This window comes from Bradyrhizobium sp. P3_C3, from assembly GCF_056402655.1.
Window position 1 is genome coordinate 54,091 of record NZ_JBFUGY010000012.1, and the last position, 57,671, is coordinate 111,761.

The 57,671-nt window shown below is 64.7% G+C and carries 48 protein-coding genes, 2 tRNA genes and 4 pseudogenes (2 of these 54 only partly in view); 43 read left to right on the plus strand and 11 right to left on the minus strand.

Annotation, left to right across the window (positions count from 1 at the left end; all coding sequences use genetic code 11):
* The 10 genes and pseudogenes from AC1DW2_RS15590 to AC1DW2_RS15635 all read left to right on the plus strand — a co-directional run.
* Positions 1–1,342 carry the 3' portion of an efflux transporter outer membrane subunit gene (locus AC1DW2_RS15590; RefSeq protein ID WP_175618078.1) on the plus strand. The gene continues 110 nt to the left of window position 1, outside the view, so 1,342 of the gene's 1,452 nt are visible here — the last part of the coding sequence; the start codon falls outside the window, past its left edge; the stop codon is at positions 1,340–1,342.
* Positions 1,332–2,732: an efflux RND transporter periplasmic adaptor subunit gene (locus AC1DW2_RS15595; RefSeq protein WP_477006499.1), complete on the plus strand. Its 1,401-nt coding sequence runs from the start codon at positions 1,332–1,334 to the stop codon at positions 2,730–2,732. Before AC1DW2_RS15590 ends, AC1DW2_RS15595 begins: the two co-directional genes overlap by 11 nt.
* A 36-nt stretch (positions 2,733–2,768) precedes the next feature.
* Positions 2,769–5,918, plus strand: a complete 3,150-nt coding sequence (locus AC1DW2_RS15600; RefSeq protein WP_477006500.1) for an efflux RND transporter permease subunit — start codon at positions 2,769–2,771, stop codon at positions 5,916–5,918.
* Entirely contained in the window at positions 5,918–9,022 is a 3,105-nt protein-coding gene (locus tag AC1DW2_RS15605; protein WP_477006501.1) for an efflux RND transporter permease subunit, read from the plus strand. Before AC1DW2_RS15600 ends, AC1DW2_RS15605 begins: the two co-directional genes overlap by 1 nt.
* A gap of 213 nt (positions 9,023–9,235) precedes the next feature.
* The gene (locus AC1DW2_RS15610) at positions 9,236–10,048 is read left to right on the plus strand and encodes a class I SAM-dependent methyltransferase (protein WP_477006502.1); all 813 of its coding nucleotides are present in this window, start codon (positions 9,236–9,238) and stop codon (positions 10,046–10,048) included.
* A 510-nt stretch (positions 10,049–10,558) separates the two neighbouring features.
* Complete coding sequence (locus AC1DW2_RS15615; RefSeq protein ID WP_477006503.1) at positions 10,559–11,293, plus strand: tRNA-uridine aminocarboxypropyltransferase; 735 nt, start codon at positions 10,559–10,561, stop codon at positions 11,291–11,293.
* Positions 11,294–11,360: 67 nt separating this feature from the next.
* The gene (locus AC1DW2_RS15620; RefSeq protein WP_477006504.1) at positions 11,361–12,206 is read left to right on the plus strand and encodes an ABC transporter permease; all 846 of its coding nucleotides are present in this window, start codon (positions 11,361–11,363) and stop codon (positions 12,204–12,206) included.
* A 163-nt stretch (positions 12,207–12,369) separates the two neighbouring features.
* Positions 12,370–12,975, plus strand: a pseudogene (locus tag AC1DW2_RS15625) (ABC transporter ATP-binding protein); the annotation flags it as partial.
* Between the two features lie 56 nt (positions 12,976–13,031).
* A tRNA-Cys gene (locus AC1DW2_RS15630) sits at positions 13,032–13,105 on the plus strand.
* 189 nt (positions 13,106–13,294) lie between these two features.
* Positions 13,295–13,441: a hypothetical protein gene (locus AC1DW2_RS15635; RefSeq protein ID WP_008132040.1), complete on the plus strand. Its 147-nt coding sequence runs from the start codon at positions 13,295–13,297 to the stop codon at positions 13,439–13,441.
* A gap of 81 nt (positions 13,442–13,522) precedes the next feature.
* Here the strand turns inward: AC1DW2_RS15635 and AC1DW2_RS15640 are convergent, their stop codons facing one another.
* Positions 13,523–13,717 (minus strand): hypothetical protein, encoded by a 195-nt coding sequence (locus AC1DW2_RS15640; protein ID WP_039148908.1) that lies wholly within the window; start codon positions 13,715–13,717, stop codon positions 13,523–13,525.
* Positions 13,718–13,979: 262 nt separating this feature from the next.
* Between AC1DW2_RS15640 and AC1DW2_RS15645 the strand changes: the two genes are divergently transcribed.
* The 11 genes from AC1DW2_RS15645 (at position 13,980) to AC1DW2_RS15695 (ending at position 26,085) form a co-directional block, all read left to right on the plus strand.
* Complete coding sequence (locus AC1DW2_RS15645) at positions 13,980–14,243, plus strand: hypothetical protein (protein ID WP_231141931.1); 264 nt, start codon at positions 13,980–13,982, stop codon at positions 14,241–14,243.
* 440 nt (positions 14,244–14,683) lie between these two features.
* The gene (locus tag AC1DW2_RS15650; RefSeq protein WP_477006505.1) at positions 14,684–15,607 is read left to right on the plus strand and encodes an ABC transporter substrate-binding protein; all 924 of its coding nucleotides are present in this window, start codon (positions 14,684–14,686) and stop codon (positions 15,605–15,607) included.
* Positions 15,607–17,229 carry an amino acid ABC transporter permease/ATP-binding protein gene (locus tag AC1DW2_RS15655; RefSeq protein WP_477006506.1) on the plus strand — a complete coding sequence of 541 codons (1,623 nt, stop codon included), beginning with the start codon at positions 15,607–15,609 and terminating at the stop codon, positions 17,227–17,229. The genes AC1DW2_RS15650 and AC1DW2_RS15655 overlap by 1 nt, the downstream gene beginning before the upstream one ends.
* Positions 17,230–17,272: 43 nt before the next feature.
* Positions 17,273–18,514, plus strand: a complete 1,242-nt coding sequence (locus AC1DW2_RS15660) for an acetamidase/formamidase family protein (RefSeq protein ID WP_477006507.1) — start codon at positions 17,273–17,275, stop codon at positions 18,512–18,514.
* 256 nt (positions 18,515–18,770) lie between these two features.
* Positions 18,771–21,101: an acetamidase/formamidase family protein gene (locus AC1DW2_RS15665; protein WP_477006508.1), complete on the plus strand. Its 2,331-nt coding sequence runs from the start codon at positions 18,771–18,773 to the stop codon at positions 21,099–21,101.
* A 14-nt stretch (positions 21,102–21,115) separates the two neighbouring features.
* Positions 21,116–21,499: a RidA family protein gene (locus tag AC1DW2_RS15670; protein WP_085401464.1), complete on the plus strand. Its 384-nt coding sequence runs from the start codon at positions 21,116–21,118 to the stop codon at positions 21,497–21,499.
* A 248-nt stretch (positions 21,500–21,747) separates the two neighbouring features.
* Positions 21,748–22,911 carry a PspA/IM30 family protein gene (locus AC1DW2_RS15675; protein ID WP_477006509.1) on the plus strand — a complete coding sequence of 388 codons (1,164 nt, stop codon included), beginning with the start codon at positions 21,748–21,750 and terminating at the stop codon, positions 22,909–22,911.
* Positions 22,912–22,921: 10 nt separating this feature from the next.
* Entirely contained in the window at positions 22,922–23,581 is a 660-nt protein-coding gene (locus AC1DW2_RS15680; RefSeq protein ID WP_085401466.1) for an OB-fold-containig protein, read from the plus strand.
* Positions 23,582–23,604: 23 nt separating this feature from the next.
* Entirely contained in the window at positions 23,605–25,299 is a 1,695-nt protein-coding gene (locus AC1DW2_RS15685) for a flotillin family protein (protein ID WP_071914103.1), read from the plus strand.
* 210 nt (positions 25,300–25,509) lie between these two features.
* Positions 25,510–25,878: a hypothetical protein gene (locus tag AC1DW2_RS15690; protein WP_354175623.1), complete on the plus strand. Its 369-nt coding sequence runs from the start codon at positions 25,510–25,512 to the stop codon at positions 25,876–25,878.
* Positions 25,879–26,010: 132 nt separating this feature from the next.
* Positions 26,011–26,085, plus strand: a tRNA-Asn gene (locus AC1DW2_RS15695).
* 152 nt (positions 26,086–26,237) lie between these two features.
* Here the strand turns inward: AC1DW2_RS15695 and AC1DW2_RS15700 are convergent.
* Positions 26,238–27,122, minus strand: coding sequence for a helix-turn-helix domain-containing protein (locus tag AC1DW2_RS15700; RefSeq protein ID WP_477006510.1), 885 nt, complete (start codon positions 27,120–27,122; stop codon positions 26,238–26,240).
* Here AC1DW2_RS15700 and AC1DW2_RS15705 point away from each other — a divergent pair.
* The 18 genes and pseudogenes from AC1DW2_RS15705 to AC1DW2_RS15790 all read left to right on the plus strand — a co-directional run bounded on the left by AC1DW2_RS15705 (position 27,102) and on the right by AC1DW2_RS15790 (position 48,151).
* On the plus strand, positions 27,102–27,281 hold the full coding sequence (locus AC1DW2_RS15705) for a hypothetical protein (RefSeq protein WP_223153560.1): 180 nt from the start codon (positions 27,102–27,104) through the stop codon (positions 27,279–27,281). The two genes, AC1DW2_RS15700 and AC1DW2_RS15705, sit on opposite strands and share 21 nt — an antisense overlap.
* A 459-nt stretch (positions 27,282–27,740) precedes the next feature.
* The gene (locus AC1DW2_RS15710; protein WP_085399537.1) at positions 27,741–28,754 is read left to right on the plus strand and encodes a formylglycine-generating enzyme family protein; all 1,014 of its coding nucleotides are present in this window, start codon (positions 27,741–27,743) and stop codon (positions 28,752–28,754) included.
* Positions 28,755–28,772: 18 nt separating this feature from the next.
* Positions 28,773–30,481: pseudogene (locus tag AC1DW2_RS15715) on the plus strand (arylsulfatase).
* 72 nt (positions 30,482–30,553) lie between these two features.
* A complete protein-coding gene (locus AC1DW2_RS15720) occupies positions 30,554–32,374 on the plus strand; it encodes an arylsulfatase (protein ID WP_477006511.1) in 1,821 nt (606 codons plus the stop codon).
* A gap of 167 nt (positions 32,375–32,541) precedes the next feature.
* A pseudogene (locus AC1DW2_RS15725) lies at positions 32,542–32,739 on the plus strand (haloacid dehalogenase-like hydrolase); the annotation flags it as partial.
* Between the two features lie 69 nt (positions 32,740–32,808).
* Positions 32,809–33,306 (plus strand): hypothetical protein, encoded by a 498-nt coding sequence (locus tag AC1DW2_RS15730; RefSeq protein WP_477006512.1) that lies wholly within the window; start codon positions 32,809–32,811, stop codon positions 33,304–33,306.
* Positions 33,307–33,338: 32 nt separating this feature from the next.
* Positions 33,339–33,578: a DUF3302 domain-containing protein gene (locus tag AC1DW2_RS15735; protein WP_477006513.1), complete on the plus strand. Its 240-nt coding sequence runs from the start codon at positions 33,339–33,341 to the stop codon at positions 33,576–33,578.
* Positions 33,578–34,519, plus strand: coding sequence for an HlyD family secretion protein (locus tag AC1DW2_RS15740; protein ID WP_477006514.1), 942 nt, complete (start codon positions 33,578–33,580; stop codon positions 34,517–34,519). Before AC1DW2_RS15735 ends, AC1DW2_RS15740 begins: the two co-directional genes overlap by 1 nt.
* Before the next feature lie 11 nt (positions 34,520–34,530).
* The gene (locus tag AC1DW2_RS15745; protein ID WP_477006515.1) at positions 34,531–35,550 is read left to right on the plus strand and encodes a DUF1214 domain-containing protein; all 1,020 of its coding nucleotides are present in this window, start codon (positions 34,531–34,533) and stop codon (positions 35,548–35,550) included.
* A gap of 23 nt (positions 35,551–35,573) precedes the next feature.
* The gene (locus AC1DW2_RS15750; RefSeq protein ID WP_477006516.1) at positions 35,574–37,001 is read left to right on the plus strand and encodes a DUF1254 domain-containing protein; all 1,428 of its coding nucleotides are present in this window, start codon (positions 35,574–35,576) and stop codon (positions 36,999–37,001) included.
* Positions 37,002–37,062: 61 nt separating this feature from the next.
* A complete protein-coding gene (locus AC1DW2_RS15755) occupies positions 37,063–38,079 on the plus strand; it encodes a SphA family protein (RefSeq protein ID WP_135213606.1) in 1,017 nt (338 codons plus the stop codon).
* A gap of 22 nt (positions 38,080–38,101) precedes the next feature.
* A complete protein-coding gene (locus AC1DW2_RS15760; RefSeq protein WP_477006517.1) occupies positions 38,102–40,132 on the plus strand; it encodes a cache domain-containing protein in 2,031 nt (676 codons plus the stop codon).
* A 66-nt stretch (positions 40,133–40,198) separates the two neighbouring features.
* Complete coding sequence (locus AC1DW2_RS15765) at positions 40,199–41,203, plus strand: ABC transporter substrate-binding protein (RefSeq protein ID WP_477006518.1); 1,005 nt, start codon at positions 40,199–40,201, stop codon at positions 41,201–41,203.
* 270 nt (positions 41,204–41,473) lie between these two features.
* Positions 41,474–41,650: a hypothetical protein gene (locus tag AC1DW2_RS15770; RefSeq protein WP_477006519.1), complete on the plus strand. Its 177-nt coding sequence runs from the start codon at positions 41,474–41,476 to the stop codon at positions 41,648–41,650.
* Between the two features lie 137 nt (positions 41,651–41,787).
* The gene (locus tag AC1DW2_RS15775; protein WP_477006520.1) at positions 41,788–42,444 is read left to right on the plus strand and encodes a protein-L-isoaspartate O-methyltransferase family protein; all 657 of its coding nucleotides are present in this window, start codon (positions 41,788–41,790) and stop codon (positions 42,442–42,444) included.
* Positions 42,445–42,661: 217 nt separating this feature from the next.
* Entirely contained in the window at positions 42,662–44,053 is a 1,392-nt protein-coding gene (locus tag AC1DW2_RS15780) for a TolC family outer membrane protein (protein ID WP_208071439.1), read from the plus strand.
* Between the two features lie 306 nt (positions 44,054–44,359).
* The gene (locus AC1DW2_RS15785; protein WP_477006521.1) at positions 44,360–45,124 is read left to right on the plus strand and encodes a PopZ family protein; all 765 of its coding nucleotides are present in this window, start codon (positions 44,360–44,362) and stop codon (positions 45,122–45,124) included.
* A gap of 150 nt (positions 45,125–45,274) precedes the next feature.
* Positions 45,275–48,151 carry a valine--tRNA ligase gene (locus tag AC1DW2_RS15790; protein WP_477006522.1) on the plus strand — a complete coding sequence of 959 codons (2,877 nt, stop codon included), beginning with the start codon at positions 45,275–45,277 and terminating at the stop codon, positions 48,149–48,151.
* Between the two features lie 86 nt (positions 48,152–48,237).
* Here AC1DW2_RS15790 and AC1DW2_RS15795 read toward each other — a convergent pair whose 3' ends face one another.
* Positions 48,238–48,846, minus strand: a complete 609-nt coding sequence (locus tag AC1DW2_RS15795; RefSeq protein WP_477006523.1) for a DNA-3-methyladenine glycosylase — start codon at positions 48,844–48,846, stop codon at positions 48,238–48,240.
* 130 nt (positions 48,847–48,976) lie between these two features.
* Between AC1DW2_RS15795 and lipA the strand changes: the two genes are divergently transcribed.
* Positions 48,977–49,933 (plus strand): lipoyl synthase, encoded by a 957-nt coding sequence (gene lipA, locus AC1DW2_RS15800; RefSeq protein ID WP_085399550.1) that lies wholly within the window; start codon positions 48,977–48,979, stop codon positions 49,931–49,933.
* Between the two features lie 6 nt (positions 49,934–49,939).
* Positions 49,940–50,410, plus strand: coding sequence for a type II toxin-antitoxin system RatA family toxin (locus AC1DW2_RS15805; protein WP_071914058.1), 471 nt, complete (start codon positions 49,940–49,942; stop codon positions 50,408–50,410).
* A 110-nt stretch (positions 50,411–50,520) separates the two neighbouring features.
* Here AC1DW2_RS15805 and AC1DW2_RS15810 read toward each other — a convergent pair whose 3' ends face one another.
* From AC1DW2_RS15810 to AC1DW2_RS15835, 6 genes are read right to left on the minus strand one after another with little or no spacing between them, the layout of a single operon-like run.
* A complete protein-coding gene (locus tag AC1DW2_RS15810) occupies positions 50,521–51,336 on the minus strand; it encodes a c-type cytochrome (protein ID WP_477006524.1) in 816 nt (271 codons plus the stop codon).
* Complete coding sequence (locus tag AC1DW2_RS15815; RefSeq protein WP_477006525.1) at positions 51,336–52,958, minus strand: b(o/a)3-type cytochrome-c oxidase subunit 1; 1,623 nt, start codon at positions 52,956–52,958, stop codon at positions 51,336–51,338. The genes AC1DW2_RS15810 and AC1DW2_RS15815 overlap by 1 nt, the downstream gene beginning before the upstream one ends.
* Positions 52,945–53,514, minus strand: a complete 570-nt coding sequence (locus AC1DW2_RS15820) for a cytochrome C oxidase subunit II (RefSeq protein ID WP_477006526.1) — start codon at positions 53,512–53,514, stop codon at positions 52,945–52,947. Before AC1DW2_RS15820 ends, AC1DW2_RS15815 begins: the two co-directional genes overlap by 14 nt.
* The gene (locus AC1DW2_RS15825) at positions 53,511–53,687 is read right to left on the minus strand and encodes a hypothetical protein (RefSeq protein ID WP_166341619.1); all 177 of its coding nucleotides are present in this window, start codon (positions 53,685–53,687) and stop codon (positions 53,511–53,513) included. Before AC1DW2_RS15825 ends, AC1DW2_RS15820 begins: the two co-directional genes overlap by 4 nt.
* A gap of 8 nt (positions 53,688–53,695) precedes the next feature.
* Positions 53,696–54,952 (minus strand): cytochrome c, encoded by a 1,257-nt coding sequence (locus AC1DW2_RS15830; protein ID WP_354118263.1) that lies wholly within the window; start codon positions 54,950–54,952, stop codon positions 53,696–53,698.
* An 8-nt stretch (positions 54,953–54,960) separates the two neighbouring features.
* Complete coding sequence (locus tag AC1DW2_RS15835) at positions 54,961–55,668, minus strand: c-type cytochrome (RefSeq protein WP_071914053.1); 708 nt, start codon at positions 55,666–55,668, stop codon at positions 54,961–54,963.
* A gap of 466 nt (positions 55,669–56,134) precedes the next feature.
* On the opposite strand from AC1DW2_RS15835, the gene AC1DW2_RS15840 reads away from it, so the two are divergent.
* Entirely contained in the window at positions 56,135–56,314 is a 180-nt protein-coding gene (locus AC1DW2_RS15840; protein ID WP_071914051.1) for a hypothetical protein, read from the plus strand.
* Positions 56,315–56,443: pseudogene (locus tag AC1DW2_RS15845) on the plus strand (mechanosensitive ion channel domain-containing protein); the annotation flags it as partial.
* Between the two features lie 49 nt (positions 56,444–56,492).
* Here the strand turns inward: AC1DW2_RS15845 and AC1DW2_RS15850 are convergent.
* Positions 56,493–57,104 carry a CinA family protein gene (locus AC1DW2_RS15850; protein ID WP_028161429.1) on the minus strand — a complete coding sequence of 204 codons (612 nt, stop codon included), beginning with the start codon at positions 57,102–57,104 and terminating at the stop codon, positions 56,493–56,495.
* Positions 57,105–57,107: 3 nt separating this feature from the next.
* Positions 57,108–57,671 carry the end of a bifunctional 2-C-methyl-D-erythritol 4-phosphate cytidylyltransferase/2-C-methyl-D-erythritol 2,4-cyclodiphosphate synthase gene (locus AC1DW2_RS15855; protein WP_477006527.1) on the minus strand. 618 nt of this gene lie beyond the right edge of the window, so only the last 564 of its 1,182 coding nucleotides appear in the window; its start codon lies off the right edge, out of view — the gene reads right to left on this strand; the stop codon is at positions 57,108–57,110.

A 57,671-nucleotide genomic window follows, 5' to 3' on the forward strand; every position in this document is an offset into this window, starting at 1 on the left:
CGATCCCGCACTCGATGTTCCCACGCAGTACAAATACGCGGGCAAGCCGGATGCGCCGCCGTCGCTGGATTGGTGGCGCGGCTTTCGCTCCGCGGAACTGACGCAACTGATGGAGGAGGCGCAGACCGTCAATCTCGACATCGCCGCCGCCGTCGCGCGCATCGTCCAGGCCGACGCCCAGGCGCGGCAGGCGGGCGCGGCGCTGCTGCCGAGCCTGTCGGGCGGCGGATCGGAAACCTATTCACGCACCTCGGGTTCGAGCGCCTCGGGCCTGTCCATCGGCGGCCGCGAGGTCGTCAACTATTCGGCGTCGCTGAGCGCGAGCTACCAGCTCGACTTCTGGGGCCAGAACCGCGATGCGCTGCAAACGGCGGAAGAGACGGCGAATGCCAACCGGTTCGATCGCGACGTCGTCGCGCTCACGACGCTGGCAGGCGTTGCCAACGCCTATTTCCAGGTGCTGGCCTCGCAGGACCGGCTGCGCACCGCCCAGAGCAACATCGCCAGCGCGCAGCGGATCCTTGATGCCATTCGCGAGCGCCGCAAGGCCGGCACCGGGACCGATCTCGACGTCGCCCAGCAGGAGAGCGTGGTCGCCAACCAGAAGGCGCTGGTGCCGCCGCTGCGCCAGACGCTCGACCAGAACGTCAACGCACTCGCCGTGCTGGTATCGCGGCCGCCGGAGAGCGTCCGCGTGCTCGGCGGCTCGCTGAACAAGATCGCCATCCCGCGCGTCACGCCCGGCCTGCCGTCGGAGCTTTTGACGCAGCGGCCCGACATCCGCCGCCAGGAGGCACAGCTCGCCTCGGCGACCGCGAACATCGGCAATGCCCGCGCGCAGTTCTTTCCGACGATCCAGCTCACCGGCAATGGCGGCTATCAGAGCTCGGCGCTGGTCTCGCTGTTCCAGCCGCATGCGGCCTTCTTCCAGCTCGTCGGCAGCGCCACGCAGCCGATCTTCGACGGCGGCAAGATCCTCGGCAATTTCGAATTCGCCAAGGCGCGGCAGGACGAGTTGCTCCAGACCTACCGCAAGACCATCATCCAGTCGTTTGCGGACGTCGACAACGCGCTGTATTCGATCAAGCAGACCACGATCAAGCTACAATTGCAGCGCGATGTCGTTACCTCGTCGAAGCGCGCCTTCGATCTCGCCGAGCAGCAATTGCGCGCCGGCACGGCCGACATCGTGACTGTGCTGAACGTCCAGCAGACACTATTTCAGGCCGAAGATGCGTTGTGGCAGGCCCAACTCGCACGGCTTCTCGCCATCGTCAGCCTGTATCAGGCGCTCGGCGGCGGCTGGGAGCCGCGAATGGAGAAACCGGTCAATGCTCTTTAAGCCGGATACGAAGGAAGGCGCGAAAGAAGGGACGGCGAAGAAATCGCGCGGCCGCGGCTTCGTCATGACCCTGATCACGCTCGCCATCCTTGGCGGGCTCGGCTATTTCGGCTGGACCGTCTGGCACCAGCAGCCGCAGCAGGCGAATGGCCGCAACCAGCGGCCCGATCTGCCGGTGCCGGTGCTGGCGGCGACGCCCCGCATCGAGGACGTGCCGGTCTATCTCGACGGCGTGGGTGCGATCCGCGCGCTCAACACAGTGACCGTGCGCTCGCAGGTCGACGGCAAGCTGATCGCCGTGAAATTCACCGAGGGCCAGGACGTCAAGAAGGGTGACGTGCTCGGCGAGATCGATCCCGCGCTCTACCAGGCGACGTATGATCAGGCCGTCGCCAAGAAAGCGCAGGACGAGGCGCAGCTCGCCAACCAGCGCATCGACCTTACGCGCTACGAGCAGTTAGCTGCCTCCAACGCGGGCTCCAAACAACAGGCCGACACCCAGCGCGCCGCGGTCGCGCAGACCGAGGCGCTGGTCAAAGCCGACCAGGCCGCGATCGACAATGCGGCGGCGACGTTGAGCTACACCAAGATCGTGGCGCCGCTCTCCGGCCGCGCCGGCCTGCGGCAGGTCGACCAGGGCAACATCATCCACGCCGCCGACGCCACGGGCCTCCTGGTGATCACGCAATTGCAGCCGATCGCGGTGTGGTTCAGCCTGCCGCAGCAGCAGATCATGCGCGTCAACGCAGCGGCGTCGAAGGGCACGCTCGCGGTCGACGTGTTCGGCAATGACGGCATCACCGTGATCGACACCGGCAAGCTGACCGGCATCGACAACCAGGTCGACCAGACCACCGGCACGCTCAAGCTCAAGGCGGAATTCCCCAACGCCAATTACCAGCTCTGGCCGGGCCAGTTCGTCAATGTCCGCCTCAAGGTCGAGACCTTGATGCAGGCGCTGGTGGTGCCGACATCGGCGGTGCAGCGCGGACCGATCGGCACCTTCAGCTACGTCATCGGCGAGGACAATGTCGTCTCCGCCAAGCCGGTGACCGTGACCCAGCAGAACGAGCATGACGCCGTCATTGCCAGCGGCTTGTCGCCGACCGACAAGGTCGTCACGACGGGCTTTGCCAATCTGTCCGACGGGTCCAAGGTGGTCGTCGGCCGCGATGACCAGACACCGTCGGCCGATCTCGCCCCGCGCAAGCGCACGCGCGGCCCGGACGGCCAGAAGAAGGATGGGCAGGCCAAGGACGGGCAAAAGGACGGACAGGGCAAGGACGGCGAGCACCGCGCCAAGAGGAGCAGCAGCGAAGGCGACCAGAAGGGGCAGACCGGACCGGCATCGGGGCCGGGGGCATCGGGACCTGGAGCCAAGCAGCCATGATCCCGACAACAGCCGCCTGAGCGGCAGGCATATCCCATGGGCGTCTCCGAACCCTTCATCCGCCGCCCGATCGCGACCTCGCTGCTCGGCATCGCCCTGCTGATCGGGGGCGCGCTCGGCTATTTCTCGCTGCCGGTCTCGGCGCTGCCGCAGGTCGATTTCCCGACCGTGCAGGTGTCGACGCAGCTTCCGGGCGCGAGCCCCGACGTGATCGCCTCGCTGATCACCGCGCCGCTGGAACGGCAGCTCGGCCAGATCCCGTCGCTGACGGCGATGAACTCGACGAGCTCGTTCGGCGTCAGCCAGATCTCGCTCCAGTTCGATCTCAACCGCGACATCGACGGCGCGACCCAGGACGTGCAGGCCGCGATCAACGCGGCGGCCGGCGTGCTGCCCAAGACGCTGCCTTATCCGCCGACCTACGCCAAGGTGAACCCGGCGGACGCACCGGTGATGACCCTGGCGCTTCGCTCCGACACGATCTCGCTGCGGGCGATGAGCGACATCGCCGACACGCTTCTGGCGCAGCGGCTGAGCCAGATCTCCGGCGTCGGGCGCGTCTCGGTGCTCGGCGGGCTGAAGCCGGCCGTGCGCATCCAGGCGGATCTGGCGCGCCTTGCCGCCTATGGCATCGCCATGGAGGATCTGCGCACCGCGATCTCCAATGCCAACGTCTCCGGGCCAAAAGGCTCGCTCGACGGCGCGCAGCAATCCTACCTCATCGCCGCCAACGACCAGATCGCCGCCGCCGACGCCTACAAACCTGTTATCATCGCCTACCGCAACGGCTCCCCGGTCACGATCGGCGACGTCGCGCAGATCGTGGATGGCCTCGAGAACGACCGCACCGGCGGCTGGTACCAGGGCACGCCGGCGGTCATCATCGACATCCAGCGCCAGCCCGGCGCCAACGTCATTGATGTCGTCAGCCAGATCCGGGCGGAAATCCCAAAAGTCCAGCGCGCCATTCCGGCCGGCGTGAACCTCACCATCGTCTCCGACCGCACCGTCACGATCCGCGCCTCGGTCCGCGACGTGCAGTTCACCCTGATCCTCAGCGTCGTCTTGGTGACGCTGGTGGTGCTGCTGTTCCTGCGCTCGCTGCGGGCCACGCTGATCGCGGGCGTCGCGCTGCCGCTGTCGCTGATCACGAGCTTCGGCATCATGTATTTCGCCGGCTTCAGCCTCGACAATCTGTCGCTGATGGCGCTCACCATCGGCACCGGCTTCGTCGTCGACGACGCCATCGTCATGATCGAGAACATCGTCCGCCACATGGAGAACGGCGACAGCGCGATGGAGGCCTCGCTGAAGGGGGCCAGCGAAATCGGCTTCACCGTGATCTCGCTGACGGTGTCGTTGATCGCGGTGTTCATCCCGCTGCTGTTCATGTCCGGCCTCGTCGGGCGCATGTTCCGCGAATTCGCGTTGACGCTGACGATCGCGGTCGTGACCTCGGCCGTGGTCTCGCTGACGCTGACGCCGATGATGTGCTCGCGGCTGCTCAAGCACGCCCATGAGGAACTGGCGGTGCCGGGATTGGCCGCGATCAGCCGCTTCATCGATCGCACCGTCGAGTTCTATCACCGGACGCTGCTCTGGGTCCTGGAACGCCAGCGCGCCACGCTGCTCGTGACATTTGCGACCCTGGTCGCGACCCTCGTCCTCTATGTCGTCGCGCCAAAGGGCTTTTTGCCGCTTCAGGACACCGCCTCGATCACGGCGGTGACGGAGGCGGGACCCGACGTGTCGTTCACCGAGATGCAGAAGCGCCAGGCCGAGGCGGCCGGTGCCATCAAGGCCGACCCTGACGTGGTCGGCGTGGTCTCGGTGATCGGGGCGGGCTCGGTCAACCCGACCACCAATGTCGGGCGCCTGGTCATGACCTTGAAGCCGCGCGGTGAGCGGCGCGACGACGTCAGCGCGGTGGTGACCCGGCTGAAGGAACGGGTGTCGGCCATCCCCGGCATGACCGTCTATTTCCAGCCGGTGCAGGACGTGCAGATCTCGACCCAGTCGAGCCGTTCGCAGTACCAGTACACGCTGACCGGGACCGACGCGACGCTGGTGTCGGAATGGGCGCGCAAGCTCGTTGCCGAGATGCGGCGCGATCCGCTGTTCCGCGACGTCTCCTCGGAGGCGCAGGAGGGCGGCCTGCGGGCGCAGCTCGATGTGGACCGGACCCGGGCCGGACAGCTCGGCGTGAGCCTGCAGGGAATCACCGACACGCTCAACGATGCGTTCGCGCAGCGGCAGATCTCGACCATCTACGGCCAGGCCAACCAGTACCGCGTGGTGCTGGAGGCGCTGCCGATGTACCAGCGCGATCCCTCGATCCTGTCGAAGCTGTATCTGCCGGGCGCGGCGAGCAGCATCGTGGGCGCGCCCAACGCCCAGGTGCCGCTCTCGGCCGTGGCGACGCTGAAGCGCACCACGGCGCCGCTCGCGATCTCGCACCAGGCGCAATTCCCGTCGATCTCGCTCAGCTTCAACCTCGCCCCGGGCGCCGCGCTCGGCGATGCCGTCGAGGCGGTGAAGACGATCGAGACCCGGATCGAGATGCCCAACAGCATCGTCGGCGTCTATGCCGGCGATGCCGCCGAATTCGCCAAGGCGCTCGCCGGCCAGCCCTGGCTGCTGCTTGCCGCCGTGATCACGATCTACATCGTGCTGGGTGTGCTCTATGAGAGCTACATCCACCCCATCACCATCCTGTCGACGCTGCCCTCGGCCGGCGTCGGCGCGATCCTGGCGCTGATGCTGTGCGGGCAGGACCTCTCGGTGATCGGCCTGATCGGCATCATCCTGCTGATGGGCATCGTCAAGAAGAACGCGATCATGATGATCGACTTCGCGCTCGAGGCCGAGCGCAGGCAGGGGATGTCGCCGAACGAGGCGATCGTGCAGGCCTGTCTCCTGCGCTTCCGTCCGATCATGATGACGACGCTGGCGGCGCTGTTCGGCGCGCTGCCGCTCGCGATCGAGAGCGGCACCGGCGCCGAGCTGCGCTTTCCGCTCGGCATCTCCATCATCGGCGGCCTGCTGCTGAGCCAGCTTTTGACGCTCTACACCACGCCCGTGATCTACCTCGCGCTCGACCGCATCAACCGCCGCCTCGAGCAGGCGCTGCCGCCGGCTGAATCCGGCGGCCCGCCGGTCGCGGGCGCGACCGAGGGGATGCAGTGATGGCATCGATCTCGGAGCCGTTCATCCGCCGGCCAGTCGCAACCACGCTGCTGTCGATCGGGTTGTTCCTGCTGGGGGTCGTCGCCTACGAGTTCCTTCCCGTCGCCTCGGTCCCGAACGTCGACTTCCCCGCCATCTTCGTGTCGGCCAGCCGGCCGGGTGCCGACCCGTCCGTCATGGCGGCGACGGTGGCCTCGCCATTGGAGCGTCGGCTCGGCGAGATCGCCGGCATCAACCAGATCACCTCGACGTCGTCGCTCGGCACGACCAGCATCCAGCTCCAGTTCGACATCGGCCGCAACATCGACAAGGCCGCGCGCGACGTGCAGGCGGCGATCAACGCCGCGCTGATCGACCTGCCGAGCGACCTGCCGACGCTGCCGCGCTTCCGCAAGGCGAACACGGCCGGCGCGCCCGTTTTCGTGCTGGCGCTGACCTCGAAGACGCTGTCGGCCAGCGCGATCTACGACGTCGCCGATACCGTGCTCGCGCAGCGCATCTCGCAGGTGCCGGGTGTCGGCGACGTGACGGTGAGCGGCGCCGACCAGCCGGCGGTGCGCGTGCAGCTCAACCCCGTCGCATTGTCCAACGCCGGCATCGCCACCGACGACGTCAGGACCGCGATCATCAACGCCAACCCGCTTGGTCCCGTCGGTATCTTCAACGGCGAGCGCCAGAGCGAGACGCTGTCGCTGAACAAGCAGATGCGGACGGCGAAAGAGTTCCGCGACATCATCATCAAGAGCTCGAACGGCAATTTCGTCCGGCTGTCCGACGTCGCCGACATCGAGGACTCCGTCCGCAACGCTCGCTCCATCGCCTGGTTCAACAAGCAGCCGGCGGTGCTGATCCAGATCACCAAGCAGGGCGACGCCAACGTCATCGACACCGTCGACCGGGTGAAGGCCCTGATCCCGGCGCTGAAGCAATGGATCCCGGCGGGTGTCGATATTTCCACGCTGGTCGATCGCACGAGCACGATCCGCGCCAGCGTGCTCGACATGCAGTGGACGCTGCTGGCAACCGCCGTCCTCGTGATGGTCGTGGTGTTCGTGTTCCTGCGGCGGCTGACACCGACGATCGCGGCCGGCATCTCCGTGCCGCTGGCGCTGGCCGGAACCTGCGCCGGGATGTGGGTCGCGGGCTTCTCGATCGACAATCTGTCGCTGATGGCGCTGGCGATCTCGGTCGGCTTCGTGGTCGACGATGCCATCGTCATGATCGAGAACATGTACCGCAATCTCGAACATGGCATGCGGCCGCTCCAGGCCGCGCTCGTTGGCGCCCGGCAGATCGGGTTCACTGTGGTCTCGATCAGCCTGTCGCTGATCGCGGCTTTCACGCCGCTGATCTTCATGGACGGCATCGTCGGCCGCCTGCTGCGCGAGTTCTCGCTGACGCTGACCTTTGCGATCCTGGTCTCGACGCTGGTGTCGCTGACGGTCACGCCGATGATCTGCGCCCATTACATCCGGCAGACCACGTCCGGCACCGCGACGCTGTTCGATCGGCTGATCGAAGGCTCGCTGTCGCGCATCGTCGCGTTCTATGCCCGCACCCTGCGCACCGTTCTGGAATTCCCGCTACTGACGCTGCTGGTGTTCTTCGCCACCATCGGCCTTACGGTGACGCTCTACATCAAGGTCCCCAAGGGTTATTTCCCGACCGACGATTCCGGCTTCGTCATCGGCGCGACGCGCGCCTCGGCCGACATCTCGTTCCAGTCCATGCTCGGCCTGCAGCAGCGGCTCGCCGACATCGTGATGCAGGACCCGGCCGTGGCCGGCATCGGCTCGACGGTCGGCAGCGGGGGCGGGCCGGGGGGAGCGACCTCGAACCGCGGCACCATGTTCATCAGCCTGAAGCCGCCGGAGGAGCGCGACCACGTCTCGACGCAGGTCGTGATCGACCGTCTCAGGCGCGCCCTGTACCCGGTGCCTGGCATCCGCCTGTTCATGTTCGCTGCCCAGGACGTCCGCGCCGGCGGACGGCAGAGCGATTCCGACTACCAGTACACACTGACCAGCACCGACCTCGGCCTGCTCCAGAAATGGGCGCCGATCGTGGCCAAGCGCATGGAGAGCGTCGAGGGCATCACCGATATTTCGAGCGACCGCGATCCCGGCGGGCTCCAGCTCACGCTCTCGATCGACCGCCAGAAGGCCTCGGCGCTCGGCGTCAAGGTCCAGGACATCGACAACGCGCTCAACAACGCATTTTCGCAGCGGCAGATCGGGATCATCTACACCCAGCGCAACCAGTATATGACCGTGCTGGAGATCGACCCGAAATTCCAGGTCGACCCATCCAACCTCGATCGCATCTATGTCGCCGGTGCCAATGACGCGCAGGTGCCGCTGTCGGCCGTGGTGCATGCGACGCGCGGGCTCGCTGCGCTGGCGGTCTACCATTCGCAGGGGTTTCCCTCGACCACGGTGTCGTTCAACCTGATGCCGGACGTGCCGCTCCAGACCGCGACCCAGAACGTGCAGCGCGCGATCGAGGAGCTGCACATGCCGGAAGGCATTCGCGGCAGTTTTGACGGCAACGCGGGCGATTTCGCCAGGACCAGCGGCCGCCAGCCGCTGCTGATCCTCGGCGCGCTGGTGGCGATGTATATCGTGCTCGGCGTGCTCTATGAGAGCCTCGCCCATCCGCTGACGATCATCTCGACATTGCCGTCGGCCGGGCTCGGCGCGCTGCTTGCGCTCCAGCTCACCAACACGCCGCTGACGGTGATTGCCTTCGTCGGCATCATCCTCTTGATCGGCATCGTCAAGAAGAACGGCATCATGATGGTGGACTTCGCGCTCGACGCCGAGCGCCAGCGCGGCCTTTCCTCGGCGGAGGCGATCTTCGAGGCCTGCCAGGCGCGCTTCCGCCCCATCCTGATGACGACCATGGCGGCGCTGTTCGCCGGCATTCCGCTGGTCATCGCGACCGGTCCGGGCACGGAGCTGCGCCGTCCGCTCGGCATCACCATCATCGGCGGCCTGTTCGTCTCGCAGATCCTGACGCTCTACACGACGCCCGTGATCTACCTGCTGATCGACCGCCTGCGCCGCCGCTCCGAGCCGCGTCCGCTCGCCGCGCCCGCGGAATAGGCCAAGTATCGCGCACCTTCCGACACCGTCAGTCGGCTCGATCCCCTAACATTTGATGTTGTCAACTTAACATCTGTTCTCATAAAGGCTGTTACTTCTCATTTCTGTCAACAAAGCTCGTTACAGAACGGAGACGGGCGCAGCCTTCGCTCGTCGCGCCGCCCGAAGCTGTTGCATTCGAACGGAATCCCGCCCCGAGAACGTGTGACGTGCTTGGGAATCCTTGCGGGCGAGCGGAAATCGGCTGGCTCGTGGTGTCTTGGAGTGATTGGCCAAATGGCTAATACGGTCGGATCGCACTTTTTCCCGGAGATTGCGGCGGGTGGATTCTCTCGGGTCGATGGCACGATTCAGTTCTGGCAGCGGGTCGGGGCCTTGGTTGGACCGGATTCCGTCGTGCTGGACTTTGGCGCCGGGCGAGGCGCCGGCCAGAGCGAGGATTCGGTCGCCTACCGGCGCAGTCTGCGGTCGTTGAAGGGACGGGTGCGCGAGCTCGTCGGGGTGGATGTCGACCCGGCCGTAACGACCAACAAGGCGCTGGATCGGGCGTTCGTGATCACACCCGACGGAGAGCTTCCGATCGCCGATCAATCCATCGACGTGATCGTATCGGATTTCGTGTTCGAGCATCTCCAGGATCCTGCCAGAGCCGCCCGTGAACTCGACCGCGTGCTCAAGCCGGGCGGCTGGATCTGCGCGCGAACGCCCAACCGCTATGGATACATCGCACTCGCCAATCGGATGATCCCCGACCAGTTGCATGCCCGCATTATCCAGTCGGCCCAGGACGACCGCAAGGGCGAGGATGTCTTCCCGGCCGTCTATCGGCTGAACACTGCCGGCGCGTTCAAACGGCATTTTCCCGCCTCCCGATACGATCTGTATGTGATCCCGTGGGACGCGGAGCCGGCCTACTATTTCGGATCGAAGCTGCTCTATTCGCTGTTGCTAGCGGTTCAGCACTGCACGCCGGCTCCGTTCAAGACGGTGTTGACGGCGTTCATGCGCAAACGCCCCGTGCCGTGAGCCCGACAGCCAAGTCACGTCGGGCTCAAGCCGCCGTACACCTCATTGCGAAGACGAAAGAGCGCACGGGACGAAAGGCCTTCGCGCGCGGAACGTCACGCAACGCAGCAGCCTTGTAGAAAGATCGTACCCTCCAAGACGTCACCAAGTCCGAGCGATAACGTCATTCGGCGATCAACTGGGGCGTGTATTACGGCCTGACCACCACACTTCATGACCATCGCCTCCCAATCCCCGCCCCAAAGCCCATGTCGACGTAGGTGCTCAGTTCTACGACACCGACCTCAGCAAGCCGATTTGGGTCGCCAACGTGGCCGCGAATGGTACTGTGGATTGGAGAGACGCTGCCGGAACGCCGGTCTAGCAGAGCGGTCGACGCGTTCGACATACCGGCGCAACGAGACCGCCTTCGGGCGGTCTTTTTGTCGTGTGCCGAGGTTCGGGGTTATGGCGGCGCCACTCCCGGCAAGAGAGTTGTTGAACCGCCGCTTCAAGCGTATAGCGGCGACCATGTCGAACCCCACAGCCGCCGCGCCGGCCGATCCGATCCCCGAATGCCCGCACTGCCAGAAGCCGATGCCGCTGTGCATCTGCGACAGTGTCACGCCCATCAAGAACCGGCTCTCGCTCCTGATCCTCCAGCATCCGCAGGAGCAGGACAGGGCGCTCGGCACCGCCCGGCTGCTTGCGAAGCACTTTGCCGATGCCACGGTGCGGGTCGGCCTGTCCTGGCCGAGCCTGTCCAAGGCGCTGGCGCGGCCGGTCGAGAACGCCTCGCACTGGGCCGTGCTCTATCTTGGCTCGGCGCGCGCGGCCGATCTGGAGGCCGAGGGCGAGATCCTGGCGCTCAACCGCAAGGGCGAAGTCCCGGAGAACCAGCGCTCGATCCTCGGCAAGCTCGAAGGCGTGGTGCTGCTCGACGGCACCTGGAGCCAGGCCAAGGCGCTGTGGTGGCGCAATCCCTGGATGCTGAAATGCCAGCGCGTCATCCTCAACCCGGCGCATCCCTCCCGATACGGACGCCTGCGCAAGGAGCCGCGGAAAGACGGGCTGTCGACCATCGAGGCGGCCGCGACCATCCTGGCCAGTCTTGAGAAGCGCCCCGATATCGCCGAGACGCTCAATGCCAGTTTTGAACGGATGTTGACGCGCTACCGCGAGGTTCAGGCCGAAATGCCGGAATTGGCGCCAAAACCGCCGGTCAAGGACCGCCGGCGCGGTGTCCGGCGCAGCAAGCGCAGCTGACTCGCGCTTAAATCCTCCGTACGGTTGATTGCCCCGCGCGAGAGGGGCGGGTAGAGACGATCGGCCGATGGGCCGCGAACTGTTATCTTCGCAGCATCGGAAAGCCGGAAGCGGARGGGGCAGTCGCATTCAGGCCGCGGCGAAGGAAATCCTTGCACAGGCGGCGCGGCCCGATCGGTGGGGCACGCTCGCGCTGATGGACATCTCGCTGCGTTACCGGCGCACCGTGATCGGCCCGCTCTGGATCACGCTGACGCTGGCAGCAACGATCGCAAGTGTCGGCACGGTCTACGCCGCACTGTTCAAGCAGGACATCGCCGGTTTCCTGCCGCCCTTCGCCGTCGGCCTGATCGTCTGGACCCTGATCGCGACGACGCTCCAGGAAGGCTCAAGCATCTTCGTGGCGTCGGGCCACCTGATCAAGGCCGTGCCGGCGCCGCTGATCGTGCATGTGCTCCAGATGATCGCGCGCAACGTGCTCATCTTCGCGCATCATCTGGTGATCGTCGTGCTGCTCTACATCGTGATGCCCTGGCCGCTGTACTGGAACATGCTGCTGGCGGTGCCCGGCTTTGCGATCCTGCTGATCGTTCTGCTCGGCGGTTCGGTCGCGCTCGGCATGCTCTGCGCGCGCTTTCGCGATATCGGCACGGCGATCGTCAGCGGCCTGCAATTCATCTTCTTCCTGACGCCGATCATCTGGACCGCGGACGCCCTGCGCGGCACCACGTTCCACTGGCTGATCCGCGCCAATCCGTTCGCGACGCTGCTCGACCTCGTGCGCAGGCCGTTGCTGTCGCAGCCGACCGATCCGGAGCAATGGCTGCTCGGGGCGATCTATGCGATCGTCGTAGCCGTCATCGCCTTCGGCTGCTACGCGAAATACCGCCACCGCGTGGCGTATTGGCTGTGAGGCGCGCATGAGCCTTGCTGCCCACATCGTGCTTCGCAACGTTTCGGTCAACTTTCCGGTGCTGTCGTTCCGCGACCGTTCGCTGCGCAGCCGGTTCGTCAGCGCGGTGACGCTGCGCCGGACGCGGGCTGTGCCGCACATCGTCTCCGCGCTCAACGACGTCAGTCTCGACATCCGCGCCGGCGACCGCGTCGCCATCATCGGCGCCAACGGCGCAGGCAAGACCACGCTGCTGCGGGTTCTCGCCGGCATCTATCATCCGACCGCCGGCAGCGTGGACGTGCTCGGCCGCTGCCTGTCGTTGTTCGACCTATCGGCCGGCTTCGACGAGGAGGCCACGGGCTACGAGAACATCGTGCGCCGCGGGCTCGTGATCGGCGCGCGGCGCTCCGAGATCGATGCGCGGCGGGCGGAGATCGCAGAGTTCACCGAGCTCGGCGACAGGCTCGACCTGCCGCTGCGGACCTATTCCAGCGGCATGATGCTGCGCCTGATCTTCGCAGTCGCAACCGCCGTGGAAGGCGAGATCGTGCTGCTGGACGAATGGATCGGCGTCGGCGACCAGCAATTCCGCCGGAAGGCGCGGCAGCGGCTCGACGAGATCGTGGCCCGTGCCGGCATCCTGGTGCTGGCCTCCCACGACATCGAGCTGATCCAGAGCACCTGTAACCGCGCGATCCTGCTCGAGGAGGGGCGGATGACCGCGGCCGGCCCGACCGATGCGATTCTTGCGAAATATCTCGCCGGCCCGGGCGGGTGCAAGGCGTAAACGCCCGGCCGGGGTTGCCTAAGCCATTGATCCCCTATATTGCTCCGCCCTTACGGGGCCACGTGGCGGAGTGGTTACGCAACGGTCTGCAAAACCGTGTACACCAGTTCAATTCTGGTCGTGGCCTCCATTACAACCTCCTGATATTTCATCACAAAGTTTGCTCACCGCGCGTTCCGCCCCGCGCGCAGTAAAGGCCTGCCAGACCGTGCACACCGGGTTTGCCCGGGGCTTGGCGGACACCAGCGATTCAGGCCCGATGGCATAGACTTCGCATCTGCGAAGTGATGCGTCACGAACCCCTGGAGCTGGAGAGCACGTGAGCGACGTCGTCCGATTTGTCCCGAAATCCGAGCTGGAGCGGGCTCGCCTCATTCGCGAGGCCCGTGCGATCTATGACAGCATCTTTCCGCCGGCCGCACCCGATCGGGCGCCGCAGGACGGCGAGGAGCGGGTCAAGACCTGATCGGTCCCGCGCCATTCCGGCGCATGGCCGATAGCAAAACGCCCGCGGGAGCGGGCGCATCGGTTGACGTTGAAAGTGGTCTCAACAGGCCGCGTACCAGCCGTCCGGAAACGGCAGAAGGGGCCAGGCGCCCTCATTGTCATTGGCGGCTTTGGGCGTTGCGACGTACGACCACGAGCGGGGCACGAATTCCTCCTCCGGCTCGGGCGCGAAATCTTGATAGACCATGGCGTCCCGGACGGCATCCAGCAGCAAGTTGAATTCGGCTTCGCTCATCGCACCCTCGCAGAACGCGGATGGCGCAATGTCGCAAAGCCGGTTTGTTACCCGATTGAGCCGATCGTTCGCATTTTAGCGACCCGGCGATCGGGCTCTGATTGGTTAGCGATTCCTTAAAATCCCCGCGGAACCGTACGTTCCTCCCGTCCGGCCGCAGTGTGAAAGAGATCACATCCCCCGCGATTTATTTCTCCTACCCCTCGGCCCGCCCCAGGCCAGCGAAGGCCGGGGGCGGGCAAGGCAGACGGGAGACTTGGTCATGAAGGCAAGATTCTTACGGTTTGCGGGTGCGAGGAGCCGGGCGCGCCGCGCCTCGACGGTCGGGCTGTTCCTGGCGCTGTTCGCCTCCGCCGCCAATGCACAGCAGGGAACGCCGGAGCAGCGCCGGGCCTGCACCCCCGACGTCTACCGGCTCTGCGCCGGCGAGATCCCCAACGTCCGCGCCATCACGGCCTGTCTGCGCCGTAACCGGTCAAGCTTGAGCGAGGCTTGCCGCACCGTCTTCGACCAGGCCGGCGGCTGACATAGCCGCCCTGTGGGTTTGTGCGCAGCAAGTGGCTCGTGCGGCCTCGCGAATCCGGCATAGTCGGCCTGTGGATATGCTGCGGACAGGCTGTGGAAAGCGGTGAGATGCTGTGGATGTCGTCCACAGATGCGTCTGCCCCGCGCCTCATTTCCGTTGGCGAACGTCATATCTCTGTCAAATATCCTGACTGATTGATTCTCCGACCGTGCAGATCATTGCGTCGCGCGAGATCATTTGGTTCTCCCGAATTCGGAATTGCGTGCCGCAGGACACCTGACGCACGAACAGTTTTTGTGCAGCCGGCTGCCCAATTCGCGGGCCCCATTCATCCAATTTTTTGTACGCCCGCGGACAAGCTTTCCCGTCCGCACTCCACCTAGGCTCGTTCCCGAGATCTGGAACATGGCCAGTGCCATGACAATTCGAAGGAGCTGGAGATGGAGACACGGGTATTGCCCCATGCACGGGCACGGGGGATCGCACGCGCATCATTGCCATGGCGCAAGGTCGCACTCGGCGCAACCATCGCTTTCGGCTTCGTCGCCGCGGCACCGTTGAGCGCGCAGGCCGCCGCGCCCGCCGCCTGCGCCGCACTCCAGGAGAAATATCCGGACTGGAAGGGCAAGACCCTCGTCAACGCCATCAACCCGCACACGCCGGGCTATGAAACGATCGACCCGAAGGATCCCAGCAAATATATCGGCTTCGACATCGATCTTGGCGAAGCCATCGGCGAATGCCTCGGCTTCAAGCTGACCTACAAGCCGGTGACGTTCGCAGCACTCCTCACAACACTCGCTGCCGGCCAGGCGGACATCGTCATCTCCGACATCTACGCCACCAAGGAGCGCGCGAAGGCCGCCGACTTCATCACCTACTCGAAAGTGTTCGACGGCGTGCTGGTCGCCAAGGGCAACCCGAAGGGCATCAACGGCATCAACACGTCGATGTGCGGTGCTGCTGCCGCCGAAAACACCGGCTATGTCGAGGTGCCCCTGATCCAGGCCCTGATCCCGGAATGCAAGAAGGCCGGCAAGGCCGAGCCGACAATCCAGCTCTACGACAACAACGCCAACTGCATCCAGGCCATCCTGGCCGGCCGCGCCGACACCTACATCAACGACGTCAATACCGTCGACAGTGCGGTGAAGGCCTATCCGGACAAGCTGGAGAAGGCGATCGCGGTGACGATCCCGTATTCGGTCGGCATCGCCGTCCCGAAGGACAAGCCGAAATTCCGCGACGCCGTGCTGGCCGCACTGATCGAGGTGCAGAAGGCCGGCACGCATATGGAGCTTCTGAAGAAGCATGGGCTCGACGTGAACAACTTCAAGGAGCCGGACATTCTGACGGCTGACTGATGTCGCTGTTCCTCCATTATTTGAGCATGCCGTATCTGCTCGAGGGCATCGAGCTCACCCTCGAGGTGACCGCCCTCGGGCTCGGCGGCGGATTGATCCTCGGATTGATCCTCGCCGGCATGCAGCTCTCGCGCTTCTGGCCCCTGGCGGCGATCGCCAGGGCCTACACCGTGATCTTCCGCGGCACGCCGCTGATCCTGCAGATGGTGTTCGCCTACGATGCGTTACCGCATATCGGCATCAAGCTGCCGGCGGTGCTGGCGGCCGGCCTCGCGCTCGCCTGCAACGAGGCGCCGTTCATCGCGGAGATGCTGCGCGCCGGCGTGCTCGGCGTCGATCGCGGGCAGGTGACGGCCGGCCAGGCGCTCGGCATGACGCCGCGGATCCTGATGTGGAGGGTGATCGCGCCGCAGGCGATCCGCACCATGATCCCGGCCTTCAGCAACGAGGCCGTCAGTGCGCTGAAGAATTCCTCGCTGGCGTCCGTCGTCGCAGTCCAGGAGCTGACCTTGCGCTCGACGCAGCTTGCGTCCTCGACCTTCGACTTCTTCTCGATCTTCTTCGCCTCTGGCCTCTTGTACCTCGTGCTGACCTTCGCCATCAGCGTCATCCAGTTGTTCGTCGAATGGCTGCTCGATCTCGACCGCGCCAAGGGACGGAAGCGCAAGCTCGCCGATTACCTGCCGTGGCGTCGCGTCGATCTCGGCGCCAAGCTGGGGCTTGCGGAGGCGACCGTCGCCGATCCCGAACCCGTGCAGGCAGAGCTGACCGACACGCCGCCGCTTGCTCTGACCAGAGAGGAGCGCACGCGGCGTTCTGCGACGATCGCGCGCAACAACATCGCAGTCGAGACCAAGGACCTCACCAAGAGCTACGGCACGCAAAAGGTGCTCGGCGGCCTCGATCTGACCGTTCGCGTCGGCGAAGTGGTCGCGCTGCTCGGCCCCAGCGGCTCCGGCAAGAGCACGCTGCTCCGCTGCATCAACCATCTCGAAAGCTGGGACGGAGGCACCGTGCGCGTCGGCGGCCGCCGTCTCGGCTTTGACGACGACGGTAAGTTGCTGTCACCCCGGGCCATCGCCAACGAGCGGGCAACCGTCGGTGTCGGCATGGTGTTCCAGCAGTTCAATTTGTTCGCCCATCTGTCGGCACGCGAAAACATCGCCGGGCCTTTGCGCTGGGTCCACGGTATGACCCGGATCGACGCCGACCGTCGCGCCACCGAGCTGCTCGACCGCGTCGGTCTCTCGCATCGCGCCGACGCGCTGCCGCGACATCTCTCCGGCGGCCAGCAGCAGCGCGTCGCCATCGCCCGCGCGCTGGCGCCCAATCCAAGCGTGCTGCTTTTGGACGAGCCGACCTCGGCGCTCGATCCCGAGCTCGTCAACGAGGTGCTTGAAGTGATCCGGCGGCTCGCCATCGACGACGGCCTCACCATGATCATCTCGACGCACCAGATCCGCTTTGCCGATGAAGTCGCCGACCGCGTCGCTTTCTTGAGCGGCGGCACCATCATCGAGGAGGGACCGGCGCACGAGGTACTCACCAATCCCCGCAATCCGCTGACGGCGCGTTTCCTCAGCGTGATGGAAGCCGACAAGGCTCCGGAGGCCGTGCAATGAGCGCTGCCTTCGTAAGGTTCAAGACTCCCGAAGAGGCCACCTCATGAAGCATTTCACGCTGCCGGTTTCGCCGAAAACCGTCCACTGGGGCTATTTCTCCAAGAAAGTCGCGCCGGCCCTGACGCTGCGCTCGGGAGACCGCGCCACCATCGAGACGCTGACCCATCACGCCAATGACGATTACGAGCGCATGATCCAGGGCGATCCCGGCGCCGAGAGCGTGTTCCAGTGGACGCGCGAGCACAAGGCGGTCGCGCGCCGCGGCTCCGGGCCGGTCGAAGGTCCGTTTATCCGCGGCGCAGGCGAGGGGGTTGGCGTGCATCTTCTCACCGGACCGGTCGCGATCGAAGGCGCCGAGCCCGGTGACATCCTGGAAGTGCGCATCCTCGATATCAGGCCGCGGCCGAGCTGCAGCGCCTGCCACGCCGGCCGCTGCTTCGGCTCCAACGTGGCCGCAAACTGGGGCTTTCACTATCACGATTTGATCGAGGAGCCGAAGCCGCGCGAGGTCGTCACCATCTTCGAGCTCGACACCTCGGGCGCGCCTTATGCGAAAGCGGTCTACAACTACGTGTGGACGCCGCAGACCGACCCCGACGGCATCGTGCATCCCACCATCGACTATCCCGGCGTGCGCGTCGATCACGCCACCGTCAGGAAGCGCGAAAACATTCTGTCGAGCGTGAGGGTGCCCGCGCGATTGCATTTCGGCACCATGGGCCTCGCGCCCTCGGAAGCTGATTTCGTCAGCTCGATCCCACCGAGCTACACCGGCGGCAACATCGACGACTGGCGCATCGGCAAGGGCGCGCGGATGTTCTATCCGGTCGCAGTCCCCGGCGCCTATTTCTCGGTCGGCGATCCCCACGCCGCGCAAGGCGACAGCGAGCTCGGCGGCACCGCAATCGAGACCTCGCTCACCGGCGATTTCGAGTTCATCCTGCACAAGAAGGCTGATCTGGCCGGCACCAGTCTGGAGGGCCTCGACCATCCGATGCTGGAGACCGATCACGCCTGGTCGTTCTACGGCTTCACCTATCCGAACTATCTGGCCGCGCTCGGCGCCGACGCACAAACCGAGATTGCTAATCACTCGAGCCTCGACCGTGCGATGCGCGATGCGTTCAGAAAACTCCGGCGGTTCCTGATGACCGTGCATGGTCTCAGCGAGGACGAGGCGATCTCGCTGCTGTCGGTCGGCGCCGATTTCGGCGTCACTCAGGTCGTCGACGCCAATTGGGGCGTCCACGGCACGATCCGCAAGAACATCTTTCGATGCGATTGACGGGGGTAGCCCGGATGGAGCGAAGCGCAATCCGGGACAGCGTCGATGGCGGCCCGATTCCCGGATTACGCTTCGCTCCATCCGGGCTACGCAACGTGCTTGATGCAGCAATTGGGCGCTAACACTCTGAAGGAAATTCCATTTCCCGGATGAACGCTTGACCACCGAACGTCATTTGCGGCCCGTTGCTGCGACGGATGACCGCGTTCGTCTGGCACAGAGGTTGCTTCGATCAACCGCAATCTGGGTTGATCCGATGAGCTTCCGGCCGTTCACGAGCGAGTCCTACGCGCAAGACGATCGCCCCGAAGCCTGGCGGGACGTGCTGGCGGCGGTCGGCCTGCAGCCGGCGACCGGCCATTCCTACTTTGACGGACACGCAACCGCATCGCATCGCCACACCGCAGGTGTTGCGCTGACGCGGATGGCGGCTGGCGCGCAAAGCGTCGCGCCGCTATCGCAAGCGAATGAAGACCTTCCGATCGCGCTGATCCCGGTCGAGGACGGCATGGTGCTGAAGAGCGCCGGCGGCCACCGCATCGTTCCGGTCGGCCATCTCGTGCTGCTGCCACGGAGCGGAGACTGGAGCATCGTGTTCCAGCGTGACATGCGGGCCATCGTGCTGTCGGTGACCTCGGAAGCGCTGCACGGACGCCTCTCGGGCAAGCCGCGGCTCGGCGAGCCCCGCGTGGTTCCACCCAGCGGCTTTGCCGATGTGTTCTCGCGTCTGCTGGACGCGACCGCGCGCACGCTCGACACGCTGAGCGATGCCGAATGGAATTCGGTCGCGCAGTCGCTCGTTGATCTGCTCCTGACGCTCGCGCATCAACTGGCGGCCTCGACGTCCGATGCCGGATCGAGTGCGACGCAGGCAGCGCTCCTGCATCGGATCTGCCAGACCATCGAGCGGCGGCTCGACGATCCCGAACTGGCGCCGGCGCGCGTCGCGCAGGCCGAGGGGATTTCCGAGCGCTACCTGCAAAAACTGTTCGAGACGGTCGGCGACAATTTCACCCATTACGTCCGGGAGCGCCGCCTCCAGCGTGCCTGGGCCGATCTGTCCAATCCGACCGAGGCGCTTCGTTCGATCTCGGAGATCGCCTACGCCTACGGCTTTGGCGATTCCGCACATTTCAGCCGCGCCTTCCGTCATCGCTTCGGCCTGCCGCCCCGCGAGTTTCGCCAGCAGGAGGCGGAGCGGGCGACCTTGCAGCACGGCATTGCCGGCCAGCGCGGCTGGCCGCAGGAGGCGCTGGCGCAGCTCCGCGTGCATTCGAGCGTCGAAGCACGCAGCACCGTTGCGTGTGCCGACACCGAGGAGCGGACGACCACGGAACGCAGGCATCACCATCTCCCGGTCGAGGCCAGCCGCGTCCATTGGGGTTATTTCAGCCGCTCGCTATCGCCGCAAATCGAGATCGCCTCGGGCGACACCATCACCATCGAGACGCTGACGCAGCACGCCTCCGATGCGCCCGAGATGATGATCGCGGGCGATGCCGGTGCTGAAAGCGTGTTCGGCTGGACACGGGACAAGAAGAACGTCGATCGTCGCGGCGCTGGCCCGATGGATGCCAGCGTGTTCGGCCGTGGCGCCGGCGAAGGATTTGGCGTGCACATCTGCACGGGGCCGGTCGCGGTGAAGGATGCCCAGCCCGGCGACGTGCTGGAGGTGCGCATCCTCGACATCGTGCCGCGCGCGAGCCGCAATCCGAACCATGCCGGCCGCGTGTTCGGCTCCTCGGTCGCGGCTTGGTGGGGCTATCACTACAACGAGTTTCTCGGCGGTCCCATGCCGCGCGAGGTCGTCACCATCTACGAGATCTTCGACGATCCCGAGGAGCCGCACGCCCGGGCGCTTTATTCCTATCGCTGGGAGCCGCAGACCGACCCCTTCGGCGTCGTGCACGCCACCTACGACTATCCCGGCGTCCCCGTCGCGCCCGCCACGGTGAAGCGCCGGCATGCCGTACTCGATGGCATCCGCATTCCCCTGAGGCCGCATTTCGGCGTGATCGCGGTGGCGCCGCGCGAGGTCGATTTCGTCGACTCCGTGCCGCCGTCCTATTTCGGCGGCAACCTCGACAATTGGCGGCTGGGGAAGGGGTCTACCGTCTATCTTCCGGTTTCGGTGCCCGGCGCGCTGCTCTCGGTTGGCGATTCCCATGCCACGCAGGGCGACGGCGAGCTCAGCGGCACCGCGATCGAATGTTCGATGACAGGGACGTTCGAGGTGATCCTGCACAAGAAGGCCGAACTGGCCGGCCAGCCCTTTGCCGACCTCTCCTATCCCCTGATCGAGACCGAGACCGACTGGGTGTTGACCGGGTTCAGCCATCCCAACTATCTCGCCGAGTTCGGCGCGCAGGGCCAGAGCGAGGTCTACGCAAAGTCCTCGCTCGACCTTGCCATGAAGGATGCGTTCCGGAAAATGCGGCGCTTCCTGATGAACGTCAAAGGCCTCAGCGAGGACGAGGCGATCGCGCTGATGTCGGCCGCCGTCGATTTTGGCGTCACCCAGGTCGTCGACGGCAATTGGGGCGTGCACGCCATCCTCAGCAAGCGCCTGTTCCGGGACTTGCCTTAACAAGGACACCTCAAGTGAAATTCCACATGATCAGCGGCGGACCGAAGCCGGTCGCGCCCTTCAGCCACGCCGTCGAGACCGACGGGTTTGTCTTCGTCACCGGCCAGATGCCGGACACGCCGCAGGCGCCGGGTGTGCTGCCCGACGGCATAGAGGCGCAGACGCGGGCCGTGATGGAGAATTTGAAGGTGGTGCTCGCCGGCCTCGATCTCGGCCTCGAGCACGTCGTGATGACGCGGATCTATCTGACGCGTTTCAAGGAAGACTACGCCTCAATGAACGAGACCTATCGCAGCTTCTTCGCACCGGATCGTTTGCCGGCTCGCACGTGTGTCGGCGTCACCGGGCTCGCCTATGATGCGCTGATCGAGATCGACCTGGTGTGCCGGCGGCCGTGAGCTCGGCTTTCGCAGCCCGGGCGAGCGAAGCCATATCCGGGACACGAGAGTGGCAGTTGCCAAACGCTCCCTCCACTTCGTCTTAAATTGCAACCCGCGCGTGCAAGAAGTCTTGATCGGCGGTGATCTAGGAGTGATCCGCCGCCTTGAACGCACCAATGGCCGCCAGCGACCAATCCATAGAGTGCCCAAGGATCAGTGGAACGTGATCGCACCTCCTCTTCCTAAAGCACCAAAATGGTGCTTTAGTGCTTTCCATGAGCCCGTCGTCCCGAAACGCGCCATCCGCGCTGCGTTACAGGCTTGCCCCTGACCCGGCCGCCAAGGCCGCCATGGAGGCGACGTTCCAAGCCTATGACCGCATGATGGAGATCCTGGACGAGGTGGCGCGGAGCCATAACGTCGGCTCCAATGTCGTCCTGCTCCATGCCCATGCCTATGAGCCGATCCGGAAAGAAACCGCACTGCCGTCGCGGCTGGTGACGCTGGGCCTGCGCGACCGCGCCGATTATCGTGCCGCGCAGGGCCGCCGCCTGCCGCTGGACGACAAGCTCGCCAAGATCAAGGGCCCCGCCACCATTTCGATTGCAACCGTGCAGGGGCGCTTCAGCGTGCCCTTCGACTATGCCGGCTATGCCGAGGGTTGGGGGCAGAGCGCGCCCGCGCACCTCATCCGCACCGACGACGGCTTCGAAGTTCACTACGGCGTCACGCCGAACAGTCTGCCAGAGGAGGAGAACGCCATGGATACCATCGCTGCCGCCCCCGACAACTTCCTGTCCCGGGTCGGGCGCCTGATCGCCGGGATCGCCTATGACGCGATCGAGCAGGCGGAGGGGAAGAACAAGCTGAACGTGGTTGGCCAAGCCATCCGCGAGATCGAGCGCGCGGAGAGCGAAGCGCGCGATGCGCTCGCGGCCGCGCGCGCCGAGGAATACCGTCTCAACGCGCGCCGCACCGAGATCGAACGCGAGATGACCGATCTTGCGCCCAAGATCGAAGGTGCGATTGCTGATAGCCGGGACGATCTCGCACGCGCCGGCATCGCGCGGCAGATGGACCTCGAGGCGCAGTTCGAGGTGCTCTCCCGCGCCATTGATGAGAACAACGAGAAGATCGAGCAGTGCGTGACGTCGCTGCGCGCCGTGCTGTCAGCGCTCCAGGATGCCGAGCAACGCCGCGCCGATCTCGAAAAGAGCGAGGCTCACGCAAGCCATCAGGCCTCGACGTCGCCCCGGAAGTCCGGTGGTGCCTCGGCGGCAGCGAAGGCCTTGCGCGCGAGCAGGGCGGTGGCGCGCGCCACCGGCGTTCCGGCAGCGATCCCGTATTCAAGCGACATCGACGAGCTCAGCACGTTGCATCGCGACAAGGAGATTGCAGCGAGGCTGGCGCGGTTGAAGTCGCGCTCCTGAGTAATGTGTCATGAGCGCTCTGCTCGAACACGTGATGTCGCCGGAGGTCAGGCCGTTTGCGATCGCGGCGGCCATGATCCTCATCGTCGGCTCGATCGAGGTGGTCTCGATGCTGGTCGGGGCCTCGCTGAGCGAGATGCTCGGCACCAACATCGATTTTGGTCACCCCAGCGACAATGGCGTGATCAACGCCATCTCCTGGATCAATGTCGGCGGCGTGCCGCTCTTGATCTTCCTGCTGTTGCTGCTCGGCGCGTTCTCCATCACCGGCTTCCTGATCCAGGACATCGCGCGGATGGTGGCGGGTCCCTTGCCGGCAACGCTCGCGTCGGTCGGAGCGGTCGCCGTCTCGATTCCGCTGGTCCGCGCCGCAAGCAGGGGCATCGCGCGGGTCATTCCCAAGGATGAAAGCTATGCCGTCGGCCTCGGCGATCTCGTCGGCCGCGTCGGCGAGGTCGTGATCGGCCCGCTCGATCAGGGGCCGCCCGGCCGCGTCAGCGTCGCCGACATCCACGGCAACCGCCATTTCGTGTGGGCGGTCGCCGCACCGTCATCATTGCCCCTGCCGCAGGGAACCATGGTCCTGCTGGTCGATCGCGCCGGCACCCGCTTCGTGGCGGTGAAGGCCGACGATGAACTGAAACCTTCCAAACCGCCTCTAAGCAGCTGACAAGTCATTTATCGGAGAAAGTCATGTTCGACATTGCAGTCCCGGCCATGATCGGCGTCGCGCTGATCGTCGTCCTCGGGATCGTCTTCACCATCCTCTACAAGCGCGCCACCCGCGACGAGGCCTTCGTGCGCACCGGCCTCGGCGGCAAGAAGGTCGTGCTCGACGGCGGCGCCATGATCCTGCCGATCTTCCACTCCTATGCCAGCGTCAATTTGAAGACGCTGCGGCTCACCGTCGAGCGCAAGGAGCGGGAGTCCCTGATCACCAAGGACCGCCTGCGCGTCGACATCGTCGCCGAGTTCTACGTGCGCGTCCGTCCTGACGATGAGAGCATTGCGCTCGCGAGCCAGACGCTGGGCGCGCTGACGAATGACGCCGAAGCCCTGCGTAACCAGGTCGAGGCAAAATTCGTCGACGGCCTGCGTTCGGTGGCGGCCACCATGTCCATCCTGGAGTTGCAGGAGAAGCGCAGCGACTTCGTCAAGCATGTGCAGGCGACCGTGGAATCGGACGTGAAATCCAACGGTCTCGAGCTTGAATCGGTGTCGCTGACCAAGCTCGACCAGACCGACGTCAAATTCTTCAACCCGGAGAACTTCTTCGACGCCGAAGGTCTGACCCAGCTGAAGACCGTTACCGAGACGCGCCGGCGCGACCGCAACTCGATCGTGCGCGACAACGAGGTGGCGATTGCGCAAAAGGACCTCGAGGCGCGGCAGCAGACCCTGACCATCGAGCGCACCAAGAAGGAGGCCGAGCTCTCCCAGGAGCGCGACATCGCCAACAAGACCGCGAGCACCCGCGCCGAGGTGGCGACTGCGACGCAGACGGCGCGCCTGACCGAGGAGAACGCCCGCATCGATACCGACCGCGCCGTCGCCGAGAAGGAGGCCGGCGCCAAGCAGGTCAAGGAAACAGCGGTCATCGAGTCGGATCTCGCCATCAACAAGCGCAAGACCGACGCGCAGCGCGAAATCCAGATCGCCACGCAGGAGAACGAGATCCAGATCGCGGCCAAGAGCAAGCAGACCTCGGAAGCCGTCGCCGACGCCAAGACCGCCGAGGCGCTCGCCGTCTCCGCGGAGGAAAAGGTCGTGACCGCACGCGCAGTCGAGGTCGCCGACCGTGCCCGTCTCACCCAGGTGCTCGCCGCGCGCACCGAGGCCGAGCGCAAGTCGACCGAGCTGATCGTCGCAGCCGAAGCCGAAAAGAAGGCCTCGCTCGATCGCGCCGAGGCCGTCAAGACGCTGGCCACCGCGGAAGCCGAGTCCAACAAGATCAAGGCTGTCGGCGTCAGGAATATCGGCGAGGCCGAAGCCGCCATCATCACGCTCAAGAACGAGGCGCAGAACAAGCTCGGCGCCAACGTCATCGACTTCGAGCTCGCCAAGAAGCGGATCGAGACCATGCCCTCGGCGCTGGCCGAGATGGTCAGGCCGATCGGAAATCTCAAGGACGTCCGCATCCTGCACACCGGCGGCGCGTTCGGCGGCAATGGCACCGGCGGCGGCAATGTCGGCTTCGGCGAAGGGCTTGCGGGCGAGCTCCTCAAGGTGCATGCGCTGCGTCCGATGATCGACGAGATCCTGCGCCAGAGCGGGTTTGCGCCGGGCGAGGATCCCGTGAAAGCGCTGGTCGGCGCCGTGACGGGAAAGAGCAACGGCGCCGCAGTGCCAGCGCCCGTGCCGGAGAAAACAAACACCGCCGATCTATGAACGCCGGTTCATTGCTGCGGAGAATTCGAATCGATATGAACTGCCCGTGCGCGTCTCGCGTCGCGCACGCTCCGGAGCGTCGATCGATCGCGTGTTGAACCACTCGATCGCGCTCCGGGTGAATTCTTCGAGGCAACGCCATTTGTTGCCGCGGTGCCTGCGCGGATCGACGTCAGGCACCGGAGCCTCTTTCGATCGGGGGAATTTCACATGAAGTATTTTCTGTCCGGACTGATCGCGATCGGTCTTGCGATCGCCGTTACGCCGTCGTTCGCGGCCGACGCCCGCAATGTCACCGTCGTCAACGAGACCGGCTATGCCATCAAATTCCTGGGCTTCAACGCGCCGGACGACGGCCTGGACGAATGGGAGAACGAGCTCGACAAGGTTTTGCAGAACCAGGCGAGCACCTATGTCGAGTTCGAAGAGGACGACGAGGGATGTGTCTGGAACATCCGCGTCGACTGGCAGAACTATGACGAATCCGTGCTCTGGAAGAACGTCAACCTCTGCAAGATCACCGCGCTTCGGCTGCGGTACGACTCCGGAACCAAGACCACGTCCTTCGTCGCCGAATAGCCTGACCTGACTTGAGCCAGGGGAGGGGTGGCGGCCCTTCCTCGGCGCATTGTGCAAGATCGCGAATTCGTCCTTTGCAAGCGCAAGCGGCTTTGTTATACGCAGCCGCGCGCGAACGACTGGTTCGCCCTTTCCTCGGTAGCTCAGCGGTAGAGCATCCGACTGTTAATCGGATGGTCGCTGGTTCGAATCCAGCCCGGGGAGCCAAAATCCAGCAAATTCAAAGCCTTACTTGCGTTGTAATTGCGCAACACCACCCGCGGCCACCGCGTTGGGCCCGGTGCACGGCTGTGCAGTCGGCCGGTGGGGAGGGAATCGGTCGGACCCTAGCCGTCCCCCAGCACAGCCGAACCAGGCGCCTATAACTCACGCTCAGAGGGTTGAACCCTCAGGCGAGGGACCGTTCGTCCTCCCAGGGTCTGCGACGGACGTTCCCCGAACATCGCATGGTAATACTGCGAGAACCGCCCGAGCTCGTAGAAGCCCTGCTGCATGGCGACAGCGGCCACGGTCGTCGAGCCCGGCACGCTCTCATGCAGAATGGAATGAACGGCACACAGCCGCTTGTGCCTGAGGAAGCTGACCGGGCCCAAGCCGAAGACCTCCTGGAACGCGCGATGGAGGGTGCGGCGCGACACCCCGAGAGCGGCGCAGATCTCCGAGACATGCACCGGGCGCGTGCCGGCCTCGTCGAGATACTCCTCGACCCGGCGGATCAGCCGCCTTGCCGAGGGCAGCCAGCCGGTGTCGTCGGGCGGTAGCGACGACATCACGTTGGCCGCCATGCATTCGACGATCGATCGCTTCCAGAAATCGGCGGTCGAGGGCGTCAGGCCGCTCCTGTAGGTGCGCAGATGTGACATGATCCGGACCAGACGATGTGCGGCGATCGCGCCGCTATCGGGGGCCGCCCGGAAATGGTCGCGCCTACGCCAGGTGTCGGGATTGCTCAGCCTCGCTTCGCCGCCGAACAGCGATGCGACCTCGTTGATGTCGAAGCGCATGGCGGCGTAAGCGGATGCACCGTGAAAGATTCCGTCATGCTCGAGCAGCGGCGGAATCACGAGCACGTCGTTGAGGCGCATGTCGAAGGACCAGTGGGTGACGCGCTCTTCGGCCGCGAGCAGCATCCCGATGATCAGCTTGTCGTCGCTGGCGACACGCTGCGTGCGCATGCCGACGCTGAAGGTGCCGATGCTGAGCGAGAAATCGCCGATGCCGACATGGGAGAGCGATCCGCGCAATCGCCCGCGCCCGAGCTGCATGACATCGACGTGCGAGCCGTGAACGGCCTGGTGAAGACCTTCGAAGCCGTCGAGCTTACGCGAATCAACCAGAAGGAATTGGCCCATGGCGCCACCCTGTTACTCAAGCGCGACAATTCTGCGGCAGGCGGCGGCTGAACACCACTACAACGCGAAGTGGGTACGACAGTCCGAGTTCGCGCTTTGAGGTAAATTATCGCCGAATTTGACGCGAGCTGTACGCCACACGACGCTGCGGATTGAGGAATTTGCGACATGTGTCGTTAAGCCTCACCGATCGGCGCGACGTATTGGCACAAACTGCACATCACGGGCATCCTATCTTCGGATACCATTTGCAACCTAGGCGATATCGGCAACGATCGTTCTGCGAACCGCGGGGCGGGGATGGCGGTATGGTGTTGCCGCGGGCTCGAAGGATGTGCGCAAAAGAGGGAGAGATGCTGACGCAAGTCTACGACACCCATCTCGCACCCTCGGCGCCAAGAAGAGGGGACCAGACAATGCGTCCAGAATGCCGGGCAATGTGCTCTCGTCGACGCCTGCTGAAATCCGCGCCATAGTATCGGGTGGAATACTCGTATCGGAGTTTCCACGATGCTGCGGGCGGATACGGATCACTGCGAGTGGTTGCCGGACGACGTGAAGACCGGCGAGATGGTCTTCATTCCCGGCGGGACCTTCCGTATGGGATCCGACCATCATTATCCCGAGGAGGCGCCGAGCCACCGCGTCTCCGTCGACGGTTTCTGGATCGACCGCACCTCCGTCACCAACCGGCAGTTCAAGCAATTCGTCAACGCGACCGGCCACGTCACCGAGGCGCAGATCGTTCCCGACCCCAAGGACTATCCCGGCGCGCTGAAGGAGATGCTCTACGCCGGCTCGCTGGTGTTCTCGCCGCTGCCGCGCATCACCGATCTCACCGACTGGAGCCAATGGTGGTCCTTCATGCGCGGCGCCAACTGGCGTCATCCTTACGGCCCCGGCAGCAACATCAAGGGCCTCGACGACCATCCGGTCGTGCACGTCTCCTATAGCGATGCGGCAGCCTATGCCCGCTGGGCCGGCAAGGAGCTGCCGACGGAAGCGGAATGGGAGTTCGCCGCGCGCGGCGGACTCGACGGCGAGGAGTTCGCCTGGGGCGATGCGCTGATGCCCGGCGGCAAGCACATGGCCAACATCTGGCAGGGCAATTTCCCCGTCCAGAATCTCGGCGAGGATGGGTTCAAGCGTACCTCGCCGGTCATGGCTTTCCCGCCGAACGGCTACGGCCTCCACGACATGATCGGCAATGTCTGGGAGTGGACCTCGGACTGGTGGTCGTCAAAGCATGCCGCCGATGCCGCAAAGCCTTGCTGCATTCCCAGAAATCCCCGCGGCGGCCGTGAGGAGGCGAGCTTTGATCCATGTCAACCCGACATCCGCATCCCGCGCAAAGTCTTGAAGGGCGGCTCGCATCTCTGCGCGCCGAACTATTGCCGTCGCTACCGCCCCGCGGCGCGCCACGCCGAGCCGGTCGATACTTCAACCAGCCATGTCGGCTTCCGCTGCGTGATGCGGACGCCTCTCGTTGTTCATCGCGAACAAGAAGGGTCTGCTGCAACATAGCAAGATAGGGAGTATCGCATGAGCAGCGAGTTGGAGAAGAACAACCCCCAGTCCGGGGCTGACCAGTCGATCAATCGCCGAAAACTGCTTTTGGGAACTTCGTCCATCGTCGCCGCGGCGACGCTGACATCGGAGGCACTGGCGCAAGCGCAGAAAGCGGCGCCAGGTTCAGCCGCGAGCCCGGCGGCTTCATCGGCGTCCGGCCGCAAGCCGAACATCCTCGTGATCTTCGGCGACGACATCGGACAGACCAATGTCTCCGCCTATTCCTTTGGTGTGATGGGCTATCGCACGCCGAACATCGACCGCATCGCGAAAGAAGGCATGATGTTCACGGACTATTACGCCGAGCAGAGCTGCACGGCGGGGCGGTCCTCGTTCATCACTGGCCAATGCACGCTGCGCACCGGCCTTTCAAAGGTGGGCATTCCCGGCGCGACCGTGGGTCTGCAAGCGCGAGACGCGACCATCGCAGAGTTGTTGAAGCCGCTTGGTTACGCCACCGGGCAGTTCGGCAAGAACCACCTCGGCGACCGCAATGAATATCTGCCAACCGTGCACGGCTTCGACGAGTTCTACGGCAATCTGTATCACCTCAACGCCGAGGAGGATCCGGAGAACCGCTTTTACCCAACCGGTATCCGAGACCAGATCGGCCCGCGGGGCGTGCTGCGCTGCAAGGCGTCGGATCGCGACGATCCGACCGAACATCCGCGCTGGGGCAAGGTCGGCAAGCAGACCATCGAGGACACCGGCGCGCTCACCAAGAAACGGATGGAAACGATCGACGACGAAACATCGGCCGCCGCCATCGATTTCATGCAACGTCAGGCGAGGGCCAACACGCCATTCTTCTGCTGGTTCAATACGACCCGAATGCACTTTCGCACACATGTACGTGAATCCCATCGTGGCCCGCCCGGGCTGACGGCTAGGACCGAATACGCCGACGGCATGATCGAAAACGACGCGACGATCGGAACGGTCCTCAAGGCTATCGACGATCTCGGCATCGGCAACGACACCGTCGTGATCTATACCACGGACAATGGGCCGCATCAGAACTCCTGGCCGGATGCGGGGACGACGCCGTTCCGCAGCGAAAAGAACACCAACTGGGAGGGCGCGTTCCGCGTGCCGTGCATGATCCGCTGGCCAGGACGAATTCAACCCGGCTCGATCTCGAACGAGACCATCAGCGCGCTCGACTGGATGCCGACCCTGCTGGCGGCCGCGGGTGAACCGGATATCAAGGACAAACTACTGAGGGGCACCAGGCCGGAAGCAAAACGTTCAAGGTCCATCTCGACGGATATAACCAGCTTCCCCACCTCACGGGTCAGCAGGAGCGCAGCGCGCGCAAGGAGTTTGTCTACTTCGACGATGATGGCGATGTGGTGGCTCTGCGCTACGAGAACTGGAAAGTCGTCTTCGAAGAGCAGCGTGCGCAAGGCACATTACGAATTTGGGCCGAGCCGTTCACCAAGCTGCGCGTGCCGAAACTCTTCGATCTGCGCTCGGACCCCTACGAGCGAGCGGATATCACGTCGAACACCTACTACGACTGGCTCATGACGGACGGAGCGGGTGTGTTCATTGCTGCGCCTAGAATTGTGGGGGAGTTCCTCGCCACCTTCAAGGAATTTCCCCCGAGTCAGCGGCCGTCGAGCTTCAGCATCGATCAGATCGTCGAGAAGATGCAGAGGAGTTTTCAAGTCACGCAATAGCGTGGCGTGACCGCCTGGCAGCAACGCCGAGCGGCTGACGTGAACGACCAATGAAACACAGGGAGCGTAGAAATGAGCGGCGAACTAAAGAACAAGAACAATTCCTCCGACGCTGAACAAACGATCAACCGCAGAAATCTGCTCCTTGGAACATCATCGATCGTCGCAGCAGTGACGCTGACATCGGAAGCATTGGCGCAAGCGCAGAAGGCCGCGCCTTCTCCCGCGCCAGCAGCAGCTCCGCCAGCGGGAGGCAAGCCCAACATTCTCGTGATCTGGGGCGACGATATCGGCATCGCCAATATCAGCGCCTACTCCAACGGATTGATGGGCTACGAGACGCCCAACATCGACCGCATCGCCCGCGAGGGGATCAAGTTCCTCCACTATTACGGCGAACAATCATGCACGGCGGGTCGCGCGGCGTTCCTGACCGGCCAACACGGCATTCGCAGCGGTCTGACCAAAGTCGGCTTTCCCGGTGCGCCGATGGGCATGAGCCAGCTCGACCCATCGATTGGCGGCCTCCTCAAAAATCTCGGCTATGGCACCGGACAGTTCGGCAAGAACCACGTCGGCGACCGCAACGAGTCGCTGCCGACCGTGAACGGCTTCGACGAATTCTTCGGCAATCTCTATCATCTCAACGCCGAGGAGGAGCCGGAACTACCCGACTATCCCAAGGACCCCAGCTACCTCGCCAAGTTCGGCCCCCGAGGCGTGCTGAGGTGCAAGGCGGCAGACCGCGACGATCCGACCGTAGACCCCCGCTTCGGCAAGATCGGCAAACAGACCATCGAAGATACCGGCGCGCTGACCAAGAAGCGCATGGAAACGATCGACGACGAGACGTCGGCCGCGGCCATCGACTACATGAAACGGCAACAGGCCGCCGGCAAACCGTTCTTCTGCTGGTTCAACGCCACGCGCATGCATTTGCGCACCCATGTGCGTACCGATCATCGCGGCCGCTACACGCATGGCGACAGCGAATACATCGACGGCATGCAGGAGCATGACGATACGGTGGGTACTCTGCTCAAAGCCCTCGACGATATGGGGATCGCCAACAACACCATCGTCGTCTACTCCAGCGACAACGGTCCTCACATGAACAGCTGGCCGGACGGCGCGATGACCTGGTTCCGTTCCGAGAAGAACACCAACTGGGAAGGCGCTTTCCGCGTGCCGTGCCTGGTGCGCTGGCCGGGCGTCATCAAGCCGGGCACGGTCACCAATGAGCTGATGAGCCACAACGACTGGATTCCGACGTTGTGCTCGGCGGCAGGTGAGCCCGACATCGTCAACAAGCTGAGCGCCGGGTACACCGCCAACGGCATCAACTACAAGGTCCATCTCGACGGGTTCGACCAGACCGCATTCCTGCGCAACGTCAGCGGCACGGCCGGCAACAACAACGGCGCCAAGAGCGCTCGTGACAAGTTCTTCTACTCGGATGATGACGGCTTGCTCGTGGCCTTGCGCAAGGGCGACTACAAGTATGTCTACGCCGAGCAGCGTCTGCCCGGCACACTGGGCGTCTGGGCCGAGCCCTTCACCAAGCTACGCCTCCAGAAGATATTCAACCTGCTTCAGGATCCGTTCGAGCGGGCTGACATCACCTCGAACACATTCTGGGACTGGCAACTCAACCATGTCGGGCAGGTCTACGGCGCGATGGACGACGTCGGCGCCTTCGTCATGACCTTCAAGGATTTTCCGCCGCGGTCGTTCCCACCGAGTTTCGTACCGGCCACGATCCTTGAAGAGCAGCTCGATGAGATCAAGGACAACCGCGCCAGGGCGGGACAACGCGCCCAGAGCATCGACAAGATACGCTCAGGCGTCAATCAGATGATCGAACAGCAGCTCCAGCAACGCGGAGTCAAATAGCTGACACCCCCATCCTCACCGGCCCGCGTCGTTGCGGGCCGGTGCCGCCTTCGTAGTTACTCGCTTGCGCCTATGAGATCCAGAATGCCCGTTTCCCTCGCATCTGCCAGCCGGCGTGGGTTTCTGATCGGTATCGCCGCCATCAATGCTGTCGCGGTCTGGAGTGCGGCGGAGCGCGCTTCGTCGGCATCGTCCATCACACCGATGCGGCCCGCGAATATTCCTACGACAGGGAGTCCAAGATCGGAAAGCTCGACAAGGCCTGGGACGAGGCCACGCAGCGCGGCTGGACCGTCGTCGACATGGCAAAGGACTGGACGACGGTGTTTGCGTCCGAACGCGGCACCGCGGAAGCGTCGCAATGACGAGGACGCGTGCGGGAAGCTGCATCAACGACAGCAATAACAAAGGGAGGGACAAGGATGTCTGGACATATGCGCACGTTTCGGTGGACGAGCTGCCTGCTGGCGGTGGCAACCGGCGCGTCGCTTCCGGTCGGGACATTGTCAGCGGCACCACTTCAGCCGGCGGCAATCCAGCAGGGCGCAACTGGACCATCCGATCTCATCGAGGTGCGTGCCGCTGTTCGCCGCGGCGGGGCCGCCATGGGCCCGCGTGGTGGTGCCGTGGTCCATCGCGGCGGCGCCGTGGTCGGCCCCCGCGGCGCGGCCTATCGCGGCCGGACCGCAGTGGTCGGACCGCGCGGCAACGTCGCCGTTCGCAGCACCACGGCCGTGGCCGGGCGCGGCGGCTGGGCGCGACCCGGCTATTACCATTGGCCGAGGGGCGGCGCGATCGCCGCCGGTGCTGCGATCGGCTTCGTGACAGCGGCCACGGCTGTGGCCTGGGCGGGTGCTGCGCCCGCGCCGGGGATGTGCTGGTACTACACCGATCCATCCCGCACGCAGGGTTTTTGGGACTACTGCCAATGAAGGCACGTCACTGACGCAATGAGGCGGCGGTCATGAGCGGCTACGACATCTTCGCCTGGATCGTGTTGGTGATCCTGCTCGCCAGCGCGATCGGCGTGGTCTGTATCGCKGGCTGGCTGCCCGGCCACATCGCGAAGTCGCGCAACCATCCTCATGCGCAGGCAGTGACTGTCGCCGGCTGGATCACGCTGTTCTTCGGCTTCGCGCTGTGGCCGATCGCGTTGATCTGGGCCTATCTCGACGTGCCCGCACACAAGGCGGGAGATGCGTGATGGGTGTCGCGCTCTTCAATACCTATCTCGTGCTGCTGTTCCTGCTGGTGCATTTCGGGATCGTACGCTTCAACCTGTTCTGGAAGGCGTCGCCCGCGATCGTGCTGGTGCTGCTGCTGTTCGGACTGCTGATCCCGATGGGGTGGGGCGCACCGCAGGGCAATGCGTTGGTCGTGCGCAATGCGGTCTCGATCGTGCCTGATGTGGCGGGCGAGGTGACGGATGTTCCGGTTCTTGCCAACGCGCCGCTGAGGGCAGGCGATGTCCTGTTCAAGATCGACCCGACGCCTTACGCGGCGCAGGTCAAGGCGATCGACGCGCAGTTCAAGCTCGCCAAGACGCGCCTCGGCCAGATGACGCAGCTCTACGAGCGCGACGCCGGCCGCAGCTTCGATGTCGAGCAGCGGCAATCGGAGGCCGACCAGCTCTCCGGCCAGCTCGAGGCCGCGCAGTGGAATCTCGACAAGACAGTGGTGCGCGCGCCGGCCGACGGCTACGTGACCAATCTCGCGCTGCGCAAGGGTGCGCGCGTGGCGAACCTGCCGCTGGCGCCGGTGATGGCGTTCATTGACAGCTCGAGCACCATCATCGGCGTCGAAATCAACCAGAACGATGCGCGCTACGTGGCGCCCGGCCAAGAGGTCGAGGCCACATTCAAATTCGCACCTGGGCAGATCTACTCCGGCAAGGTCGAGAGCCTGCTCCAGGCGATCGCGACCGGACAGGTGCAGACATCGGGCACGGCAGTCCTGCCGAAAGCCATCGAGGCCGCCCCCTTCGTCGTGCGCGTCAAGCTCGACGACGCCGATTTCGTCAAACGGTTGCCGGCCGGCAGCGCCGGAACGGCTGCGATCTACACCGATCACGTCAAACCGACCCACGTCGTGCGCCGCGTGATCCTGCGGCAGGTCGCGATCCTGAATTACGTCAATCCGTTCTAGCGAGAGGGCGCATGAAAAGAGCAGTGCTGACGGCTTCGTTCCTCATCCTCACCTCGGCCACGCAGGCGCAGTCGCCGGTCCCGGTGACGGTCGATAATTTTGGGCGCGCGGAATCCGACCTGTACTTCGGCAACGGCGTCAAGGACGCCGGTGGCATCGGTAAGCTGTTTCACCATCGCGAGCCGATGGCGATCGATAAGCAGGGCGTCATCCGGTCGAATCGTGACACGCTGTACTCCATGGCCGTCGTTGATCTCGATGCGGGACCGGTAACGATCAAGTTGCCGGACGCTGGCAAGCGGTTCCGGTCGTTGATGGTGGTCAACGAGGATCACTACATCGTCGGCGACATAGAGTATCGCGCCGGAAGTTACACCTACGATCGGAAGAGGGTCGGCACACGCTATGCGCTGATCGGGCTTCGAACCCTCGTCGATCCCAACGATCCCAAGGATGTCGAGAAGGTCCGCGCAGTCCAGGACGCCGTCACGATCAGCCAGAAGGCCCCGGGCAAGTTCGAGATACCGAATTGGGATCCGGTCAGCCAGAAGAAGGTGCGGGACGCGCTCCTGGTGCTGTCGTCAACCGCAGGCGGCTTCAAGGATGCGTTTGGCGCCAAGGGGCAGGTCGATCCGATCCGGCACCTGATCGCGACCGCCGCGGGATGGGGCGGCAATCCCGACAAGGACGCCACCTATCTCAGCGTCACCCCCGAGAAGAACGACGGCAGCACCGTCTACAAGCTGACCGTCCCCGGCAATGTGCCGGTGGACGGCTTCTGGTCGATCAGTCTCTACAACGCCGAGGGCTATTTCGAGAAGAACCCCTACAACGCTTACTCGCTCAACAATCTGACGGCGACGAAATCAGCCGACGGCGCCACGGTGGTCCAGTTCGGTGGCTGTGACGGCAAGATCCCGAACTGCCTGCCGATCATGAAGGGCTGGAATTACACCGTCCGGCTCTATCGGCCGCGCCCCGAAGTCCTGAACGGCAAGTGGAAATTCCCGGAGCCGAAGCCCGTGAGCTGAACGGCGAACAGATGGAGGTTGTCATGAGACATTTGATCACCGGGGTCGTCGCCGCGATGCTGATGGCCGCAAATGTGCACGCGCAGAGCCTGTCGCCGGATGAACTCGCCGCGCGCACTATCCAGCGTCGCGCAGTCGAGGCGATGATCTGGGGCATGCCGGCGGTGAATGCCGATCTCATGCTCCAGACCATGCTTGGGACGACCAAGGCAAAGCCGAACGAGATCATCTACTGGTCGAAGCCGGTGAACTGGAAGAACCAGACGCTGACGCCCAATCCGGACTCGATCTATCTGATGTCGTTCTGGAACGTGAAGGACGGCCCGGTCGTGATCGACATTCCGCCGGCGCAAGGCGGTTCGATCGCGGGCAACATCGTCACGGCGTGGCAGATGCCGCTGGAGGACGCAGGTCCCGAAGGCGCCGACAAGGGGCAGGGCGGCAAATATTTGATCCTGCCGCCCGGTTACAAGGGCGACGCGCCTGCGGGCTACATCTCGCTTCAGTCCGATACATTCAGCGGCTTCGCGCTGCTGCGCTCCAATCTCGCAAGCCACGGCGATGCCGACGTGGCGAAGTCGGTCTCCTACGGTAAGCAGATCAAGGTCTATCCCCTCGCGCAGGCGAAGGATCCGCCGCAGACCAACTTCACTGACGCCTACGACGTGCTGTTCGACTCCACGATTCCCTACGATGCGAGCTTCTATCGCAGCCTCGACCGCGTGGTGCAGAACGAGCCGTGGCTCGATCGCGATCGGGCCATGATCGACCAGCTCGCGAGCATCGGCATCGAGAAGGGCAAGGCTTTCAATCCGGATCAGAAGACCGTCGCGCTGCTCGATCAGGCCGCTCGCGAGGCCCATGCGATACTCGAACAGCGCTACGACGCCGGCTTCGCCGTAATCAACCCGGGCATCAGCTGGTTCCCGGCTGCGGTAGCGGAGATGGTCAAGGCGGCGAGCACTGGATACGCCGATCCGAACACCTATCCGGTCGACATGCGCGGCGTCTCCTACACGCTTGGCTTCACCGGTATCAAGCGACTGGGCACCGCGCAGTTCTACCTGTTGGCCAACAAGGACAGGGATGGCCAGCCGTTCGACGGCGCCGCCACCTATCGCCTGACGGTGCCCGCCAACGCGCCGGTCAAGCAATACTGGTCCGCAACAGTCTACGACCGCGAGACCCACGCGCTGGTGCGCAACATGCCGAGTGCAAGCCGGGCTTCGATCAGCCCGGGCATCCAGAAGAATGCCGACGGTTCGGTCGATGTCTATTTCGGTCCGAAGGCGCCGGAGGGCAAGGAAGCCAATTGGGTGCCGACCGATCCGGCGCGGAAGTTCGAGTTGCTATTCCGCCTCTACGGGCCCGAGCAGCCGCTGTTCGACCACAGCTGGAAACTGCCCGATGCCGAGCGTGTCGCCGCCACGATCGGGGGCGCCAAGAAGTAGTGCAATTGGACGAGCGTGATGCGTTCGGGTGGAAGACGTGACGAGAATAGGGAGACGCGACGTGACGGGACACATTCGCAAAGCCGGGCTCGGGACTGCATTGGCGCTGGCGAGCTTTACCGCTCAGCCCGCGCTTGCCGCTTCCGGCGGCGTGAGCTTCTGGCTTCCGGGCATCTTCGGCAGCTTGGCCGCCGTTCCCGTAACGCCTGGATGGGCCTACTCGACGATCTACCTTCACCTCAACGAAAAGGCCGGAGGAGGGCAGAACTTCGTCACCAGCGGCGGCATACCCGGCTCGGTGACCGCCGGCCTCAACGCACATGCCGACGCGCTCGTCATGGGCATCACCTACACCTCGCCGATGCCGGTGCTCGGCGGCCAAGCCGGCTTCACCGTGCTCACCGCGCCCGGCAACATTGGCGCCGGCATCGATGCGACGCTGACCGGTCCGCGCGGCAATACGATCTCGGGCAGCGCCACCGACAACCGCACGACGCTGACCGACGTGTTTTACCAGGGCACGCTGAAATGGAATCAGGGCGTCCACAACGAGCTGGTCTACATCACCGGCAACATCCCGAGCGGCACCTATGATTCCAGCCGGCTCGCCAATCTGAGTTTTGGCTTCCCCGCCATCGACGTCGGTGCCGGCTACACCTATCTCGATCCGAAGACCGGACACGAATTCTCGATCGTCGGCGGCCTCACCTATAGTTTCATGAACGGGGCCCTCCAGTATCAGAACGGCATGGATTTTCATGTCGACTGGGCTGCCTCGCAGTTCGTCAGCAAGAACGTTCACATCGGCATCGCCGGTTATTTCTTCCAGCAGATCACCGACGATAGCGGTCCCGGCGCCAAGCTCGGTGGCTTCCGCGGCCAGGCGGTCGGCATCGGTCCGCAGATCGGCTTCATGATCCCGATGTCCGACGGCTACCAGGGCTATCTCAATGTCCGAGGCTACAAGGACCTTGAGACAGAGAACCGGCCGAACAGCTGGTCGACCTGGGTTACTTTCTCGGTCTCGCCGGCAGCGCCCGCGCCGGCGGCGACGAAGCCCATCGTTCGAAAGTACTGATGGAGGCGTTCAAGCAGCTCCGATGACCGGAGAGAAAACCAGCAAACGCGTATTTCGCATTGGCTACCAGACATCGATCATCACGGTGTTCGTGGGCGTGGTGCTGCTTGTGGGCCTGACGCTGGTCTATCTGAGCTTCGAACGCGTGACCGCCATCACCAGGACGGCCGCCTCTGGCTTCATCGAGAAGGTGGCGCAGCTTGGCGCCGATCACATCGACGAGCAGTTCAAGAATGTCCGCGACAATCTCGACATCCTGTCCGGCCTGCCGCCGATCCAGGAGGCCGACATCGCGGACAATACGCGGCTCTACAGCCTGATGGCGGCGATGCTGCGCAGCAACCCGCAGCTCTTCAATCTCTATGTCGGCTACGAGGACGGCTCGTTCATCGAGATGGACGTGATCGATCGGGCGCAGCCGTCGTTCCGGAAGGGTTTGAATGTCGATGACGATGCTGCCTTCCGGCTGGTCGTGATCTCGCGCACGGCGGGAGCCGCGCCTGTCACGCAATATCTCTCCGAAAACCTCATTCAGGTTGCCGAGGTCGCCGGACCCGCGAGCTACGACCCGCGGCAGCGGCCCTGGTATGTCGAGGCGTTCAAGAACGACAAGACGCTGTTGACCGGTCCTTACGTCTTCTACGCCACGGGCGAGCCGGGCTACACGCTGCGGACGCCGTTGAGGGAAGGGCGCCGCGGCGTCATTGCGGGTGATTTGCTGCTGAACCGGTTCGAGGACATGCTGGCGGAGCAGAAGCTCGGCCAATCAGGGCTGGCGTTCCTATTCAACGATGCCGGGCGCATCGTCGGCCATCCCGAGATGAACCGCCTGATGGCGGAGATTCCTGAGCGGCAGGACGACTTGCCACAGATCGGCGCGCTCCGGCTGCCTGCGCTCGTGCCGGTCATCCGCTCCTGGCGGGACGGAGGGGCGGCCCAGCAGTTCTTTGCCGACGCGTCGGGCCGAACCTATGTTGCAGCGGTTCACAGGCTCGAGACGGCCGGCTCGGCCAATATCCGGATGGCGATGGTCGCGCCGCTCGACGAGTTCTATGCGCAGATCATCGACGAGCGCCGCACGCTGTTCGCTCTGGCGCTCGCCTTCGTCGGAGCCACGCTGCCATTCGCGTTCTGGCTGGGATCGCTGATGGCGCAGCCGCTGCGCAAGCTCGCCGACGAGACCGACGCGATTCAGCGGTTCGAGATTACCGAGCGGCCGCGCGTCCATTCCGTCATCGCCGAGATCGAGGAGCTTGGCCRCTCGGTGTTCACCATGCGTAGCGTGGTCCGCAGCTTTGCGAGCTTCATCCCGCGCCAGATCGTGCGGCAGCTGATCGAGACCGGCTCTTCGCTCAGCCTCGGCGGCTCCAGGCGTGAGGTCACGGTGCTGTTCACCGACGTCGCCGACTTTACCGCCAAGACGGAGCGCGCCGACCCGTCGCAGGTGATGATCCACACCTCGCGCTATTTCGCGGTACTGTCGGACGAGATCATGCGGTACCAGGGCATGATCGACAAATATATCGGCGACGCCGTGATGGCATTCTGGAACGCGCCGGCTGACGATCCCGACCACACCGTCAATGCCTGCCGTGCCATCCTGGCATGCCTTACGGCCAACGAAGCGCTCAACCAGGAGTTTCGGCGCGAGGGCTGGCCGCCCTACGACACCCGCTTTGGTCTGCATGTCGGCGACGCCGTGGTCGGCAACATCGGCTCGAGCGACCGGATGAACTACACCGCGCTGGGCGCCACCATCAACCTGGCGTCGCGATTGGAGGGACTGAACAAGAATTACGGCACGCGCGTGCTGGTCAGTGCGGCGGTCCGCGCCAGCGTCGGCGATAGGTTCCTGTTCCGCAGCGTCGACAGTATCACGCCGAAGGGATTTGCCGACGCGATCGAAGTCAGTGAGCTCCGCGGCGAGCTGGCGCACGCCGATGAAGCCGACGTTGCGATGTGTCGACGCTGGGATGAAGTCTTTGCGGCGATCGCGCAGGATGGCGCGGCCGAGACGACGCTGGTCCGGCTGTCGGCCTTCCTGCACGACTAAGGATGGCATCGCGCTATTTCATGCCCAGCGATTTCGGTCCGCGACCCGGAATACGGGGGCGGCGGCATGAACATCTGCGGTGTCAATCGCCGGCAATTGCTGCGGCACGGCGCGGCGCTGGCGGCCGCGTCAATGCACGCGGCGCCAGCCATTGCGCAGGCGCGCAGCAGAATTCGGCTCGGTTATCTCCACGTTGTCGCCGTGGACGGACACATCTGGACCGGGCTCGATCGCGGCTCGTTCGACCGCGAGGGGATCGATTTCGAATTGCACGAGTTCAACACCGGACCTGAGGTCTTCGAGGCGATGGCGCGGGGTGAGCTCGACGTCCTCTCGGCCGGCGGCGTCATCTCCAACTATCTGGCGCTCGGCGACGGCCGGGGCTTTCTCATTAACGACATTGAGGTCGCGACCGCGCAGCTCTGGGTCCGGCCGGCGCTCGGCGTCAAGGGGATGGCAGATCTCAGGGGTAAGCGGATCGCGACGACGATGAAGACCACCGCGCACATTTTTCTCGATCGCGCGCTGCGGGCCAACAACGTCAACCCGTCCGAGGTCGAGATCGTCAACGGCAGCATGGCCGCCGCCGTCAAGGCCTTCATTGCCGGCGAGGTGCCGGCCGTTGCGCTCTGGGTGCCGTTCAACATTGCCGTCCGCGAGGCGTTGCCGGATGCGGTCAAGCTGGTGGACGCCTCCGCCTTCTACCCGCAATCCGCCGTGCTCGGCGGCTGGGCCGCGCGGATGGATTTTTATGCGGGGAACAGGGACGTGCTCGCCCGGATCATCCGCGCCTGGGCGGAAGCGAACGACCACATGGTGCGCAACCCGGCGGCCGCAGCGGAGGCGCTCCAGACACATTACGGGCAGTCGCGTCCCGCCGACATCGCGGAAGCCTTCAAGGCCCAGAAGCTCTATTCCTCGCGCGAATGGAAGCGGCTGTATTCCGACGGGACCGTCGTGAAATGGCTCCAGCAGGTCAGCGACTTCTTCATGACGGATGCCGGCGTCACCGCACCCGTGCGGGCCGCAGACTATTTCGACACGCAGCTCTACCTTGCAACCGTCGCCTGAACTTGCAGGGGGCACAGGCTCGCACGGACACTCCCTTCGGGCCATGCATCGGCCTGCCCAGCGTCAAGATCATATTTCAATGTGTTTTCAATATCCTGTGCCCGCATTCTAATGTAGCCGCGGCACCACTTCAGGTGATATCCGCCCCAGCGCAGAATCGCACTCAAGCAGTTGTGTGTGTCGGGCGCGATCGCGTCATGAGGGCGACGCCAATTCGACCCAATTCAAATCGAGCTTGGCAGGCGCCGGATCCTTACGGAGGTGATTCCAATGCCAGACGTCCTCGACCGTTCCGAAATGGCCMCCTCGATTCTGCCGGCGGACGTTCCCGAGCTCAGCGATGATGAATGCCTGGCCTGCCTCGCGCGCGCCGTCGAGGCGCACGATTCGACGCGGCTCGACGAAGTCGCCGCATTGATAGGCCGCCTCGCAGTCACGATCGAATAGCTCATCGATCACCTTGACGCCTTGGGTTGCGCAGCCTGGTCCGCCGGGCCAACGGACGTGTTGCGTTTTCGCGGAGCCTGTTCCAAAGATGCCGCCAAATTTCGTCCGCGGCATCGTCCGCATCGCAGGGTCCGCAAATGTCCGGTTTCTCGACCGCGCGCCTAAAAATGGTCGATGGCCAGGTGCGCACCAATGACGTCACCGATCGCCGTATTCTCGACGCGATGCTCACAGTTCCGCGCGAGGCGTTCGTGCCGGTTGCCAGGCAGGCATTGGCCTATCTCGACCTCGACCTCGACGTGAGCGAAGGCGGGGCCAAGCGGTTCCTGATCAAGCCGCAGCTGACCGGCAAGCTGCTCCAGGCCGCCGAAATCGGCGAGGGGGACAACGTGCTGGTGGTCGGCTGCGCCACGGGCTACCTCGCCGCGCTGACGGCTACGCTCGCCCGTCAGGTCACCGCGACGGAATGTGATTCGGCCCTGGCCGCGAAGGCCAAGGAGGCTTGCGCCAGCCTCGCCAACGTCACGTGCAAGGCCGCAGCCTGCGCCGAAGGGGATCCCTCTGCCGCTCCCTATGACGTCATTATCCTCAACGGCGCCTTCGAGGTGACGCCTGAGGCGCTGCTCGGGCAGCTCAAGGAGGGCGGGCGCCTCGTGGGGGTGTCGGCCCAGTCCACGCCCCCCCGGGCCGTGATCGTGACCCATACCCACGGTGAATTCGGCCATCGGGCGCTGTTCGATGCCGCAGCTCCGGTCCTTCCCGGGTTGGAACGGGCCGCCGCTTTCGTTTTCTGAACGCCCGATTGAGGGCTTTGGCCCGTTAAAATCCCGTTCTGAATCAGAAGTGTGGCCCGGATGCTGCACGTGAAGAGTTTCCACCGGGAACTACCTTCAGGTGGTTCCGTTGCGCCAATTGGCAGCCTATGTTGCTGAGGGGCAACGACTCCACTCGGTAGACGGTATCCTAGCTCGCGGGCACGAGCGGGGCGTTAGAATGAACGGAATTTAAGGGATGCATGGGGTGAAGCTCTTCACCGGAGCTGCGGTTTCGGTCCTGCTGCTGGCGCTTGCCGGGCCGACGCCTGCCTTGGCGGACACGATCGAGGCCGCCTTGGTGCGGGCCTATCAGAACAATCCGCAGCTCAACGCACAGCGCGCCCAGGTGCGCTCGACCGACGAGAACGTGCCTCAGGCGTTGTCGGGCTATCGTCCCAGGGTCGCGCTGACGGCGAACGGCGGCTATCAATATCAGGATACACTGAGTTCGCCGGGGCCGGGTAACACACCAATCAACGGGCCCAGCGTGCCGCGCAGCGTGGGTGTGACCGTCACGCAGACGCTCTATAACGGCAACATCACCGGCAACAGGACGCGCGCCGCCGAGAGCCAGGTTTCCGGCTCCCGCGAAGCGCTGCGCAGCCTGGATCAGAGCGTGCTGCTTCAGGGCGCTTCGATCTACATGGACTATCTGCGCGATGCGGCTACGCTCGAAGTCCAGCGCAGCAACGTGCGCGTGCTCGAGCAGACGCTGAAGCAGACGCGTGATCGCTTCAACGTCGGCGAAGTGACGCGCACCGACGTTGCGCAATCGGAAGCGCAGCTGGCGGCTGGCAAGACGCAGGCCCTCACGGCCGAAGCAAATCTCACCACGACGCGCGCGAACTTCCGTCGCATCATCGGCAACGAGCCGACGAACCTCGCGCCCGGTTCGCCGGTCGATCGTTTCCTCCCCGCGAGCCTCGCCGGGGCAGTCGAGCTCGGCCTGATCGAACATCCCAACGTCACGGCCGCGATGTTCGGCATCGACGTCAACTTTCTGCAGGTCAAGGTCGCCGAAGGCGCGCTGCTGCCGACGATCGCGTTGCAGGTGGGGGCCACGCAGGGGAACGAACAGTCCTTGATTCAATACAGGTCGTTCAACGCGTCCGCCATCGCGCAGGCCAATTGGCAGCTCTACGATGGCGGCAATTCATATTCGCTGATCCGCCAGTCCAAGGAAAACCTGGCGCAGCAGCGTCTCAACCTCGAAACCACCCGCGACCAGACCCGCGCGACGGTCGTGCAGTGGTGGGGTTCGCTGCAGGCCGGCAAGGCCCAGGTGCAGTCCGCGCAGGCGCAGGTCACGGCGTCCGAGATCGCGCTGAACGGCGTGCGCGAAGAAGCCAAGGCTGGTCAGCGTACCACCCTCGACGTGCTCAACGCGCAGCAGGCGCTGGTCAACGCGCGAGTCGCGCTGGTGACCGCACAGCACGACCGCGTGGTCGCGTCCTATCAGGTTCTGGCCGCCATCGGCCGTCTGTCGCCGCAGGTCCTCGGCCTTGCGACCACGGTTTATGATGCGAGCGTTCACTACCATCAGGTCCGCGACAGCTGGGCCGGCGTGCGCACGCCTGACGGACGCTAAGGTCCGTAGTCATCCGGTCGGCCTCGCAAACAGCCGAGGCCGACTGGTGCTTTGCTTGCAATCATCAAAATCCCTGACATAGCCTTGCCAAGAAGATGCGGGTCGATTCGCCCGGCACCTGATGTCGTGTGCGTAAAGGCTTGAGTGCCGAGGGCAGGGGCGCACCTCCGCACGTTGAGCCGTGAACTGGGGACAAGTCGGGCTGCCGCGACGAAAATGTCGGGGCGTCCGTTGCGGAACCGGCCAATCCTGTCGTGCTTGGTGTAAAACAACGCATGCGAGGGCGTTGATGATGTGGAGTCGGAGATGACGCAGCCTGCAAAGGTCACAGAACCCTCGATGGAGGAGATTCTGGCCTCGATCCGGCGCATCATTGCCGACGATGAGGCCAAGCCGCCGCCGGCAGAAGCTGCCAAGCCAGCGCCCGCTGCACCTGCGCCGAAGCCGTCAGCAATGAACGACATTCCGCCATCCAAGGTCGCTCCCGCAAAACCTGCTGCCGAGAAGCCCGCGCCGCCCCCGGTTGCGAAGCCGGCTCCAGCGCCGCCGCCGCCCGCACCTGCGGCGGATGCATCCAATAGCCAGGACGATATTGATGCTCTGCTAGCGGGGCTGGACGCGGCTACGCCTGCGCCCGAGGTCCGTGCGCCTGAGCCAGAGCCCGAACCTGAACCCGACGTGCTCGAATTGACCGACGAGATGGCGGTGGATCCGGAGCCGACGCCGCCTCCGCCGCCGCCGAGCTTCCGCAAGGTCGAGCCGCGCGACGATCTGGAATTCGCCGAATCGCCGCTGCCGCGCTCGACACCGTCCTATCCGTCGGTGGACTACGATGCGCCGCCGCTGYCGCCCCAACAGCCGATCCTGGCGCAATCGACGGTCTCGGCGGTCGAATCCGCCTTCAACTCCCTGGCCCACACAGTGCTCAGCAGCAATGCGCGGACGCTGGAAGATCTGGTCAAGGAGATGCTGCGTCCGATGCTGAAATCCTGGCTCGACGACAACCTGCCGGGCCTCGTTGAACGCATCGTGAAGGCCGAAATCGAGCGGGTCTCGCGCGGCGGCAGGTGAGGGCGGCTCCCGAGCCCTCATAAAGCCCCTCTTATGCGCCTGTTTGGCCTGCCGACCGGCCGGAAAGCCGTTTTGCCGCCGGGCTTTCCGTTGATCCTCTCCCGGACCTTTTCGTTGACTTGCCCCCCGCGCGCGGCTTTCTAGCAGCCCATGATCGAGAAAAATTACCAGCCCGCCGATATCGAAGCCCGCATGTCCGTCGTGTGGGAGGACAGCCGTGCCTTCAGGGCCGGCCGCCCTGACCGCCGCGATGCAGTGCCCTTTACCATCGTGATCCCGCCGCCGAACGTGACGGGCTCGCTGCATATGGGCCACGCCCTCAACAACACCCTCCAGGACATCCTGTGCCGGTTCGAGCGCATGCGCGGCCGCGACGTGCTGTGGCAGCCCGGCACCGACCATGCCGGCATCGCCACCCAGATGGTGGTCGAGCGGCAGCTGATGGAGCGCCAGCAGCCCAGCCGCCGCGAGATGGGCCGCGAGAAGTTTCTGGAGCGGGTCTGGCAGTGGAAAGCCGAGAGCGGCGACACCATCATCAACCAGCTCAAGCGCCTCGGCGCCTCCTGCGACTGGTCGCGCGAACGCTTCACCATGGACGAGGGCCTGTCGAAGGCCGTCATCAAGGTGTTCGTCGAGTTGCATCGCGACGGCCTGATCTACAAGGACAAGCGGCTGGTGAACTGGGACACCAAGCTGCTGACCGCGATCTCCGACCTCGAAGTGCAGCAGACCGAGGTCAAGGGCAGCCTGTGGTATCTGCGCTATCCGATCGAGGGCAAGACGTTCAGCCCCGAGGATCCCTCGAGCTTCATCGTCGTCGCCACCACGCGGCCCGAGACCATGCTCGGCGACACCGGCGTGGCGGTGCATCCCGATGACGAGCGCTATCAGAAGCTGGTCGGCAAGAACGTGATCCTGCCGCTGGTCGGTCGCAAGATTAAGATCGTCACCGACGAGTATTCCGATCCGGACAAGGGCTCGGGCGCGGTGAAGGTGACGCCGGCGCACGACTTCAACGACTTCGAGGTCGGCAATCGCCATGGCCTGCGCCGGATCAGCGTGCTCGACAGGGAAGGTTGTCTCGATCTCCTCGACAACGAGGATTACCTGCGCGACCTGCCGGAAGGCGCTTCGCAGTTCGCCGAGGAGTTTCACAAGGTCGACCGCTTCGTGGCGCGCAAGCGCATCGTCGAGCGGCTGGAATCCTTCGGCTTCGTCGAGCGGATCGAGCCGCACACCCACATGGTGCCGCACGGCGACCGCTCGAACAGCGTGATCGAGCCGTATCTGACCGACCAGTGGTACGTCGACGCCAAGACGCTGGCAAAGCCCGCGATCGCGGCGGTGCGTTCGGGCGAAACGATGTTCGTGCCGAAGAACTGGGAAAAGACCTATTTCGAGTGGATGGAGAACATCCAGCCCTGGTGCATCTCGCGCCAGCTGTGGTGGGGTCATCAGATCCCGGCGTGGTACGGCCCCGATGGCAAGGTGTTCGTCGCCGAGACCGAGGAGGAGGCCGTCAGCCACGCGCTCGGCTATTACGTCGAGCAGGAGGTTATCACGGCCGAGCAGGGCCGCGAGATGGCGCTCGACCGCAACAAGCGCGAGGGCTTCATCACGCGTGACGAGGACGTGCTCGACACCTGGTTCTCCTCGGCGCTGTGGCCGTTCTCGACGCTCGGCTGGCCCGAGGACGCGCCGGAAGTGCAGCGCTATTACCCGACCAACGCGCTGGTGACCGGCTTCGACATCATCTTCTTCTGGGTCGCCCGGATGATGATGATGGGCCTGCACTTCATGAAGGAAGTGCCGTTCTCGACGATCTACATCCACGCCCTCGTCCGCGACGAGAAGGGCGCCAAGATGTCGAAGTCGAAGGGCAACGTCATTGACCCCCTCAACCTGATCGACGAATACGGCGCCGACGCGTTGCGCTTCACGCTGGCCGCCATGGCGGCGCAGGGACGCGACATCAAGCTCGCCACCAGCCGCGTCGAGGGTTACCGGAATTTCGCGACGAAGCTCTGGAATGCGTCGCGCTTCGCGGAGATGAACCACTGCGCCGTGCCCGAAGGTTTCGAGCCGGCGAAGGCCAAGGAGACGCTGAACCGCTGGATCGCGCACGAGAGCGCCCACACCACGCGCGAGGTGACCGAGGCAATCGAAGCCTATCGCTTCAACGATGCGGCCGGTGCGATCTACCGCTTCGTCTGGAACGTATATTGCGACTGGTATGTCGAGCTCGCAAAGCCCGTGCTGCTTGGTCCGGACAGCCCCGCCAAGGACGAAACCCGCGCCATGGTCGCCTGGGCGCGCGACGAGATCCTGAAGCTGCTGCACCCCTTCATGCCCTTCATCACCGAAGAGCTGTGGGAGGTGACGGCCAAGCGCGACGGCCTGCTGGCGCTGGCGCAATGGCCGCTGAAACCGTCCGAGCCGACGCCGGAGCAACTCGCGATGCTCGCCGCGGCTGCCGGGCCGACCGATCCGCTGATCTCGCCGGTCCTGATCATGCCGATCTTCGACCATGCCGACTTCACCGATCCCAAGGCGGAAGCCGAGATCGGCTGGGTGATCGACCTGGTCACGCAGATCCGCTCGGTGCGCGCCGAAATGAACATCCCGCCGGCAACGCTGACGGCGCTGGTGCTCGCGGGCGCCTCGACCGAGACGAAGGAACGCGCGCCGCGCTGGACCGACGTCATCAAGCGCATGGCACGGCTGTCCGACATCTCCTTCGCCGACCGCGCACCTGATGGTGCGGTCCAGCTTCTCGTGCGCGGCGAGGTGGTTGCGTTGCCGCTGAAGGGCGTGATCGACGTCGCCGCCGAGCGCACGCGCCTCGACAAGGAAATCGGCAAGGCCGACGCCGACATCAAGCGCGCCGAGTCCAAGCTGGCGAACGAGAAGTTCGTCGCCAACGCGGCCGAAGAGGTCGTCGAGGAGGAGCGCGAAAAGCGCGAGGCAGCGCTGGCCCGCAAGGCCAAGCTGCTGGAGGCGCTGGAGCGGCTGAAGCAGGCCTCGTAGAGCGTTTTCGAGCGAAGTGGAAACCGGTTCGCGTCAAGAAAACGCGTCAAAACTAGAATCTAGAGCCCGTTCCATCGGAACGGGTTCTAGGCCTCCTTCGGGAACGGCTTGCTCAAGAACTTCGAGCCCTTGACGCCATAGCGCCAGGGCAGCTCGACGGCCTTGGTGATCCCGATCCGGATGCCGGCCACCACCTCGACCTCCTCTGTCCGCGCATGCAGCGCGATCGGCGGCCGGTCCAACGGCAGGGCGTTGTGCGCGATGGTGATGCCCAGCGCCTCGGTCAGCTTGCCGGGACCCGAGCACAGCCCGTGCACCTCCTGGAGATGGCGGCGGCGGCGCATCGCGGCGATGCCATGCGTCGGCTCCAGTGCGCGGATCAGCACGGCGCTGGCGGAGCCTTCCTCCTCGCAGACGAAGTTCACGCACCAGTGAATGCCGTAGGAGCGGTAGACATAGGCAAAACCGGGCGGGCCAAACATGATTTGGTTCCGCGGCGTCGGGCCATTGTAGGAGTGCGCCGCCGGCTCGGTATGATGATAGGCCTCGACCTCGACGATGAGGCCGCCGACGCCATTGACCAGCATGGTGGCCCCGATCAAATCGGGCGCGACCTCGTGGACGCTGCGGCCGAAAAACGCACGCTTCAGGGCTTTGCCGAGCCGCGGTGGTGAGGCTTTCGAGGTTGGAGCCATTCGAGGTGAGAATCGCCTGAGAACAGAGCAGGATATTGCCCATATCTGCCATGTTCCCTGAAGCGGCGCGAGCCGGGTTGCGGCAGGCAGCCAGACCGACTAGGTAGGACCTGAACAGACCGGACAGCCCATGGTCGTTATTGTCGACACCATCTCGAACCCGTTGCGCCCCCGCCACCCTGAAAAGGTGAATCGCCCTGATTCCGCTTCGCCGCCGAAGCCGGACTGGATTCGCGTGCGCGCCCCCAATACCCGCGGCTATGCCGACACCCGCAACATCGTGCGCGCCAACGGCCTGCATACCGTGTGCGAGGAGGCGGGCTGCCCGAACATCGGCGAGTGCTGGGACAAGAAGCACGCGACCTTCATGATCATGGGGGACACCTGCACCCGGGCCTGCGCGTTCTGTAACGTCAAGACCGGCATGCCCAATGCGCTGGATGCGGCCGAGCCGCAGAACGTCGCCGAAGCCGTCGCCAAGCTGGGGCTGGCCCACGTCGTCATCACCTCCGTCGACCGCGACGATCTGGCCGATGGCGGCGCCGAGCATTTTGCAGAGACCATCCGTGCGATCCGGGCCGCGTGCCCGTCGACCACGATCGAGATCCTGACGCCGGACTTCCTGCGCAAGGAGGGCGCGCTGGAGGTCGTCGTCGCGGCGAGGCCCGACGTGTTCAACCACAATCTCGAGACCGTGCCGTCGCGTTACCTCACGGTGCGGCCCGGCGCGCGCTACTTCCACTCGATCCGGCTGTTGCAGCGGGTCAAGGAGCTCGATCCCACCATCTTCACCAAGTCCGGCATCATGGTCGGCCTCGGCGAGGAGCGCCACGAGGTGCAGCAGGTGATGGACGATCTGCGCTCCGCCGACGTCGACTTCCTGACCATCGGGCAATATCTCCAGCCGACCCGCAAGCATCACGCCGTGATGCGCTATGTGCCGCCCGACGAGTTTTCGTCCTACGAGAAGGTCGCCTACACCAAGGGTTTCCTGATGGTGTCGGCGAGCCCGCTCACCCGTTCGTCGCATCATGCCGGCGAGGACTTTGCGAGACTGAAGGCCGCACGGGCCGCGACTGCCCGCTGAACCGCCATGCCCAAATTTTCAAGCAAGCGCCGTGTCCATCACAGCGCGTCCGAGATGTTTGATCTGGTCGCCGACGTCGAGCGCTACCCGGAGTTCGTGCCGCTGTGCAGCGCGCTCAAGATCCGCCAGCGGATGGCCAAACCCGACGGCACCGAGGTGCTGGTCGCCGACATGACGGTGTCGTTCAAGCTGGTCAAGGAATCCTTCACCAGCCGCGTGACTCTCGACCGCGCCAATCTGAATATCCGGGTCGAATATCTGCAAGGCCCGTTCAGCAACCTCGAGAACCGCTGGACGTTCGAGCCCAAGGGTGAGGGCGTCTGCGACGTCGGATTCTTCCTGGCCTACGAGTTCAAGAGCCGCATGCTGGCGATGCTGATGGGCTCGATGTTCGATGCCGCGTTCGCGCGCTTCTCCATCGCATTCGAGAAGCGGGCGGATGCGATCTACGGCCGGCCGAAGCTGGCGTCGTCGTAAGGCGTACTCTCTCCGCCGTCATTGCGAGGAGCCCTTGCGACGAAGCAATCCAGGGCCTTTCCGCGGAGGGATTCTGGATTGCTTCGCTGCGCTCGCAATGACAGTGAGGCTCAATCCACCGCCTTCACCACATCCGGCGGCTGCGAGGCGTAGTACGCCGCGGCCGTCTCGATCTCCTGCGGCGTCATCGCGCGGGCGATGTTGCGCATCTGCTGGCTGATGTCATTGCGCCGCTCGCCGGATGCGAAGGCCTGGAGCTGCGCCTTCATGTAAGCTTCGGACTGGCCTTCGAGCCACGGACTTCCGGTCTTGTTGTCAAGGCTGCCATGACAGGAGCCGCAGGGCGCGATCCCGCGCATCGGCGCGCCGTAGATGACGATGCTGGGCTTCGGCAGCTGCGGCGTCGGGTGATAGGCTGCCGGCCGCGGCAGATAGGCGTAATAGTTGGAGAGATCGGCGATCTCCTGGTCCGTCAGATTGACGGCGAACGGCGACATCACGGCATTGGTGCGCGCGCCCGAGTGGAAATCGTGCAACTGCTTGTAGATCACGGCGGCATATTGGCCGGCGAGATTGGGCGAATCCGCGCGGCTGATGCCGGTCGGGCCGTGGCAGATCGCGCAGCGCTGCGCCAGCGTTGCGCCCCGGCCGATCGCTTCCTGGCTCGGACGTGCCAGTGTACGCGAGGTCAGCACGACCTCCGACAATTGCTTGCTCTGCTCGGGCGCCCTGACGTTCGGCGCACGCTGTGGCACGCCTGCGGCGCTGCAAATCGCGTCCCAGACACTGGCGAACTGCACCCAGGGTTGCGCGAATGGCAGCACGATGAAGCCGACGATTGCGGTCACGATCAGGATCGCGGCGGTAATGCCGACGCCAATCCTGAAATGGCTGTTCCGGAGGGTGAAGAGGTCGCGCGTGGTCATCACTGCGCTCCCACATAGACGGCGGGCACCGACGTTCCCGAACTCAGCGCCAGGTTCAGGATCGGATAGCCGTAATTGGTGAGGGTGAGGGCGATCATCAGTGCCACCCACAGCGCGTGGGTGTTGAGCGCAACCGGCACCGTCGTCGGCTGGTGCACGGCGACCGCAAAGCGGTAGGGGCCGGCGTCAACCCGAGGCGCACGCATGCCACGCGCCAGGATGACGATGAACATGATGCCCGAGGTCAGCAGGATGAAGCCGCCGATCGCCGAGAACGTGACCGAGAGCGCCTGAGGCGCGATCGCGGGATCGCCGAAGTCGAAATAGGCCATGCGGCGCGGCATGCCCAGGATGCCGACCCAGTGCCACGGGAAGGTCGTGATGATCATACCGATGAACCACAGCCAGAGCTGGGTGCGGATCAGGCGGATATCGATGAGTTCGCGCCCGGTCAGATGCGGCCACAGATCATAGGCGATCGCAAAATACATGATCACGATGGCGCCGCCGAAGATCAGGTGGAAATGGCCGGTGATCCACTGCGTGTTGTGGATCGACGCATCGAGCTGATAGCTCATGTTGATCAGGCCGCCGGCGCCACCAAAGCCGAGCATGACGAACGAGAACGCCAGCGCCAGCATCATCGGATTGTCCCAGGGCAGGGCCTTGATCCAGCCGAATAGCCCGCGGCCGCCGCGCAGGCGCGCGGCGATCTCAACGGAGGCGCAGATCGTGAACACGGTCAGAAGCGTCGGCAGCGCGACCAGCGCCGTGAAGGCCGAATGGATGAACTTGAAGCCGGCGCCGACCTGCGGATCGGCGAAGGTGTGGTGCATGCCGATCGGCATCGCCACCACCAGGAACAGGATGAAGGAGATCCGCGCCATGCTGTCGGAATAAACCCGGCCGCCGATCGCGCGCGGCACGATGGTGTAATAGGCGATGTAGGTCGGCATCAGCCAGAAATAGACGATGGCGTGCAGCGTCCACGAGAAGAACACGCGGGCAAGACCCGCGTCGATCGTGGCCTTCAGGCCGGCCGCGACGGGAATGATCTGGAGCAACAGCTCGAGGGCGGCGCCGACCGCGGTCCAGGCCCACAGATAGGAGCCCGCGACATTGGCGAACATCGCCAGCGGCACCGGTGCGCCGGGATGGGCCTTCCGCCAGACGCGCAGATTGATCGCCATCAACGCGACCCAGATCCAGGAGCCGACCACGACCAGCACGACGCCGAGGTAGTAGAAAACGTTGCCGATCAGCGGCGGATAGAAGGTGTAGAGCACCGAAGCGCGGCCGAGCGCGACCGGGACCATTGCCATGATCGCGCCCGCCACGATCAGCCAGAAGCCGGTCCAGGCCCAACGCACGCCGACGAGGCGCTGCTCCAACGCGGACTCGCTGATGGCATAGCCAAAGCCCATCGCGACGAGCGTGGGAAAGACGTAGCCCATCACGGTGCCGTGCGCGGTCAGCGAGCGGTAATAGAGCTCGGGATTGGACAGCCAGGTGCCGATCGGGCTGCGGATGAACATCTGCCACGCGCCGAGCGTGAGCGCGATGCCGAACACGCCGAAGGCCAGCCAGAAATGGGCGAGGATGAGCTTCCTATTGACCAACACAGCTCAGCCTCCCGCCACCCTTCGCTCGATCGGCGAATTCGGTCTTGTCGATCACCTTGACCTTGCCCCACATGCCCTCATGGCCGAAGGAGCAGAACTCCTGGCAGGGCATCAGATAGTCGCCAGTCTTCGTAAAGCGCATCAATTGCTCGGAGATGTAACCCGGCACCAGCATGGTGTTGATGTTGGTGCCCTGGATCAGGATGCCGTGGACGACGTCGGCGCTGGTGGCGCGCATCGTGATCGGCGTATCCACGGGCACCACGATGCAGGCCGGCGTGAAGGAATATTGCTGGCCGATCGCGCGCACGGTCACATTGCCATTGGCCTCCAGCACGCTGCCGAGATTGCTCTCGACGAATTCGCCGGACAGATGAATGCGCGAGGGATCGGTGGTCTCGACGCGCGGCTGCGGCATGGTGGCGCGATGGATGCCGGCGAAGGCTGCCAGAAGCGCCATGCCGACGACGATGATCACGGCAATGGTCGCCCAGCGCCGCTCGACGCGGGCCGCGACCTCGGCGCTGCCATGGGTGTGGGTGTCCCCTGCGCTCATTGCAGCGATCCGCGCGGCAGGAAGACGAAGAGATAGAAGGCAAACCACATCGCGACCACGCAGGCCGTGGCGATGCCGGCCAGCACGATCGCGCCGGACGGTCCTTGCGAGACGACTTCCTCGACGGCCTGGTCGGCGGCGGCTGGGCTGGTCGGCGGATCGGAATTGAACATGACGCCTCTCAGTTCAGCGGTGCGGAGCGCAGCTCGTTGGCCTCGCGCGCCGAGACCGGCGTGCCGCGATTGCCCCAGGCGGTGCGGATGTAGGAGACGACGGCGGCGACCTCGTTGTCGGAGAGGAGGCCTGCGAAGGGCGGCATGCCGTAGGGCATCGGATTGCCCTTGGTGCCCGGCGGATAGCCGCCATTGAGCACCATGCGGATCGGGTTGACCGCCGACTGCATCTCGATCGACTGGTTGTTGGCGAGCGGCGGCCAATGCGGCGGCTTGCCTTCGCCCTGGAGGCCGTGACAGCTCGCGCAGTTCTTGTCGTAGACGGTCTTGCCGAGGCTGATCAGCAGGCTGCTCTCGGTGGTCGGCAACGCCGAGCTCGGCGCCGGCGGCGGCGAGGGCTCCGCGATGCCCTTGAGGTACACCGCCATGGCGCGCGTGTCCTCGTCGTTGAGGTATTGCAGGCTGTTGTGCACGACCTCGGCCATCGGGCCGTAGACCACGCCGCGCATGGAGACGCCGGTCTGGAGCAGGTCGGTGATGTCCTTGATGCTCCAGTCGCCGAGACCCGCCTCACGGTTGGAGGTGAGGGACGGCGCGTACCAGTTCTGCATCGGGATCAGGCCGCCCTTGAAGGCGTCCGACTGCGAGGTGCCGCCGAGCGCGTTGATCGGCGAATGGCACATGCCGCAATGACCGAGCCCCTCGACCAGATAGGCGCCGCGATTCCATTCCGCCGACTTGGTGGGGTCGGGCTTGAACTCACCCTCGCGGAAGAACAGCGTGCGCCAGCCGAGGATGAGCTGGCGGTTGTCATAGGGAAAGCGCAGCTCGTGCGGCTTGTTCTTCTGGTTCACCGGCTGAATCGAGCGCAGATAGGCGAAGATCGCGTCGCTGTCGGCACGCGTGACCTTGGTATAGGACGCGAACGGCATCGCCGGATAGATCAGCCCACCATCCGGGAAACGGCCGTTGTGCATGGTTCTGTAGAAATCGTCCGCGCTCCACTTGCCGATGCCGGTCTCCGGATCGGGCGTGATGTTGGAGGTGTAGATCGTTCCGAACGGGGTCGGCATCGGGCGCCCGCCGGCAAACAGCCGGCCCTCAGCCGCAGTATGGCAGGCCGTGCAATCGCCGGCGCGGGCGAGATATTCACCCCGCGCAATGACGTCGCCGGCCTTGTCCTGCGCCTGCGCGGCCGTGATGAGCGCGGCGAGGGCCAGGAGCTTGATCGAAAGCAGCGTGATCGACAGTCTTGAGCCCATCATGCGCCTCGTCAGTTGGGCTGGCTGCCGCAGCCGAACGGCAGCGCGTAGGTGCCTTTCGGGACGGGGGCCGGGTTGGTGGGCGCGGGTCGCGTCGCGAGCCAGGCCGCAACGGCGGTAACATCTGCTTCTGTCAGATGGCCGGCGACGAGCTGCATACAGTCCGGCGATTTTGCCGTTCGCGTGCCGTAGCGCCAGGCGCCGAGCTGCGCACTGACGTAAGCGGCGCGCAAGCCCAGCAGACCGGGGATGCCGGGCTGCATGCCGGTGAGGCCCGGGCCGTGACAGCTCACGCACGCCGGTATGTTACGACCGGCATCGCCGCTGGTCGCGAGCAGCTCGCCTTGCGCCAGCACTTCCTTGCTGACTTCGCTCGGCGCGGGCTGCGGCAGCGGCGGATGCTCGCTGGCGAAATATTCGGCCATCGCCTCCAGATACGGATCAGGCAGAAACTCCAGCAGATAGTTCATCGGCGGGTATTTCCGCCGGCCGCTGCGGAAGGCGAGGAGCTGGTTGTAGAGATAGCCGGCCGGCTTGCCGGCAAGCCGCGGGAAATAGACGTCGCTGGTGCCTTCGCCCTTGTTGCCGTGACAGGGCGTGCACGCCTCCACCCGCGCCGCCATGGTATCCGGCGGCTGGTTGGCCGTTTGTGCGGCAGTACCATCAATGGCGGCCAAGGTAGCAATGGCGATTGCCAGTGCAATGTCGCGAGCGAACACGCCGTCGCCCTCCAGAAAGCAGGACCGGGTTGATTCCTGGCCACAGCGTACAGCCGCATTATTGCGCCAATACAGTTGCGCGCAAGATCGGACATGGCGATGACGCTTGGTCGCGGTTGCACATTTGCGATCCTGATCGAATTTGACAAGAATTGCGTGCTTTTTGAAAACTGGCGTAACGCCGCGATCTCGCGGCGTATTCCGCCCGAGCTTTGCTTCACAAGCGGGAAGCGCGGCAATGTGGAATCCGTTCGCGCGCGCGCGGATGTTCTGCCGCTTGGGCCGGGCAGACAATCTTTCAGCAAAGTGCATCTTCCCGTCGGGCGACAAGTGCAGTTTGTGCCAAAACGCACCGCGCTGACGCAACACCCCTTGCCGGAAACGGCGCACCGCGAGCTCTGCCCTTCGCGAAAGGTTCGACTACAATCCGAGTCGGGCGCGGGCGCCTTATCGCGGGATCGGGGAGATGGGACGCTGGAAGCAGGCATGGAGCGAAGAAGACCTTGGCAGGCTGAAGGTACTGGCAGGCACCAAGCCGATTGCGCTGATAGCGAAAGAGCTCGGCCGGACCCGCGGCACGGTGCTGGCGAAGGCGATTGAGCAGAAGCTCCCTGTTATTTGTCGGACGAAGCGCCAGGAACAATAGGGCGCGATATCGCTCGCGATCGGTCTGGCGTTACAGGGCACGCTGTCCAATCTCGCTGCCGGCGTGATGCTGCTGCTGTTCCGGCCCTTCCACATCGGCGCCGACGTCGAGGTCGGTGTGGGGCGTGGCGATCATCAATCACAGCGCGAGCGCGCTGCTGGCGGCGGCATGAAGTGGCTCAGCCGCGCGGTGACCGCGGCGTCCTGCGCTTCACCGCATGCCGGCGCGGCGAGCGGGTCACGCGAGGCCGCAGGCGGGTTGCCGCGGCCGCGCGCCGGGGCTTGGGCTGGGCCTTCGGGCCGCGGGCGAGATCCATCAGCATGCGCAATGCCTCGACCACCGAGCGCTGGCGCACGGCGGTCCGACCGATCGCGCCAAAGCGATGCTCGCGATGGACGATGCGGCCGTCGCGCGCGGCGACAGCAAAGTGCACGAGACCGACCGGCTTGCCGGGCGTGGCGCCGCCGGGGCCGGCGATACCGGTGATGGCAACGGCGAGATCGACGCCGGCGCGCTCCAGCGCGCCGACCGCCATCGCGGTTGCGGTCTCCTTGCTGACGGCACCGAAATTCGCAAGCGTGCTCGCCTCGACCCCTAGCATCGCGCGCTTGGCGTCATTGGAATAAGTGACGAAGCCGCGGTCGATCACGTCGGAGGAGCCGGGAATGTCGGTCAGCGCGCCGGCAACCAGACCGCCGGTGCAGGACTCGGCGGTGGCAATCGTCAGCTTGCGCATCCGGCACAGATCGAGCAGCGAGCGGGAGAGGGCGCGTGCGTCGCTGCCGCCCATGACCTAGACGCTCCAGGGCAGGCGGATGGTGGCGCTCGCGGTGGCTGCGATGCCTTCCTCGCGGCCGGTGAAGCCGAGCCGCTCGCTGGTGGTCGCCTTCACCGCGACGCGCGAGATGTCGACCCCGGAGATCTCGGCGATGCGGGCGCGCATGGTGTCGCGCAAGGGGCCGATCTTCGGCCGCTCGCAGATCATCGTCACCTCGAGGTTGGCGACGCGACCGCCGCGCTGCGCAACGCGCTCGATGGCGTATTTCAGGAACTGGTCGGAGGAAGCCCCCTTCCACTTGGCATCGCTCGGCGGGAAGTGCGAGCCGATGTCGCCGTCGGCCAGCGCGCCGAGGATTGCATCCACCAGTGCATGCAGGCCGACATCGCCGTCGGAATGCGCCAGAAAGCCCTTGGTGTGCGGCACGCGCACGCCGCAGATCATGAGATGGTCTCCGTCGCCGAAGGCATGCACGTCGTAGCCGGTGCCGGTCCTGATGTCGCCGAGCAGGCTGGCCAGGCGCGCTTCCTCGCGCACGAAATCCTCGGGAGTGGTGAGCTTCATATTGGCAACATCGCC

What these genes read in the sequence shown, in the direction of transcription:
- AC1DW2_RS15805 (WP_071914058.1), top strand. Translation starts at nt 49,940, where the DNA reads ATGCCCAAATTTTCAAGCAAGCGCCGTGTCCATCACAGCGCGTCCGAG.
- AC1DW2_RS15690 (WP_354175623.1), top strand. Translation starts at nt 25,510, where the DNA reads ATGAAGTATTTTCTGTCCGGACTGATCGCGATCGGTCTTGCGATCGCC.
- AC1DW2_RS15595 (WP_477006499.1), top strand. Translation starts at nt 1,332, where the DNA reads ATGCTCTTTAAGCCGGATACGAAGGAAGGCGCGAAAGAAGGGACGGCG.
- AC1DW2_RS15640 (WP_039148908.1), bottom strand. Translation starts at nt 13,717, where the DNA reads ATGAGCGAAGCCGAATTCAACTTGCTGCTGGATGCCGTCCGGGACGCC.
- AC1DW2_RS15765 (WP_477006518.1), top strand. Translation starts at nt 40,199, where the DNA reads ATGAACATCTGCGGTGTCAATCGCCGGCAATTGCTGCGGCACGGCGCG.
- AC1DW2_RS15820 (WP_477006526.1), bottom strand. Translation starts at nt 53,514, where the DNA reads ATGAGCGCAGGGGACACCCACACCCATGGCAGCGCCGAGGTCGCGGCC.
- AC1DW2_RS15680 (WP_085401466.1), top strand. Translation starts at nt 22,922, where the DNA reads ATGAGCGCTCTGCTCGAACACGTGATGTCGCCGGAGGTCAGGCCGTTT.
- AC1DW2_RS15790 (WP_477006522.1), top strand. Translation starts at nt 45,275, where the DNA reads ATGATCGAGAAAAATTACCAGCCCGCCGATATCGAAGCCCGCATGTCC.
- AC1DW2_RS15810 (WP_477006524.1), bottom strand. Translation starts at nt 51,336, where the DNA reads ATGACCACGCGCGACCTCTTCACCCTCCGGAACAGCCATTTCAGGATT.
- AC1DW2_RS15685 (WP_071914103.1), top strand. Translation starts at nt 23,605, where the DNA reads ATGTTCGACATTGCAGTCCCGGCCATGATCGGCGTCGCGCTGATCGTC.
- AC1DW2_RS15705 (WP_223153560.1), top strand. Translation starts at nt 27,102, where the DNA reads ATGGGAGAGCGATCCGCGCAATCGCCCGCGCCCGAGCTGCATGACATC.
- AC1DW2_RS15645 (WP_231141931.1), top strand. Translation starts at nt 13,980, where the DNA reads ATGAAGGCAAGATTCTTACGGTTTGCGGGTGCGAGGAGCCGGGCGCGC.
- AC1DW2_RS15615 (WP_477006503.1), top strand. Translation starts at nt 10,559, where the DNA reads ATGTCGAACCCCACAGCCGCCGCGCCGGCCGATCCGATCCCCGAATGC.
- AC1DW2_RS15710 (WP_085399537.1), top strand. Translation starts at nt 27,741, where the DNA reads ATGCTGCGGGCGGATACGGATCACTGCGAGTGGTTGCCGGACGACGTG.
- AC1DW2_RS15655 (WP_477006506.1), top strand. Translation starts at nt 15,607, where the DNA reads ATGTCGCTGTTCCTCCATTATTTGAGCATGCCGTATCTGCTCGAGGGC.
- AC1DW2_RS15825 (WP_166341619.1), bottom strand. Translation starts at nt 53,687, where the DNA reads ATGTTCAATTCCGATCCGCCGACCAGCCCAGCCGCCGCCGACCAGGCC.
- AC1DW2_RS15730 (WP_477006512.1), top strand. Translation starts at nt 32,809, where the DNA reads ATGCGCACGTTTCGGTGGACGAGCTGCCTGCTGGCGGTGGCAACCGGC.
- AC1DW2_RS15780 (WP_208071439.1), top strand. Translation starts at nt 42,662, where the DNA reads ATGCATGGGGTGAAGCTCTTCACCGGAGCTGCGGTTTCGGTCCTGCTG.
- AC1DW2_RS15660 (WP_477006507.1), top strand. Translation starts at nt 17,273, where the DNA reads ATGAAGCATTTCACGCTGCCGGTTTCGCCGAAAACCGTCCACTGGGGC.
- AC1DW2_RS15840 (WP_071914051.1), top strand. Translation starts at nt 56,135, where the DNA reads ATGGGACGCTGGAAGCAGGCATGGAGCGAAGAAGACCTTGGCAGGCTG.
- AC1DW2_RS15795 (WP_477006523.1), bottom strand. Translation starts at nt 48,846, where the DNA reads ATGGCTCCAACCTCGAAAGCCTCACCACCGCGGCTCGGCAAAGCCCTG.
- AC1DW2_RS15745 (WP_477006515.1), top strand. Translation starts at nt 34,531, where the DNA reads ATGAAAAGAGCAGTGCTGACGGCTTCGTTCCTCATCCTCACCTCGGCC.
- AC1DW2_RS15775 (WP_477006520.1), top strand. Translation starts at nt 41,788, where the DNA reads ATGTCCGGTTTCTCGACCGCGCGCCTAAAAATGGTCGATGGCCAGGTG.
- AC1DW2_RS15740 (WP_477006514.1), top strand. Translation starts at nt 33,578, where the DNA reads ATGGGTGTCGCGCTCTTCAATACCTATCTCGTGCTGCTGTTCCTGCTG.
- lipA (WP_085399550.1), top strand. Translation starts at nt 48,977, where the DNA reads ATGGTCGTTATTGTCGACACCATCTCGAACCCGTTGCGCCCCCGCCAC.
- AC1DW2_RS15830 (WP_354118263.1), bottom strand. Translation starts at nt 54,952, where the DNA reads ATGATGGGCTCAAGACTGTCGATCACGCTGCTTTCGATCAAGCTCCTG.
- AC1DW2_RS15665 (WP_477006508.1), top strand. Translation starts at nt 18,771, where the DNA reads ATGAGCTTCCGGCCGTTCACGAGCGAGTCCTACGCGCAAGACGATCGC.
- AC1DW2_RS15600 (WP_477006500.1), top strand. Translation starts at nt 2,769, where the DNA reads ATGGGCGTCTCCGAACCCTTCATCCGCCGCCCGATCGCGACCTCGCTG.
- AC1DW2_RS15605 (WP_477006501.1), top strand. Translation starts at nt 5,918, where the DNA reads ATGGCATCGATCTCGGAGCCGTTCATCCGCCGGCCAGTCGCAACCACG.
- AC1DW2_RS15750 (WP_477006516.1), top strand. Translation starts at nt 35,574, where the DNA reads ATGAGACATTTGATCACCGGGGTCGTCGCCGCGATGCTGATGGCCGCA.
- AC1DW2_RS15650 (WP_477006505.1), top strand. Translation starts at nt 14,684, where the DNA reads ATGGAGACACGGGTATTGCCCCATGCACGGGCACGGGGGATCGCACGC.
- AC1DW2_RS15850 (WP_028161429.1), bottom strand. Translation starts at nt 57,104, where the DNA reads ATGGGCGGCAGCGACGCACGCGCCCTCTCCCGCTCGCTGCTCGATCTG.
- AC1DW2_RS15720 (WP_477006511.1), top strand. Translation starts at nt 30,554, where the DNA reads ATGAGCGGCGAACTAAAGAACAAGAACAATTCCTCCGACGCTGAACAA.